Annotated in this window: 43 protein-coding genes and 4 tRNA genes (2 of these 47 cut by a window edge); 26 read left to right on the forward strand and 21 right to left on the reverse strand. The window is 66.4% G+C overall.

What is annotated here, in order from left to right; translation table 11 throughout:
* The 6 genes from mnmA to FBF35_RS04300 all read left to right on the forward strand — a co-directional run.
* Positions 1-589, forward strand: the 3' portion of a protein-coding gene (gene mnmA / locus FBF35_RS04275) for a tRNA 2-thiouridine(34) synthase MnmA (RefSeq protein WP_060566958.1). It extends 503 nt beyond the left edge of the window; only the last 589 of its 1,092 coding nucleotides appear in the window; its start codon lies beyond the left edge, outside the window; its stop codon occupies positions 587-589.
* A gap of 82 nt (positions 590-671) precedes the next feature.
* A tRNA-Leu gene (locus FBF35_RS04280) sits at positions 672-752 on the forward strand.
* Between the two features lie 53 nt (positions 753-805).
* Entirely contained in the window at positions 806-1,279 is a 474-nt protein-coding gene (locus FBF35_RS04285) for a peroxiredoxin (RefSeq protein WP_060566960.1), read from the forward strand.
* Between the two features lie 72 nt (positions 1,280-1,351).
* On the forward strand, positions 1,352-2,344 hold the full coding sequence (locus FBF35_RS04290; RefSeq protein ID WP_060566962.1) for a hypothetical protein: 993 nt from the start codon (positions 1,352-1,354) through the stop codon (positions 2,342-2,344).
* Between the two features lie 107 nt (positions 2,345-2,451).
* Positions 2,452-3,246: an ABC transporter ATP-binding protein gene (locus FBF35_RS04295; RefSeq protein ID WP_060566964.1), complete on the forward strand. Its 795-nt coding sequence runs from the start codon at positions 2,452-2,454 to the stop codon at positions 3,244-3,246.
* A complete protein-coding gene (locus FBF35_RS04300; RefSeq protein ID WP_060566966.1) occupies positions 3,231-4,925 on the forward strand; it encodes a hypothetical protein in 1,695 nt (564 codons plus the stop codon). Before FBF35_RS04295 ends, FBF35_RS04300 begins: the two co-directional genes overlap by 16 nt.
* Before the next feature lie 172 nt (positions 4,926-5,097).
* Here FBF35_RS04300 and FBF35_RS04305 read toward each other — a convergent pair whose 3' ends face one another.
* From FBF35_RS04305 to FBF35_RS04315, 3 genes are all read right to left on the reverse strand, one after another.
* Positions 5,098-6,795, reverse strand: coding sequence for a cell wall protein (locus tag FBF35_RS04305; protein ID WP_241772564.1), 1,698 nt, complete (start codon positions 6,793-6,795; stop codon positions 5,098-5,100).
* Positions 6,796-7,657: 862 nt separating this feature from the next.
* Positions 7,658-7,730: transfer RNA gene (locus FBF35_RS04310), tRNA-Lys, on the reverse strand.
* Between the two features lie 34 nt (positions 7,731-7,764).
* Positions 7,765-7,837: transfer RNA gene (locus FBF35_RS04315), tRNA-Lys, on the reverse strand.
* 145 nt (positions 7,838-7,982) lie between these two features.
* Between FBF35_RS04315 and FBF35_RS04320 the strand changes: the two genes are divergently transcribed.
* The gene (locus tag FBF35_RS04320) at positions 7,983-8,651 is read left to right on the forward strand and encodes a metal-dependent transcriptional regulator (protein WP_060566971.1); all 669 of its coding nucleotides are present in this window, start codon (positions 7,983-7,985) and stop codon (positions 8,649-8,651) included.
* 124 nt (positions 8,652-8,775) lie between these two features.
* Here the strand turns inward: FBF35_RS04320 and FBF35_RS04325 are convergent, their stop codons facing one another.
* Positions 8,776-9,222 carry an HIT family protein gene (locus FBF35_RS04325; RefSeq protein ID WP_060566973.1) on the reverse strand — a complete coding sequence of 149 codons (447 nt, stop codon included), beginning with the start codon at positions 9,220-9,222 and terminating at the stop codon, positions 8,776-8,778.
* A 124-nt stretch (positions 9,223-9,346) separates the two neighbouring features.
* On the opposite strand from FBF35_RS04325, the gene FBF35_RS04330 reads away from it, so the two are divergent.
* Both FBF35_RS04330 and FBF35_RS04335 read left to right on the forward strand, forming a co-directional pair.
* Positions 9,347-12,277, forward strand: a complete 2,931-nt coding sequence (locus FBF35_RS04330) for a leucine--tRNA ligase (RefSeq protein ID WP_060566975.1) — start codon at positions 9,347-9,349, stop codon at positions 12,275-12,277.
* 6 nt (positions 12,278-12,283) lie between these two features.
* On the forward strand, positions 12,284-13,321 hold the full coding sequence (locus FBF35_RS04335; protein WP_060566977.1) for an Fpg/Nei family DNA glycosylase: 1,038 nt from the start codon (positions 12,284-12,286) through the stop codon (positions 13,319-13,321).
* Positions 13,322-13,379: 58 nt separating this feature from the next.
* On the opposite strand, the gene FBF35_RS04340 is transcribed toward FBF35_RS04335, so the two are convergent.
* The 4 genes from FBF35_RS04340 to FBF35_RS04355 form a co-directional block, all read right to left on the reverse strand.
* Positions 13,380-13,871, reverse strand: a complete 492-nt coding sequence (locus FBF35_RS04340; RefSeq protein ID WP_060566979.1) for a GNAT family N-acetyltransferase — start codon at positions 13,869-13,871, stop codon at positions 13,380-13,382.
* Positions 13,872-13,956: 85 nt separating this feature from the next.
* Entirely contained in the window at positions 13,957-14,601 is a 645-nt protein-coding gene (epsC, locus tag FBF35_RS04345) for a serine O-acetyltransferase EpsC (RefSeq protein ID WP_060566982.1), read from the reverse strand.
* 92 nt (positions 14,602-14,693) lie between these two features.
* Positions 14,694-15,626 (reverse strand): cysteine synthase A, encoded by a 933-nt coding sequence (cysK, locus tag FBF35_RS04350; RefSeq protein WP_060566984.1) that lies wholly within the window; start codon positions 15,624-15,626, stop codon positions 14,694-14,696.
* A gap of 36 nt (positions 15,627-15,662) precedes the next feature.
* Positions 15,663-16,319 (reverse strand): YigZ family protein, encoded by a 657-nt coding sequence (locus FBF35_RS04355; RefSeq protein ID WP_060566986.1) that lies wholly within the window; start codon positions 16,317-16,319, stop codon positions 15,663-15,665.
* Positions 16,320-16,494: 175 nt separating this feature from the next.
* Here FBF35_RS04355 and rpmF point away from each other — a divergent pair, with 175 nt between their 5' ends.
* The 6 genes from rpmF (at position 16,495) to FBF35_RS04390 (ending at position 23,128) form a co-directional block, all read left to right on the forward strand.
* Positions 16,495-16,665 carry a 50S ribosomal protein L32 gene (gene rpmF / locus FBF35_RS04360; RefSeq protein WP_003792889.1) on the forward strand — a complete coding sequence of 57 codons (171 nt, stop codon included), beginning with the start codon at positions 16,495-16,497 and terminating at the stop codon, positions 16,663-16,665.
* 130 nt (positions 16,666-16,795) lie between these two features.
* The gene (locus FBF35_RS04365) at positions 16,796-18,067 is read left to right on the forward strand and encodes a cation:proton antiporter (protein WP_060566988.1); all 1,272 of its coding nucleotides are present in this window, start codon (positions 16,796-16,798) and stop codon (positions 18,065-18,067) included.
* A gap of 35 nt (positions 18,068-18,102) precedes the next feature.
* A tRNA-Arg gene (locus FBF35_RS04370) sits at positions 18,103-18,178 on the forward strand.
* Positions 18,179-18,813: 635 nt separating this feature from the next.
* Positions 18,814-19,797 carry a methylenetetrahydrofolate reductase gene (locus FBF35_RS04375; protein ID WP_060566991.1) on the forward strand — a complete coding sequence of 328 codons (984 nt, stop codon included), beginning with the start codon at positions 18,814-18,816 and terminating at the stop codon, positions 19,795-19,797.
* A gap of 79 nt (positions 19,798-19,876) precedes the next feature.
* Entirely contained in the window at positions 19,877-22,198 is a 2,322-nt protein-coding gene (metE, locus tag FBF35_RS04380) for a 5-methyltetrahydropteroyltriglutamate--homocysteine S-methyltransferase (protein WP_060566994.1), read from the forward strand.
* 498 nt (positions 22,199-22,696) lie between these two features.
* Entirely contained in the window at positions 22,697-23,128 is a 432-nt protein-coding gene (locus FBF35_RS04390; protein WP_060566998.1) for a winged helix-turn-helix domain-containing protein, read from the forward strand.
* Between the two features lie 175 nt (positions 23,129-23,303).
* Here FBF35_RS04390 and ilvA read toward each other — a convergent pair whose 3' ends face one another.
* Complete coding sequence (ilvA, locus tag FBF35_RS04395; RefSeq protein ID WP_034463622.1) at positions 23,304-24,590, reverse strand: threonine ammonia-lyase IlvA; 1,287 nt, start codon at positions 24,588-24,590, stop codon at positions 23,304-23,306.
* 85 nt (positions 24,591-24,675) lie between these two features.
* On the opposite strand from ilvA, the gene orn reads away from it, so the two are divergent.
* Together orn and FBF35_RS04405 are read left to right on the forward strand one after the other, a co-directional pair.
* Complete coding sequence (orn, locus tag FBF35_RS04400) at positions 24,676-25,323, forward strand: oligoribonuclease (protein ID WP_131726643.1); 648 nt, start codon at positions 24,676-24,678, stop codon at positions 25,321-25,323.
* Between the two features lie 245 nt (positions 25,324-25,568).
* Positions 25,569-26,357, forward strand: a complete 789-nt coding sequence (locus FBF35_RS04405) for a single-stranded DNA-binding protein (RefSeq protein WP_060567002.1) — start codon at positions 25,569-25,571, stop codon at positions 26,355-26,357.
* Here FBF35_RS04405 and FBF35_RS04410 read toward each other — a convergent pair.
* From FBF35_RS04410 to FBF35_RS04430, 5 genes are read right to left on the reverse strand one after another with little or no spacing between them, the layout of a single operon-like run.
* The gene (locus FBF35_RS04410; protein ID WP_060567004.1) at positions 26,354-26,818 is read right to left on the reverse strand and encodes a holo-ACP synthase; all 465 of its coding nucleotides are present in this window, start codon (positions 26,816-26,818) and stop codon (positions 26,354-26,356) included. The two genes, FBF35_RS04405 and FBF35_RS04410, sit on opposite strands and share 4 nt — an antisense overlap.
* 3 nt (positions 26,819-26,821) lie before the next feature.
* Complete coding sequence (locus tag FBF35_RS04415) at positions 26,822-36,049, reverse strand: type I polyketide synthase (protein WP_138134106.1); 9,228 nt, start codon at positions 36,047-36,049, stop codon at positions 26,822-26,824.
* 44 nt (positions 36,050-36,093) lie between these two features.
* Positions 36,094-37,650, reverse strand: coding sequence for an acyl-CoA carboxylase subunit beta (locus tag FBF35_RS04420; RefSeq protein WP_060567009.1), 1,557 nt, complete (start codon positions 37,648-37,650; stop codon positions 36,094-36,096).
* The gene (locus FBF35_RS04425; RefSeq protein ID WP_138134108.1) at positions 37,647-39,440 is read right to left on the reverse strand and encodes an acetyl/propionyl/methylcrotonyl-CoA carboxylase subunit alpha; all 1,794 of its coding nucleotides are present in this window, start codon (positions 39,438-39,440) and stop codon (positions 37,647-37,649) included. The genes FBF35_RS04420 and FBF35_RS04425 overlap by 4 nt, the downstream gene beginning before the upstream one ends.
* Positions 39,427-40,311, reverse strand: a complete 885-nt coding sequence (locus tag FBF35_RS04430) for a biotin--[acetyl-CoA-carboxylase] ligase (RefSeq protein WP_060567013.1) — start codon at positions 40,309-40,311, stop codon at positions 39,427-39,429. The genes FBF35_RS04425 and FBF35_RS04430 overlap by 14 nt, the downstream gene beginning before the upstream one ends.
* Positions 40,312-40,629: 318 nt before the next feature.
* Here FBF35_RS04430 and ettA point away from each other — a divergent pair, with 318 nt between their 5' ends.
* From ettA to malQ, 3 genes are all read left to right on the forward strand, one after another.
* Positions 40,630-42,312: an energy-dependent translational throttle protein EttA gene (gene ettA / locus FBF35_RS04435; RefSeq protein ID WP_060567015.1), complete on the forward strand. Its 1,683-nt coding sequence runs from the start codon at positions 40,630-40,632 to the stop codon at positions 42,310-42,312.
* Between the two features lie 269 nt (positions 42,313-42,581).
* Positions 42,582-42,866: a PTS transporter subunit EIIB gene (locus FBF35_RS04440; RefSeq protein WP_060567018.1), complete on the forward strand. Its 285-nt coding sequence runs from the start codon at positions 42,582-42,584 to the stop codon at positions 42,864-42,866.
* Positions 42,867-42,907: 41 nt separating this feature from the next.
* A complete protein-coding gene (malQ, locus tag FBF35_RS04445; RefSeq protein ID WP_060567020.1) occupies positions 42,908-45,058 on the forward strand; it encodes a 4-alpha-glucanotransferase in 2,151 nt (716 codons plus the stop codon).
* Between the two features lie 76 nt (positions 45,059-45,134).
* On the opposite strand, the gene FBF35_RS04450 is transcribed toward malQ, so the two are convergent.
* The 4 genes from FBF35_RS04450 to FBF35_RS04465 all read right to left on the reverse strand — a co-directional run bounded on the left by FBF35_RS04450 (position 45,135) and on the right by FBF35_RS04465 (position 48,103).
* Positions 45,135-45,608: a PTS glucose transporter subunit IIA gene (locus tag FBF35_RS04450; RefSeq protein WP_060567022.1), complete on the reverse strand. Its 474-nt coding sequence runs from the start codon at positions 45,606-45,608 to the stop codon at positions 45,135-45,137.
* A complete protein-coding gene (locus FBF35_RS04455) occupies positions 45,605-45,835 on the reverse strand; it encodes a PTS transporter subunit EIIB (protein WP_034467839.1) in 231 nt (76 codons plus the stop codon). The genes FBF35_RS04450 and FBF35_RS04455 overlap by 4 nt, the downstream gene beginning before the upstream one ends.
* A 106-nt stretch (positions 45,836-45,941) precedes the next feature.
* Complete coding sequence (locus tag FBF35_RS04460) at positions 45,942-47,207, reverse strand: MFS transporter (RefSeq protein ID WP_262337873.1); 1,266 nt, start codon at positions 47,205-47,207, stop codon at positions 45,942-45,944.
* Positions 47,204-48,103 carry an HAD hydrolase family protein gene (locus FBF35_RS04465; RefSeq protein ID WP_060567024.1) on the reverse strand — a complete coding sequence of 300 codons (900 nt, stop codon included), beginning with the start codon at positions 48,101-48,103 and terminating at the stop codon, positions 47,204-47,206. Before FBF35_RS04465 ends, FBF35_RS04460 begins: the two co-directional genes overlap by 4 nt.
* A 131-nt stretch (positions 48,104-48,234) precedes the next feature.
* On the opposite strand from FBF35_RS04465, the gene FBF35_RS04470 reads away from it, so the two are divergent.
* From FBF35_RS04470 to FBF35_RS04480, 3 genes are read left to right on the forward strand one after another with little or no spacing between them, the layout of a single operon-like run.
* Positions 48,235-50,694: a glycoside hydrolase family 3 C-terminal domain-containing protein gene (locus tag FBF35_RS04470; protein WP_060567027.1), complete on the forward strand. Its 2,460-nt coding sequence runs from the start codon at positions 48,235-48,237 to the stop codon at positions 50,692-50,694.
* 45 nt (positions 50,695-50,739) lie between these two features.
* Complete coding sequence (locus FBF35_RS04475; protein WP_060567029.1) at positions 50,740-51,351, forward strand: hypothetical protein; 612 nt, start codon at positions 50,740-50,742, stop codon at positions 51,349-51,351.
* 31 nt (positions 51,352-51,382) lie between these two features.
* Positions 51,383-52,393, forward strand: a complete 1,011-nt coding sequence (locus FBF35_RS04480) for a glycosyltransferase family 2 protein (protein ID WP_060567031.1) — start codon at positions 51,383-51,385, stop codon at positions 52,391-52,393.
* A 9-nt stretch (positions 52,394-52,402) separates the two neighbouring features.
* Here the strand turns inward: FBF35_RS04480 and FBF35_RS04485 are convergent, their stop codons facing one another.
* Genes FBF35_RS04485 through FBF35_RS04495 form a run of 3 tightly spaced genes read right to left on the reverse strand, consistent with a single transcriptional unit; the run spans position 52,403 to position 54,991 of the window.
* Positions 52,403-52,924: a GNAT family N-acetyltransferase gene (locus FBF35_RS04485; RefSeq protein ID WP_060567033.1), complete on the reverse strand. Its 522-nt coding sequence runs from the start codon at positions 52,922-52,924 to the stop codon at positions 52,403-52,405.
* The gene (locus FBF35_RS04490; RefSeq protein ID WP_060567035.1) at positions 52,921-54,279 is read right to left on the reverse strand and encodes an ATP-binding protein; all 1,359 of its coding nucleotides are present in this window, start codon (positions 54,277-54,279) and stop codon (positions 52,921-52,923) included. Before FBF35_RS04490 ends, FBF35_RS04485 begins: the two co-directional genes overlap by 4 nt.
* Before the next feature lies 1 nt (position 54,280).
* Positions 54,281-54,991: a LytR/AlgR family response regulator transcription factor gene (locus FBF35_RS04495; RefSeq protein WP_060567037.1), complete on the reverse strand. Its 711-nt coding sequence runs from the start codon at positions 54,989-54,991 to the stop codon at positions 54,281-54,283.
* A 161-nt stretch (positions 54,992-55,152) separates the two neighbouring features.
* On the opposite strand from FBF35_RS04495, the gene glf reads away from it, so the two are divergent.
* The 3 genes from glf to FBF35_RS04510 form a co-directional block, all read left to right on the forward strand.
* Positions 55,153-56,295, forward strand: coding sequence for a UDP-galactopyranose mutase (gene glf / locus FBF35_RS04500; protein ID WP_060567039.1), 1,143 nt, complete (start codon positions 55,153-55,155; stop codon positions 56,293-56,295).
* 16 nt (positions 56,296-56,311) lie between these two features.
* On the forward strand, positions 56,312-57,250 hold the full coding sequence (locus tag FBF35_RS04505; RefSeq protein WP_060567041.1) for an AEC family transporter: 939 nt from the start codon (positions 56,312-56,314) through the stop codon (positions 57,248-57,250).
* 184 nt (positions 57,251-57,434) lie between these two features.
* A protein-coding gene (locus FBF35_RS04510; RefSeq protein ID WP_060567043.1) for a sodium-dependent transporter crosses the window boundary here: on the forward strand, positions 57,435-57,671 show its beginning. It continues 1,350 nt past the right edge of the window; the window shows 237 of its 1,587 coding nt (coding positions 1-237); it begins with the start codon at positions 57,435-57,437; the stop codon falls past the right edge of the window.

Consider the following 57,671-nt stretch of genomic DNA (forward strand, 5'->3'; position numbering starts at 1 on the left):
GGGGGACGCTCCCAACAAGGCGTGGGTGCGCTCCGAGGCCGAGCGCCTCGGCCTGGGCGTGTCCAACAAGCCGGACTCCTACGACATCTGCTTCATTCCCGACGGCGACACGCAGGGCTTCCTGCGCGCTCACCTGGGTGCCTCGGAGGGTGAGATCGTCACCCCCGACGGCGAGGTGCTCGGCCGCCACGAGGGCTACTGGAACTACACGGTCGGCCAGCGCAAGGGCCTCGGCATCGGCGCGCCCGCACCCGACGGGCGCCCCCGCTACGTCCTCGAGACGAGGCCGGAGACCAACCAGGTCGTCGTGGGGGCCTCCGAGCTCCTGTCCATCTCCCGCATTACGGCCACGGATGCCGTCTGGCTCGCCTCCGACGACGACGGCTCCGACGCCACCGACCTCTTCGTGCAGCTGCGCGCGCACGGCACGCCTGTGCCCGTCGCGTCGCTGGCGCGCGACCTGGACGCTGGAACCATCAGCGTTGTCCTCGCGAGCAGTGCGCGCGGTGTCGCGCGCGGCCAGTCGATGGTCGTGTATCGCGGTACCCGTGTTCTCGGCGAGGGAACTATCGACGCAACCGGGCGCTGATTCTCTCGGGCCTGCGCGACACCTAGCGACGTGGGCGAGGGCATGCGGACGCTCCGGGGGACATCGGTTAGACTGGGGTGGCGCGCGAGTGGCGGAATTGGCAGACGCGCTGGATTTAGGTTCCAGTGTCTTTGACGTGTGGGTTCGAGTCCCATCTCGCGCACAGTTGCCCGTGCCCGGTCGCCCCGGGGAGGTGGCGGTCGATAGACTGAGGTCATGAGCGCTTTGGATATTGGCTGCAAGGCCCCCGACTTTACCGCTGAGACCACCCAGGGAACCCTGTCCCTGTCGGATCTGCTCGCCGCCTCGTCGCGCGGCGTCGTCGTCTACTTCTACCCGAAGGCCTCCACGCCCGGCTGCACGAAGGAGGCCTGCGACTTCCGCGATTCTCTGGCCTCGCTCCAGGGCGCCGGCTACTCGGTGATCGGCGTGTCCGCCGACTCGATGGCCGCCCTCGAGCGCTTTACGGAGAAGCAGTCGCTGACCTTCCCGCTGGCCTCCGACCCGGATCACGAGATTCTCGAGGCCTACGGTGCTTGGGGCGAAAAGAAGAACTACGGCCGCACCTACGTGGGCATCATTCGCTCGACCGTGGTCGTCAACCCTGACGGTACGGTCGCCCTGGCCCAGTACAACGTGAAGGCAACGGGTCACGTGGCGCGTCTGCGTAAGGCGCTCGGTATCGACTAATCCCGTTGCTTTTTGAGTAACTAGCACATATGATTGTCAAGAAACTGACAGCTAGTTACTAATGGAGGAGTTATGGGGGCCAGGACGCCTGACGCGTATCGAATCGGTGCGGGGCAGGTGACGCAGGAGTATCCGGCCGATGCTGTGCCCGCGCGTGCGCGCAAGCAGCCCAGCCTGCCCACGATGTCCCGTGCGCCCGAGTCGTCTCCCGCCGAACAGGCCGTCACCGCCGAGGTCGCGGTGGTTCGACGCAAGGCTTCCGGTGCGCCGCGCTCCTCGAATGATTCTCGTCCCTCGAAGAACGCTGCCGCGGTGACGCAGCGCCAGGTAACTGTGCGCGAGGCCGCCCCCGCGCAGGCCGCACCCGTTGTGGAATCTCCCGCGCGCGAGTACGCGCATTTGGACGAGGCCGGGGTGGCCTTTGAGGGCGATCAGCGTCCTGGCGTTCCCGTCCATCATGACTGGCACCGCACGACGATGCGCGTCGTGAACTCGGCAGGGGAGCAGGTAGCTCAGAAACGGGGCGTGTCCGCGCCGGCATTGCCTGTGCCAACACAGGTCGAAGAGGCCTCTGGAGTCGGCGGTGCGTCGCGTGCCCAGCGCGCGACACGACGCTCGGGTGTCGCTGCCTCGCGCATGGATCGCCGTGAGCGTCCTGCCCGCCGCGGGCAGCGCCTTCCTGGCCTTCTGATGTTCCTCCTCGGCTTCATCTCAGCGCTCCTGATTGTTGCGGCCGTTGTCGGTGGACTGTATGTTGCGCGCTCGACGGGTTCTTCCGGCTTTACGAACGCCGTCGACTCCTGTCACGCACGTGGTTTGCATGCTCGCTTGGCCAGTGATGAGACCTCGCTGACCCTCGAGGCCTTCTCCGATAGTGGGGATAGTCTGACGACACCGATCTTCCAGTGCGTGCTCGGCAAGCTCGGTACCCCAGCGGCGGTGCGCGAGCGCATGTACGCGACCCGCGCGATCGATGGCACTCAGTCGGAGCAGTGGGGCGCCTATAAGGCGACCTGGACGTACGAACCGGATCAGGGCTTGACCGTCATCGTCAGCTCCCGCTGACGGCGTGATCGGCCCGGGGGAGTGTCATCATCTGAGATTTGTCCTACCGCATTGCCTTGTATCGCTCGTAAAATGAGCGGGTATTTCAATGCGTGAAGGAGTATCTCGTGTCCGATTCGCAGCCCGCCGTGCCCGCCGCCCCCGTGGGGGAAGATATCGCACTGGCGATCCGAGGCCTCGTCAAGATTTATGGCAACCTCGTCGCCGTCGCCGACCTATCCCTCGATATCCCCACCGGATCCTTCTACGGGATTGTCGGTCCTAACGGTGCCGGTAAGACAACGACGCTGACCATGGCCACAGGCCTGCTCACCCCCGACCGTGGCACTGCGTACGTGCACGGCGTCGACGTGTGGGCGCGAACCCAGGAGGCGCGTGCCCTCCTCGGCGTCATGCCCGACGGTATGCGGCTGCTCGACCGCCTCTCCGGCCCCGACTTCCTCGTCCACGTGGGCATGCTTCACGGCCTCGACGCGTCCGTCGCCCGCGAGCGCGCCCACGAGCTCCTCGCGGCCCTCGACCTGGCCGAGGCCGGCAAGAAGCTGATCAGCGACTACTCGGCCGGCATGACGAAGAAGATCGCCCTGGCCGCCGCCCTCATTCACTCCCCGCGAGTCCTGGTCCTCGACGAGCCTTTCGAGGCCGTGGATCCCGTTTCCGCGACCAACATCCGCCAGATCCTCACCGACTACACGCGTCGCGGTGGCACCGTCATCCTGTCCTCGCACGTGATGGCCACCGTCCAGCAGCTGTGCACGCACGTGGCCATCATCGACAAGGGGCGCGTGCTCGTCGCAGGAACCACCGACGAGGTTGCCCAGGGCGGAGACCTGGGGGAGCGCTTCACCGCTCTGGTCGGCGGCGTCCACTCCGAGGAAGGTCTGTCGTGGTTGGGCAACTGATTCGCCTCAAGCTTCGCATCATCTGGAACACTGTCCGCAAGCAGACGGTCGTCCTCGTTCTGGCCGTCCTCGGTGTCCTCTACTTCGGCGCAATCTATGCTTCCGCGCTCGTGGGCACCGCCTTCCTTGCTCGCTCCGACGAGGCTTCGCTGGCCGCGCCCGTGATGCCGATTGTCGGGCCCTTCATCTTCTTGCTGTGGTTGGTCCTTCCGATCATCTTCGCTTCGATGGACAACTCTCTCGATCCAGTGCGCCTGTCGCCCTACGTGGGACCCAGCAAGCGCCTCGGAGCGGGGTTGGCTGCCTCGACTGCGGTCGGTCCCGGCGGGCTCCTGTCCGCGATGATCCTCTTCCTACCCGTCTGGTTCGCGCTGTGGCGCGCCCAGTGGCTTGAGGCGCTCGGCTGGTTCATCGCTGGTGTCGTGACGCTGCCTCTCGCGGTGCTCTGGGCGCGCGCGGTCGGGACCTGGTTCGCGGTACGCCTGGACAGCTCGGGCAAGAAGGATGCCGTCACGGCCCTGGGTGCCGTCGTCTTCATGATGGTGCTGACTCCCTTGGGTTACTGGATGTCTTTGCTGACCCGGAACTTTTCCGTTGAGGCCTTCAAGGCGGGTTTGAACGTCGCACTGTGGACTCCCTTCGGCGCTCCCTTCGGTGTGGTTGCTTCGCTGCTCGAGGGCGCGTGGGTGGCCGCGGCGATCCGTGCTCTCGTCACGGTCGTGACCGCCGTCGTCGGTTGGCGGGCCTGGCTCGCCGTCCTGCGCCCCGTCATGAGCGGCTACGCCGGTGAGATCAGCGCCGACGCGCAGCGCGCCATCGACGAGGGACGCCACCTCATCGACGAATCCCTCGAAGAAGAAGCGCGTAGTCGCCGCTCCGAGCAGTCGCGAGCCGCCGGCCTGCGCAGCGTCGACCTGTTCACGCGCCTCGGCCTCGGAGTGCGCAGCGCCTCCCTGGCCGCGCGCACGCTGCGCTACTGGATCGTCGATACGCGCCTGAACATGAACATGGCACTCGCGCTGCTGTTCCCGGTTGTCGCGATCTTCATGGGGCGGCTGGCTGCTGAGGGGCAGTCGTTCGCGTTCTCGGCGGGTATCTTCCTCTACCTGGTGCCCATCACAACGGGCCTGACGACCGGTGCGCTCATGCAATATGACTCGACGGGCGCCTGGATCGTGGTGTCGTCGGGGATGAGTGGTCGCGAGGAACGTCGCGGACGCCTCGTTGGTTCGCTCATTGTGTTAGTACCTCAGGTCATCGGTTATCTCATTCACGATGCCGCGACCGGCGCGAGCGCCTCCGATTTTGTGTTCCACCAGGTGATGGGCGTTGTTCTTTTCGCCGGTGCCGCTGCGACGACCCTCGTCGTGAATGCGCGGTGGGTGTACCCGGTGCAGCCCCCGGGCACGTCCCCGCTGGCGACGAAGGGAACCGGTTCCTTCCTGATGACGATGCTGCTGCAGCTCGTGGGCTTCGCGGGTACCGCCGTCCTGCAGATCCCGTCCTACGTGCTGCTCGTGCTGGCGTCCTTCGGCTTCGTTCCCAACTGGGTCGCCTACGTCGTGGCCCTCGCGTGGTCGGTTCTCGTCCTTGAGGCAGCCGTTCGGATTGGCGGGCGCGTGTGGGACCGCTACGCTGTCGCCGCACTGACGTCGATCCGCAGTTGGCCGGGACACTGATCTCTGCTTGTGTGGATGTACGAGGCCGGGGTTGCCCACTGGGTGCCCCGGCCTCGTTGTCGGATGCTGTGGCGCACTGTGCCGGAGGGGTAGTGGTGTTTTGTCCTTTCACCCAAATAAGGCGGGGTGCCGGCGATTCGCCGACACCCCGCCTATGACTATGACACACGGATTAAGAGCGCTTCCTCCGCATTGCCGCGGCGCCGATAGTGCCCGTCACGGCTGCGAGCGCAAGCACATTGCCGGTGAGAGCACCGGTCTTGGCGAGCTGCGTTGCAGGCGTAGGAGGAACCGAGGGCGTCACCGTCGTCGGTGTAGGCGTCGGACCAGGCTTGAAGGATAGTCGTGTCACGTAGGGATGCGACTCGCTGGTCGTGTACTTCAGAGGATGCACCATGAGCGGAGCTTCATTCCATCCGGCTGAAGGGCCGGTCATGGGCGCCCTCCATCCGGCAGAAAAAGGGATGCCTGTAGGGGGACATGCGGGCGATGGAGGATCAAATACTGTTCCAAGGACGGACCGAGGCTCGGCCGGTTCGACAGCGTCGTAGTCGCCCATAGTCGGAGGGCATGCGGGTGAAGGCGTCCCAGGCCTGACCGTGACGCCGAGTTGTTTTTCAACATCAACCGAGATAGTGCCCTGCGTGAGGTGATCGATCTGGTAATCCGTATCGGCAGTAGCGGATTCAGTGAAGGCAATCTTCGAAATGGTGATCACCGCTTCGCCGTGAAGCGCAGCCATCGCGTCCTTGAGGGCTTCGATAGTGGTGATCTGTTCGGGGGTATCGAAGTCAACGCTAACCGTTGCGGTCTGTCCATTAACTGCCACTGTTGTCGCCGAGAAGCCCTGGGGAAGCCCCGTCACCGAAATGGCCGAGGGATCAGAAAACTTCAGCTGCGCAGGAAGAGTGATCTGCGTTGTGAAGCCCAAGTGAGCATTCTTCAGTGCAATATCGTCGAAAGCGTTGGGCGTCTCGTCGTACTTCTGGAGGAGATCAGCAATGCGTCCACCTCGAAGGTCCTTCAAGTGAACGACGTTCTCGATGGTCAGAAGAGAATCTTTGCTCTCGGCGTAGATCTTTTCCGTCTGAGTTGGAGTGTTCCCATCCAGGCCGACCTTAAAATCGTTGTCGATTGTCGGGTCATCACCGTTGACCGGAAGGGTGCCGAAAACCTTCTTGTACTTGTAAATCCCGGTCAAGCGATCCGAAGACAACTCCCACGTGGAGAATTCGTAGTCGGGAATTCCAGCGGCTTGGAAGAAGTTGGGTCCGGTCTTCGGGGGCTGCAAGTCGTGGCCGTCTTCTTCATCAACCCAGCGCGTCGTCCGGGTTGGTGCGGACGCGAAGCAATCGGTAGGCGACTGTGCCAGTGCCAGGGTCTTCGTATCGAAGTGAAAGACCTGAGCGGGAGCGGTCGCTGATGCGAAGAAGTTGAACTTCCCTGTAACGGTAACCTGTTCGCTGGCCAGTCGTGTCGCTTCCGTGGGGTCGGTCGTGCCAACGGCGTAGGGGACCTGGACCTTGATCGTGTGCTGGCCGGGGTTGTCTTTCTCTGCATCGTAGATGTCGAGCAGCTGCTGCCAGTTCAGATCTTTGAGCTGGATGTTCGCAGTGACCTGTGTGCGGTCATCGCCCGGGGAGAACGAGGTGTAGGCGATCATTGACGAGGTAGATTTCGCGCGAGACGTCCCCAGCGTGACTGTCTGAGGGACACTCAGGGTCAGTGCGATATCGGAGTCGAAGTTGGCGCCGGAGTCATGAGGAGAGAGTCCCTGTGCAGCCGCAGCGCGGATTTCGGCCTCGTGGCCTGCCAGAAGCGTAGTGACCGGAATGTCCAGCACGACGGTACCGTGATAGGTCGTGATCACAGGGTTGGCATTGCACACAGTCGTGCTTGTTGATGAAACGTATTGTGAGAGTGGGAAGGGCTGAGCATCGGCTTGTGCGCTGCGAGGCGCAAACATTGTTAGCGTGCCTGTAGCGACGAGAGCCAAACCAGCACCCGTAGCTAGTACTCTCTGGCTTTTCCTCATGATGTTCCCCAGTCGTAGGTGAGCGAATTAAACGGAATGATTCATGATTTTTGAGTATACACATTGTTGTGGACAGTAGATCGCCTCTTGCGAGCTCAGCTTTGGTTTCACTGCTCTATCAGGCGTGGGCACATCGGGCGCAAGCCCTGAATGTGCGTGCGAACCCCTTGATACGCACGTAAACCCCTAGATGGGCACGTGGGCGGCGTTGCCCACACGCAGGTTATGAGGCCCGCGGGTAGATCATCGGGCTAACGTGCGTATCGTCGGGTCCACGTACGCTCCCAAAGGCCCGCACATAGGTATTGGGCTTTCGTGAGGAGCAGCGTGGCATGTCATGGCGCGAAAGAGTTCGCCCAGCAAGCAAGAAAATGCTCATTTTGGGAGTGTTTTCCCGGTGCTGGGCGAATTTTGTCGCGAGTGCGCGATGAGTGAGGAGATGACGGTATGGCATGTGTGCAGTCCCCGCCCGATTGGAGGCCACCGCGAGGCCTGCGGGGCCTGGCCGGGCTTCGAGACGACGCGCCGAGCGAAGCTCGTGGCACGGACGGCGAGCGGGCGGGCAGGCCTCGCGGTGGCCGGAGATCTGGCGGGGCGCTGCAGAGGCCGGAAATCTGGCGGGTTACGGCCAATACTGGAAAGCAAACGGGGGCACGGATGCGAAAAAACCGGCGACCCGAAGGCCGCCGGTTGTCTGTGCGTCATGGGGGACTTGAACCCTCAACCCGCTGATTAAGAGTCAGCTGCTCTGCCAATTGAGCTAATGACGCGGGGGACTTTCACCAGCCGGAGCCGGGAAAGCTGTGCGTCATGGGGGACTTGAACCCTCAACCCGCTGATTAAGAGTCAGCTGCTCTGCCAATTGAGCTAATGACGCGGGGGTTTTGCAACCGAGAGATAAATATACAGGCGCGTCCCGCCCGGCGCAAGTCAATGAGGGGCGTCGTGGCCTATGTCGCACGCTCGCCGGGCGTGAGCCACCCGGGCACCTACAATGGGGCCTCAGATGAAAGGGGAACGCCATGTCGGACGCGTCGAGCAACTACTCCTCGGTCGTGGAGGACATCCTCAAGCTCGTGTGGAGCGCCGAGGAAGCCGGCCGTGACGGCGTCAAGCCCAAGGACGTCTCCGAACACATGGGTGTCGTCCCTTCGACGGCAACGGAGAACATTCAGCGCCTGGCCCGCCAGGGCCTCGTCACGCACGAGCGCTACGGCCGCGTGCGACTGACCCCGCAGGGGCGCGCGATCGCCCTGGGAATGGTGCGCCGCCACCGTCTGCTCGAAACCTACCTGCACGAGGCCCTCGGTTTCTCATGGGATGAGGTGCACGAAGAGGCCGAGATTCTCGAACATGCGGTCTCTGATCGGCTTCTCGACCGCCTCGACCGAGTCCTCGGCTACCCGAGCCGTGACCCGCACGGTGATCCGATCCCACGAGCCGACGGCTCCAGCGATGACGTCTCCGGCTGTCCCGTCGACGCGCTCGACGTCACCGGCGGGGGAATCGTCGTCCGGCTGCCCGACCGCGACCCCGAAGCGTTGCGCGCGTGGGAGGAGGCCGGCCTCGTGCCCGGCGCTCATATCACCGTCGTCGCGTCCGACGCCGGGGGAGTGACCGTCCTGCTCGAGGATGGGCAGATGCTCCTCCTTGACCCCGCCCAGGCCTCGGGCATCGTCGTTCGGGACTGAGCCACACCGGCGCGACCCCACTTCCCATTGACGAGGCCCGGAAACGATCCAGCCCACCTGACCGAGTCGGCCGGGCGGGCTGGGAGCGCCCGTTGGTGGGCGCACAGGAGGGGGAGCGAAGTCCTCAGGCGAGGGAAGCGGATCCCATTGACGGGGGCACGTGGCGGCCGTGTCCGGCGGACAGGAGCGCCTCGCGCAGGGCGGTGATTGCGCTATCGAGTTCCTCGTCGCTGGCGGGGGCTGCCTTGGACAGGAGGATGTCGGTCTCGTCGCGCAGGGGGATGACGTGCAGGTGGGTGTGGGGCACCTCGAATCCCGCGATCGCCAGGCCGGCGCGCGGCACGCCGAACGCGGCCTTCTGCGCCAGTCCGATCGTGCGTGCCACAGTCATGAGGTGGGCGGCGACGTCCGAGGGGGCGTCCGTCCACGCCTCGTATGCGGTGCGCGGAACCACGAGGACGTGGCCCGGCGAGGTCGGCTCGATCGTTGCGAAGGCGACGCACAGGTCGTCGGCCCACACGAAGCGGCCGGGCCAGACACCCGTGATGATGTTGTCGAAGATAGTGCTCATGCGACTATTGTCACCTATTCGCGCTCACTTCGGTAGGTGGGCGCGTCCGGCGGGGCGGGCGGGCGTGAACTACCCTGGTGGGGAGTATTGTTACGCGACCCATCGTTAAGCGAGGAACGCACAGATGAGCGAAAATCCGCAGAGTGCCCCGGCCCAGCGCTACACCGCTGAGCTCGCAGGTCAGATCGAGACGAAGTGGCAGGACCGCTGGGAGGAGCTGGGCACGTTCTACGCGGACAACCCCACGGGCGACCTGGCTGGCCCGCTGGCCTCCCACAACCCCTTCTTCATCCTCGACATGTTCCCCTACCCCTCGGGTAAGGGCCTGCACGTGGGTCATCCGCTGGGCTACATCGCGACCGACACGCTGGCGCGCTACCGCCGCATGAAGGGCGACAACGTCCTGTACACGATGGGCTACGATGCCTTCGGTCTGCCCGCCGAGCAGTACGCCGTTCAGACCGGCCAGCACCCGGCCATCACCACGAACCAGAACATCGCGAACATGCGCCGCCAGCTGCGCCGCATGGGCCTGTCTCACGACTCGCGCCGTTCCTTCGCGACCACCGATATCGAGTACGTGCACTGGACGCAGTGGATCTTCCTGCAGGTCTTCAACTCCTGGTTCGATCCCGAGGCCACGGCTCCCGATGGCTCCCAGGGCGCGGCCCGTCCGATCACCGAGCTGATCGCAAAGCTCGAGTCCGGCGAGATTCGCCCCGAGGACGGCTCCGATTACAACTCCCTGGACCGCGTCGCCCAGGCGAAGGTCGTCGACTCCTACCGCCTCGCCTACGTCTCCGAGGCCCCCGTCAACTGGTGCCCTGGCCTGGGAACGGTCCTGGCCAACGAAGAGGTCACCGCCGACGGCCGCTCCGAGCGCGGCAACTACCCGGTCTTCAAGCGCAACCTGCGCCAGTGGATGATGCGTATCACCGCATACGGTAAGCGCCTGTCCGACGACCTCGACACAATCAACTGGCCCGAAAAGGTGCGCACCATGCAGCGCAACTGGATCGGCCGCTCCGAGGGCGCGACCGTCCGCTTCGACGTGCCCGGCGCGCGCGAGGCTGGCGCTTCCCTCGACTCCCTGGACGTCTACACGACGCGCCCCGACACGCTGTTCGGCGCGACCTTCATGGTCGTGGCTCCCGAGCACCCGATTCTCGGTGGAACCGTCGGTGGCGACGCCGGCGACGAGGCCGCCCTCACGCTGCCCGCCTCCTGGCCCGAGGGCACGAAGGACGCGTGGACGGGAGGCGCCGCCTCCCCGAAGGAGGCCGTGAGCGCCTACCGCGCCCAGGCCGCCGCGAAGTCCGAGGCCGAGCGCGCCGACGAGGAACGCAGCAAGACCGGCGTGTTCACCGGCCTGTTCGGCATCGATCCGGTCAACGGCCGCCCCGTTCCGATCTTCGTTGCCGACTACGTCCTGTGGGGCTACGGCACCGGCGCCATTATGGCCGTGCCTGCCCACGACGACCGCGACTGGGCGTTCGCCCGCGTCTACGACCTCGACATCGTGCGCACGATCGGCCCGGCCGACGACCCCTACGGCCCCGACCTCGAGGCCGGCGCGTACACGGGCGACGGCGTGGCCGTTGACTCCGCGAACGACGAGATCGACCTCAACGGCCTGGCCAAGGACGAGGCCAAGGCCGCCATGATCGAGTGGCTGGTCGCCAAGGGCCTGGGCCACGGCACCGTCACCTACCGCCTGCGCGACTGGCTGTTCAGCCGCCAGCGCTACTGGGGCGAGCCCTTCCCGATCGTGTGGGACGAGGACGGCGTCGCGCACGCCCTGCCCGAGGACATGCTCCCCGTCGAGCTGCCCGAGGTCAGCGACTACAGCCCGCGAACCTTCGACGCGGACGATGCCGAATCCTCGCCCGAGGCCCCGCTGGGCCGCGCCGAGGACTGGGTGAACGTCACCCTCGACCTGGGCGATGGCCCCAAGACCTACCGCCGTGAGACCAACACGATGCCCCAGTGGGCGGGTTCGTGCTGGTACGAGATGCGCTACACCGACCCGACGAACTCGAAGCGTTTCTCCGGAGAGGAGAACCTGGCCTACTGGATGGGTCCGCGCGAGGGCAAGGTTAGCGGCGGCACCGACATGTACGTCGGCGGCGTCGAGCACGCGGTCCTGCACCTGCTCTACGCCCGCTTCTGGCAGAAGGTCCTCTTCGACCTGGGGCACGTGCCGGGCTCCGAGCCCTTCCACACGCTTTTCAACCAGGGCTACGTCCAGGCCTATGCCTACACCGACGCACGCGGCCAGTACGTGCCCGCCGACGAGGTCGAGGGCGACGAGACGACCGGCTTCACCTACAAGGGCGAGCCCGTTAACCGCGAGTACGGCAAGATGGGCAAGTCCCTGAAGAACATCGTCACGCCCGACGAGATGTACGACGCCTACGGCGCCGACGTCTTCCGCGTGTACGAGATGAGCATGGGCCCCCTCGACCTGTCGCGCCCGTGGGAGACCCGCGCCGTCGTCGGCTCCCAGCGCTTCCTGCAGCGCCTGTGGCGTAACGCGGTCGACGAGGAGACCGGCGAGCTCACGGTCACCGACGAGCCCGCGGACGACAAGACGCGTCGCCTCGTGGCCCGCACGATCGCCGAGGTCACCGAAGAGTACGAGAACCTGCGCATCAACACCGCGATCTCCAAGCTCATTGTCCTCAACAACCACCTGACCAGCCTGGACGCCGTCCCGCGCGACGCCATCGAACCGCTGATCCTCATGCTCGCTCCGGTCGCCCCGCACCTGTGTGAGGAGCTGTGGAGCCGCCTGGGCCACGAGGCCTCCCTGGCCCGCGAGCCCTTCCCGGTCGTCGAGGATTCCTCGCTGCTGGAGGAAGACACGGTCACGGCCGTTGTCCAGGTCAACGGCAAGGTCAAGGCCCGCATCGAGGTCGCTCCCTCCATCTCTGAGGAAGACCTTGTCGCGGCTGCCCTGGCCGAGGCACCGATCGTCAAGGCCCTCGGCGGGGCAGATCCCCTCAAGGTGATCGCCCGTGCGCCGAAGCTGGTCAACGTCGTCGTCAAGAAGTGAGGTCGCATGCCTGAAGGCGATGCAGTCCGTCGCCTAGCCGGTACCCTCGACGAGCTTTTCGTCGGGGGTATCGTCTCGGCGTCGTCCCCGCAGGGGCGCTTCGCGTCCTCCGCAGCCCTCCTGGACGGGTGGGTCATGCAGCGGGTGCGCGTGCACGGCAAACACATGTTCATTGGCTTTGTCCCGCCCATCGAAGGTGAGACGTACGAGGCCGGGGTGGCCCTCCTGGAGGGTGCCGCGGCCGGCAGTGGGGAGCCGATCCTGCCCGAGGATGCTCCCTGGCCGGACCGGTGGGTGCATATCCACCTGGGTCTGTACGGCTGGTGGCGCTTCAACGGCGACGAGACCGTCGTCGACGAGGGGCACGGCGTCGCTCACCGCATCCCCAACGTCCCGAAGGGAGAGTGGAACGGCCACTCCGAGACCCGCTGGGGCGAGGGCTTTGGCGAGGCCAAGGCGGGGGAGTGGGAGCCGCCGGAGCCGGTCGGTGCCGTGCGCCTGCGTCTGTTCAACGACCATGCCGTCGCCGACCTTGTGGGCCCCAACCGCTGTGACCTCATCACGGACGAGGAGCGCATCAAGGCCGAGTCGAAGCTGGGGCCGGATCCCCTAGACGCGGGGGCCCGCTCCGATGTCGAGGCCATGGAGCGTTTTGCCCAGGTCGCCCACTCTAAGAAGCGCGCGATTGGCGAGATCGTCATGGATCAGTCGATTATCGCGGGCGTGGGCAACATCTACCGTGCCGACGCCCTGTTCCTCGCGGGCATCTCGCCCCACCGTAAGGGCGCCAATATCTCCATCAAGCGCCTGCGCGAGCTGTGGGTCCTGATCTGCGACCTCATGAACCGCGGCCTGGCCGCAGGTCGCCTGGACACGATGGATCCGGAGGAGGCCCCCAATCCGCCGATTGAGGGTGACGAGGAGGCCTCGCGCTGGTACGTGTACCACCGCACGGACCGCCCGTGCCTGCGCTGTGGGACGCCGATCCGCGAGGCGCTCATGCAGAACCGACGCCTGTTCTGGTGTCCGTCCTGCCAGCGCTGAGCGCGCGAAGAACCGTCAGGGGAGTGCGGGCCGCAAGGCTCGCACTCCTCGCCCGTTGTCAGGCGATCTCTTCGAATCCGAGAACCGAGTAGAGTTCGCGGGCCCCGCCGTGGCGCGTATCCAGGCGCAGGGCGAGGGTGTCGAATCCCCACTGCGAGCAGCGCGTCGCGACCTCGGAGACGAGGGCGGTCGCGATGCCGCGCCTGCGGTAGTCGGGGGCGACGATCAGGTCCACCACGAAGGGGCCGTCCGGCGCATCATCCCAGGGGGATTCGCGGACGACGAGGATCGCTCCGACGAGCGTTCCCCCGTCCCAGGCGCCGATGAACGAGTCTTCCGTGGTCGCCCCGAAAGCGCCCTCAAACGTCAGGCGTAGTTCTTCGGAGGTTTCCAAGAGCGCCTCGGGCGTGACGTCGTCGTCGTACGCCTCGAGGGTGAGCACCGCGAGCGCGGGGATGTCGAATGTTGTGAGCGTGGCGATCTCAATACCCTGAGGCCGATTCGCCGCTGACAACGCGTCCAGGGGGGCATGTAGAGTTCGAGCTTCCATAAACCAACTATAGGTGAGGATGCTCACTTTGTCATGGGTCTTGAACGGATTCTCACAGACCGCATCTGACGAGGGCGAATGCCCCTCAGATGTAGAGGGCCGGCTCCTCGAAGAAGTAGTTGGGATCGACGATGAGATCGCGGTCGCGCGTATCCTTTTCCGGCTTGGGCAGCAGACGCGCGGGCACGCCGATTGCGACGTTGCCACAGGGCACGTCCTTGACGACGACGGCGTTCGCGCCGATCTTGACACCCGTGCCCACGGTGATGGGTCCCAGTACCTTTGCGCCCGCCCCGATCATGACGTGGTCACCGACGGTGGGGTGGCGCTTGCCCGGCGTCATGGCGACGCCGCCGAGGGTGACGCCGTGGAAGATGACGACATCGTTGCCGACCTCGGCGGTCTGGCCGATGACGACGCCCGTCGCATGATCGATGAAGACGCGGCGCCCGATGGTGGCCTCGGGATGAATGTCCACGCCGGTGACGGCTCGGGCCATGGAGGACAGGACGCGCGCGGGGGTGCGGGCACCGTGAGCCCACAGAGCGTGGGAGACGCGGTGAGTCCACAGGGCGTGCACGCCCGGGTAGGTCAGTGCGATCTCCAGGGCGGAGGTGGCCGCGGGGTCGCGGCGCTGCGCCGTCACGAGGTCCTCTCGGAAGAGCCCGAGCGCCCGGGTGGGCAGGGCGCGCGAGAGGGTCTTCGACAGGGCGCGTACTGTGAGCTTCACGAGTTCCTCCTGGATGGTCGACTGAGACGGAAACGGACAGGTGGCCCCGGACATTCCATCCGGGGCCACCTTAGCGCGTCAAGCTGGAAAGATCAGTCCTCGAGGCCCGCGAACAGGGCAGTCGAGAGGTAACGCTCACCCGTGTCGGGCAGGAGCGTGACGATCTTCTTGCCGGCCAGCTCGGGACGAGCGGCGACGGCGGCTGTGCCCGCCAGGGCAGCGCCCGAGGAGATGCCCACGAGCAGACCCTCTTCGGCGGCAGCGCGGCGAGCGAACTCGAGGGCCTGTGCGGTCTCGACAGAGATGACCTCGTCCACGATGTCCGCGTCGAAGGTGTCGGGCACGAAGTTGGGCATGAGGCCCTGGATGCCGTGCGGGCCGGGGGTACCGCCGGTCAGCAGGGGAGACTCGGCGGGCTGAACGGCGATGATGCGCACGTTCGGGTTCTTCTCCTTGAGGACCTTCGCGACGCCCGAGATGGTGCCACCCGTGCCAACGCCGGCGACGAAGACGTCAACCTGGCCGTCGGTGTCGGCCCAGATCTCCTCGCCGGTGTGCGCCACGTGGGCGGCCGGGTTGGCGGGGTTGGTGAACTGGGAGGCGATGATGGCGCCGGGACGCTCGGAAGCGATGCGCTCGGCCTCGGCAACGGCCGCGGAGACGCCGCCCTTCGGGTCGGTGAGGACCAGCTCGGCGCCGAATGCGCGCACGATCGCTCGGCGCTCGACGGACATCGAGGCGGGCATGACGATGACGACCTTGTAGCCGCGTGCCGCGCCCACCATCGACAGGGCGATACCCGTGTTACCGGAGGTGGCCTCGACGATCGTGCCGCCGGGGGCCAGGGCGCCCGAGGCCTCGGCCGCGTCGATGATCGAACGGGCGATGCGATCCTTCACGGAGGAGGCGGGGTTGAAGGCCTCGACCTTCGCGACCACGTCGACGCCGTCACCGGCAACGTGGTTAATTCGGACGAGGGGGGTGCCGCCGATCAGATCGGCGACGGTGGAGGCGATACGAGCCATGAGGAGTCCTTCCTAAGCAGGTGTACCCCTGAATTGTCATCCCGCGCTCGGAGCCTCGTCTAGTTCAATCCGCCGTGTTTCCACGTAGCGAAACTTTGCAACACCGGATGAGGCCTGGGCCAGGCACGCGTCAATCGCGTCTCGGTCGCTCGGATCAATGGCGATACGCAGCGTGACGTCCGCGCCCCAGATCGTGTCGATGATCGCGGCTCCTCGCGCGCGAAGCTCGGCTTCAATGCGACCCGCGTCCCCGGGGCTCAGCTGGGTTTCGAGGACGTCACGCCCGACGAGGTAGGCGATGGGGGCGCGGGCGACGGCCTCGGAGACTGAGGTGGAGTAGGCCCGCACGAGGCCACCCCCGCCCAGGAGGATTCCGCCGAAGTATCGGGTGACGACCGCCGTCGCGTTCCACGTGTCGGAGGCACGGAGGGCCTCCAGCATCGGGGTCCCGGCCGTGCCCGAGGGCTCGCCATCGTCCGATGAATGCTGCAAAGGTGCGGCATCCGGCGGGTCGATCAGGTATGCGGAGCAGTTATGGCGGGCCTGCGGATGCTCGGCTTTGACCGCGTCGATGAGCTCGCGAGCCTCCTCGGGGGTGTCCGTCCTAGCGAGCGTCGTAATGAATCGGGAACGCTTGATTTCAATCTCGTGGGTGAGGAGCGTGCCGGAGGCGAGCGTGCGAAGAACGGACATGAGCCCAGTCTAAGGGAGAGAACATGCCCTCAGTCTGTAACCAGGATCGCAGGCCCGTAGGCTCTCGCGATGTGCTTCAGAGGCTGGTCCGTGGTAGTCTTGTCGGGTTGTCGCCGTGCGCCCGCGTGGCGCACCGATCAGAATAGTCGTCGAGAAAGAAGAGGAGCGGTAAGACATGGCAGTTCCCAAGCGCAAGATGTCCCGTGCGAACACCCGCACCCGCCGGTCTACCTGGAAGGCTGATCTTACCGAGCTGAACACCGTCAAGGTTGCCGGCCGTGAGATCCGCGTGCCCCGCCGCCTGGCCAAGGCCTACAAGAACGGCCTCCTGGACGTCGAGGGCTGACCTCGCATCCACGCACGGGCCCGGGACTTATCGTCCCGGGCCTTTGTCATGCCCGCAATTCCTGCGCGTTCGACGAAAACCCTTCCGGTCGTCGGCGCGCGCTTAATCCCAGTACCGAAAAGGAACGCACATGAGCCTGCCATTGTCTCTGCCCGCCGCGAGCGGGGGAGTGGGCCACGGCCTCGTCGCCGCGTCGAGCACGAGTGGCACCGAGGGAGCCATCGTCTCCCTCTTCCTGATTGCCGCCGCTGCGGCCATCGCGCCCCTGCTGTCCTCGCTCACGCGCAAGCGCGTGCCCGACGTCGTCTGGCTGCTCATCCTCGGCGTCATCATCGGGCCGAACGTTCTCGGGCTCGCATCCCTCACCGAGCCGATCTCCGTGTTCCGCGAGGTCGGCATGGGCATGCTCTTCCTCATCGCGGGCACCGAAATCGACGTCGAAGAGGTGCATGGGCGGGCGGGGAGACGCTCGCTGCTCACGTGGCTGGCGTGCTTCGGTATCGGCCTGGCCGTCTCCTGGGTGGCGGTCGCCGCGTCGGGGACGACGGGTGTCGCCGCCGCCACCTACATCGCGCTCGCGATCGCGCTGACCTCGACCGCGCTCGGCACCCTGCTGCCCATCCTCATGGAGGCCGGCGTCATGGGGACGACGATCGGCAAGGCTGTCCTCGTCCACGGCGCCGTCGGCGAACTCGCACCCATCATCGCCATGTCGCTGCTGCTCTCCGCCCGTAGCCCCTGGGCGTCAGCGATTATTCTTCTCGTGTTCGCTCTCGCGTCGGTCGTTGCCGTCGCCCTTCCGACGCGTTTCATCCTCAAGCACCCCGCGTTCGGGCGGACCATCCTGCACGGGGCGCAGACCTCGCAAAAGACGCTCATGCGCGTCGTCATGGTTGTCCTCACCGGCCTCATGGCGCTGTCCGCGGTCATGGAACTGGACATGGTGCTCGGCGCGTTCGCGGCCGGCATCATCGTGCGCGCGCTGGCGCCCGGCAACTTCACGATGGTCGAGGGGGAGCTGCGCACCCTCGGATTCTCCTTCCTGATCCCGCTGTTCTTCGTCACCTCGGGCATGAACATCTCGCTGCGCGCCGTCGCGGGCTACCCGTTCCTGCTCATCGCCTTCGTCGGAGCGATTCTCGTGGTGCGCGGCGTGCCCATCGTCCTTCTCGAACGTTTCCACGGATCGATCGAGCGAGTCGGCTGGACGGACGCGACGCGCATCGGCCTGTACGGTGCTACCGGCCTGCCCATCATCGTCGCCGTCACCGAGCTGGGGGTCACGACGGGTGTTCTGCCCTCGTGGCTTGCCTCCCTGCTGGTTGTTGCTGGCGCGATGTCCGTGCTGCTCTTCCCGTTGGTCGCCTTCCTGCTGGGCCGCGCTGGTGGAAAGGCGCGCTAACCTCCGCTAGTCTTACAGGCGGCGCACCGCGCCACGCCTCCGTAGCTCAATGGATAGAGCAAGGGCCTTCTAATCCCGAGGTTGCAGGTTCGAGTCCTGTCGGAGGCGCCAGCTTGTGATGCGGGTGCTCCCACGAAGCATCGTTGTCGGTCGTTATGTGGCTGCCCGAACCGGGGTAGCGTGGCATAATGGGGGGGAGCCGAACAGTTGCCGCTGTTCGACTCCCCGGTTTCCGGGATGGTCTTAGCTCCCCATCAGGGCGCTAAGCAGGAATGCAATCGCCCAGATCAGCTGCGGCAGTGTCGTGATCACTGCTACAGCGATCTGGGCTTTCTGCTTCCCGTCACAACCTCGCCGCCGTTGGGGCTGGCGGTGGTCTTTGGCCATTGCCCAGTCACCTCCTCTCAACGGAACCGCTCCCCGGCAGGAATACAGGTGTCCCGGGGCGGTGCCGTGGAGGCAGCACTATCGTCGCACTGTGTACAGTTATCTCTGGCACGGATGTGAGACAGCGCTGTCACAAACTCCCGTTACGTGGACCCCTCCTGCGCCACCTGCACGAAGGCGGACATACTGGGGTCATGAACGCACGAACGAACACCACCCGTCGCATGTGCGGGTCTATTCGTGCCCGAATGTGCAGCTGACGCCGACGTCCGCCATTTCCTAGGCTCGCGCTCCACCACCACACCTTCCGCGCCAACGCGCACCCACGTGGAAGCCAGCCGCCACCCGAGAGTTACACCGTGCCCTTCTCAGACGACGCCTACGCCTGTCCCTGCACCCACGACCACGAGCCCACGCTCCTGTCCTTCGAGGTCATGCCCCCGCGCAAGCCCTCACTGGAAGAACCCTTCTGGAACACTGTCGATCAGCTGCTGCGCGTGCGTCCCGACTTCATGTCCGTCACCTACGGCGCGGGCGGTAAGGATCGCTCCAACGCCCGCGCGACGGTCCGCCGCCTCGTGCGTGACACCCCGATCCAGCCGATCGCGCACCTGACCTGCGTGGGTAACTCGACCGAAGAGGTCGTCTCCACCGTCTACGACTACCTCGACTCTGGCGTGCGCACCTTCCTGGCCCTGCGCGGAGACCCGCCGGTGGGACAGGAAGGTTGGGAGCCCGGCCCGGGCGGCGTCGGCAGCGCCACTGAGCTCATCCACCTGATCCGTACCGTCGAAAAGCGCCGCTGCGACGCCCATCCTGGCGAGGCGCTGCGCTCCGCCTTCAAGCCCCTGACGATCGCCGTCGCTGCGTTCCCCGCGGGCAACCCGGCAGCCGGAACCACGCCCGCTCAGGAAGTCGAGCGCCTCCTCGTCAAGCAGGCCGCAGGCGCCTCCTTCGCAATTACGCAGCTCTTCTGGGACGCCGAGGTCTACGCCTCCTTCGTCGAACGCGCCCGCCGCGCCGGCGTCACCATCCCGATCGTGCCCGGCCTGCTGCCGGCCACCGACCCGGCCCGTCTGCGCCGCGTCCAAGACCTCACCGGTATTGAGGTCCCCGAATACCTGCTGACGACGCTCGCCGACTACCCCCACCAGGAGGCGCGCGACGAGTTCGGTGCCGTCTTCGGCTCGCGTCTCTTCCACTCTGTCCTGGAGGCGGGCGCGCCAGGCGTCCACCTCTACACCTTCAACCGCTCCAAGCCCGTCTTGGACATCCTCACCCTCTTGGGAGTCAAGCCTGACCCACTGCGGTCCCAGGCCTCGGCCCCCGACACCCGCGCCTGAGCGCACCACCATCCACCCTGCGGCAGGGTGCGGGGTTTCCCGCGCACGCCGAACGAGTAGCACACCCAAGGAGAAAACCATGTCCGCTGCGACCACGCAGTTCCCCACCGCCACGATCCTGGCCTATCCGCGTATCGGCCGTGGCCGTGAGCTCAAGCGCGCCCTCGAGGCCCGCTGGGCCGGCCGCATCACCGAGGCCGAGCTGATCCAGGCCGCCAACGATCTGCGCAAGGAGAACCTGGCGCGCCTCGTCGAGCTTGGCCTGAACGCCTCCGACGCGTCCCTGGCCGACGCGCCCTCCCTGTATGACCACGTCCTGGACGCCACGATCCTCTTGGGTGCCATCCCGCCGCGCTTCGCCGGCCGCGAGGGCCTCGACCTCTACTTCGCGCTCGCCCGCGGTGACGACAAGGTCGGCCCCGAAGAGATGACGAAGTGGTTCGACACGAACTACCACTACCTCGTCCCCGAGATCGGCCCCGACACGCCCCTGCGCTTCGCCGACGACACGATTACCCGCCGCTTCACTGACGCCCGCGAGTGGGGCTACGTGACCCGCCCGGTCCTGGTTGGCCCTGTCACCTACCTGGCCCTGGCCAAGGCAGACCCGGCCACCCCGGACTTTGATCCGCTCACCCGCATCGACGAGGCCGTGGCCGCGTACGAGGAGGCACTGGCCTCCCTGCACGCCGCCGGCGCCCCGTGGGTCCAGCTCGACGAGCCGGCCCTGACCTCGGACAACCTGTCGCGTACCCGCGTCGAGCTGGGCGAGCTGGCCGCCCGCGTCTACGAGCGTCTGGCCGCCTCTCAGAACCGTCCCCAGATCCTGCTCACCACCCCCTACGGCGACGCCTCCCACGCGGTGGCTGCTCTTGCCAAGACGGGCGTCGAGGCCCTCCACGTCGACACGCTGCGCGGCTCGCTGCCCACGGGCGCCGACCTGTCCGGCGTCACCCTCGTCGTCGGCGCGGTCGACGGTCGCTACATTTGGCGCGCCGACCTGGCCCAGCTGCGCGAGACCCTGAAGGCCGCCCAGGCCCTGGGTGCCGCCCGCGTCACCGTCGCCACCTCCAACTCCCTCCAGCACGTGCCCCACGACACCGCGCTGGAGACCTGGGACGACGCGACCCTTAACGAGAACCTGCACGCCTGGCTCGCCTTCGCCGACCAGAAGGTTCTCGAGGTCGTCACCCTCGCCCGCGGCGTGGATGAGGGCTGGGAAGCCATCGACGCCGAGGTCGCCGAGGCCACCCGCGTCCTCGAGCAGCGCGCCGCCGCCCCCGGCGTCGTGCGCCCCGAGGTCCGCAGCCGCACCGCCGCCCTCACCGACGCCGACCGCGCCCGCGAGCCCTACCTGGAGCGCGAGGCCGCTCAGACCGAGCGCCTGCACCTGCCCCCGCTGCCCACCACGACCATCGGCTCGTTCCCGCAGACCACCGAGATCCGCAAGGCCCGCGCTGCTAACGCGCGCGGCGAACTGTCCGACGCGGACTACGAGGCCCGCATGCGCGAGGAGATCGCCTCGGTCATCACGCTCCAGGAGGAGCTGGGACTCGACATGCTCGTCCACGGCGAGGCCGAGCGTAACGACATGGTCCAGTACTTCGCTGAGCTGCTCGACGGCTTCGCGGCCACACGCAACGGCTGGGTGCAGTCCTACGGCTCGCGCTGCACGCGCCCGTCGATCCTGTGGGGCGACGTCTCTCGCCCCGCGCCCATGACCGTGGGCTGGACCAGCTACGCCCAGTCGCTCACCGACAAGCCCGTCAAGGGCATGCTCACCGGCCCCGTCACGATCATCGCGTGGTCCTTCCCGCGTAACGACCTGCCGCTTGGTGAAATCGCCGACCAGATCGGCCTGGCCCTGCGCGACGAGGTGTCCGATCTTGAGGCCGCCGGCATCGCCGCGATCCAGGTCGACGAGCCCGCCCTGCGTGAACTCCTGCCCCTGGATGCCGACCGCCACGCCGACTACCTGAATTGGTCCGTGGGATCCTTCCGCCTGGCCACCTCCTCGGTGCGTCCCGACACCCAGATCCACACGCACCTGTGCTACTCCGAGTTCGGCCAGATCATCGACGCCATCAAGGGCCTGGATGCCGACGTGACGTCCATCGAGGCGGCGCGCTCCAAGATGGAGGTCGTCCCCGAGCTCGCCGAGGCCGGCTTCGACCACGGCATCGGCCCCGGCGTGTGGGACATCCACGCGCCCCGCGTTCCCGGCACCGAAGAGCTCGCCGAGCTCATCGGCCTGGCCGCTGACGCCGTGCCGGTCTCGCGCCTGTGGGTCAACCCCGACTGTGGCCTCAAGACCCGTGGCTACGAGGAAACGAAGGCGTCGCTGGACAACCTTGTCTCTGCTACTCGGCAAGTGCGTGCCCAGCGCGGCCTGGAGAGCTGAGCGTTCTCCTAGGCGATAGGTGAGGGGCGGGCCCTATGGGTCCCGCCCCTCACCGTTTGCGTCTATGCGGGCGCGCGGACGCGTGCGGTGGTGATCCGGGGGGAGAGAGTGGGCATCTGTGCCCGCGAATGTAACAGCGCCAGAATGTGATGGTGCATCGAGGAGATGGGATGCGCTGTCCGGGCTGTTGCCTTATCAGCGTTATTGCAACGATTAATGGCTGCAGTCAGGGTGGTCGTCTGCGAATATAGGCTGTCCGACCCATGATCACACGCTGTTACGCAGTCTCATTGTGTGGACGCCGTGTTGCTCGGACGGAATCCGTCCGACAGACTTAATGCCATGACGACCTTCGCGAACCCCATGTGCTGCCCCTGCGGTGGCATGATGTCGCGAATGTGTATGTGATTGACGCCCCAGATACCCCTGTCAATCACCGCCGCAGTGATATACCCACGCCGATAGTGGGAGTGCGGCCCCGAAGAATCGGATACACCCATGACCCTCGTCAACACCCCTGCCGCCTCCGTCCGCGCCGCCAACGACACCCCCACCTCCTACGAGGAATTCCTTGACGTTCTCGCCGGCCTGCGACTGAGCTCCTCCCGCATCGACATTGACATCGACCGCGGTCAGGTCACCCTCGACGGACGCGACGCCGGCCTGTCTGCCAAGGAACACGACCTCCTGGCCCACCTCGCCGCCAACGCCGACCGCTCCGTCACCCGTGACGAGCTCTTCGCCTCCGTGTGGGCCGACTCCGAGCTCGGCTCCGACTCCCGCACCGTGGACGCCCACATCCGCCGCCTGCGCAAGAAGCTCTCCATCCTGCCCGACCTCATCTCCACGGTCCGCGGCGAAGGCTACCGCTTCAACTCCACCCCCTCCGTGCGCGTTCGCGTCACCCGCCCCGTCGCCCTCGCCGCCTGAGCGCCTTCGCGGCGGACCCCGCCGCCACACCCAGCCGCGCCACCGCGCGCATCGGCCCAGCGGCCACCCCGGGCGGCTCCCAGCCCAGGCACCCGCACGGGGCGGATAAAAGGGGAGAGGGGCCACGGCCTCGTCCCCGAAACCGCGCCCCTCTCAGGCGTTTGTATCGACTCCTTTAGATCACGAGTCGCGTGATCTCCGAATCCAACGGCAGCTCCTCCACATGCAGGGGGGAGGCTTCCATGCGGTGTCGAAGCCCGTCGATGTCATCCGGGTTAGACAGATCGATTCCCACCAGCGCGGGGCCGAGCTCGCGGTTGTTCTTCTTCGTGTACTCGAAATGCACGATATCGTCCGCGGGACCCAGCACATCCGACAGGAAGACGCGCAGCATGCCCGGCTGCTGCGGGAAGGTCACGAGGAAGTAATGACGCAGGCCCTCGTGGCGCAGCGAACGCTCCATGACCTCGGCGTAGCGCGTCAGGTCGTTGTTACCACCCGACACCACGCACACGATCGCGCCGTCGGAGCGGCCCAGCAGCGCCTTGCGATCCGCCGGATCGGTCAGGTACACGTGCGCGGCCGTGGACGCGAGAGCGCCGGCAGGCTCGGCGATGACACCGTCGGACTGGTAGAGCTCCAGCATCTCCGTGCACACCGCGCCCTCGGGGACAACCAGCACGGAATCAACGAACTGCGACGCGATGTGGAAGGGGAGCGAACCTGCGCGGCCCACGGCCGTGCCGTCCACGAAAGGATCGACCTTCGCCAGGGACATCGGCTGCCCCGCCTCGAGGGCCGCGTGCATCGACGCCGCGCCCGCGGGCTCCACGCCGATGATCTTCACCTCTGGACGATTCGCACGCAGCCACGTCGCAATGCCGGCGATGAGACCGCCGCCGCCCACGGGGACCAGGATGGCCGCCGTGTCCTCGGGCATCTGCTCCTCGAGCTCGACGCCGATCGTGCCCTGGCCGGCGATCGTGAACGGATCGTCGTAGGGATGAACGTAGGTGCGGCCCGTGGCGCGCGCGGCCTCCTGGGCCAGCGCGTTCGCGCGGTCGAACGTGCCATCCACAATGACCTGCTCGACCCACTGCCCACCAATCGTCGCGATACGGCGACGCTTCTGACGAGGCGTGTTCGAGGGAAGGTAGATCGTGCCCCGCACGCCCAGGTGGGCACAGGCGTAGGCCAGGCCCTGCGCGTGGTTGCCAGCCGACGCGCACACGACGCCGCGTTCGCGCTCTGCGGGGGACAGGAGCGACATGCGCGCGTAGGCGCCGCGCACCTTGAAGGAACGGCACTTCTGCTGGTCCTCACGCTTGAGCAGAATGTCGACGCCGGCCTCGGTGGACAGACGCTCGGAACGATCCAGATTCGTGCGAACGGCGACCCCCTCCAGGGCGGTGGCGGCCTGACGGATATCCTTCGGCGTGGTCACGTGAGAACTAGCGGTCATGGGAACTCCTTCCAATACCCTTCTAGTGTAGTAGTGGCCACCGCCCCCAAGTCCCACCCAACCGTATGACCCAGAGCGCACTAACATAGAAGGCGTGAAAACTTTGAAAGACCCCCTGGTCTGGATTGACTGCGAAATGACCGGCCTGGACGTCTCAAGCGACGCCCTCATCGAGGTGGCGGTGGTCGTGACCGACGGCGACCTCACGATTGTCGACCCGGGCATGGACGTGCTGATCACGCCGCCTGCCGAAGCCCTCGACAACATGAACGACTTCGTGCGCAACATGCACACCTCCTCCGGGCTGCTCGATGACCTGCAGACGTCAGCTGTGTCCATGGAAGAGGCAACCGAGCAGGTCCTGTCCTACATCAAGCGCTTCGTGCCCCAGCAGGGCAAGGCGCTCCTGGCGGGCAACTCGGTAGGCACCGACAAGATGTTCCTCGAGGCGAACATGCCCTCCGTCATCGACCACCTGCACTACCGCCTGGTGGACGTCTCTTCCATCAAGGAACTGGCCAAGCGCTGGTACCGCGCCGCCTTCGCCGAGTCGCCCGACAAGCACGGCGGCCACCGTGCGCTGGCGGACATCCTGGAGTCCATCCAGGAGCTCGAGTACTACCGCCGTGTGCTCTTCCCGTCCGAGCCGGTGACCACTGAGCGCGCGCGCGAGGTTGCTCGCGAGGTCGTCGCCCTGGGCATCCCCGCTATGGGCGAGGCCGCCGAGGCCTGATTGTCACTCGTGACGCCAAGCGGCGGCATCCCCGAGGGGTGTCGCCGCTTCGCTGCGTCGGGAGTGCTGGCTGTGCGCAGCGTGGCGTCCACAGGGGCGTGTACGCAACGCTCGTTATCCACAGGGGTCCGAGGTGAACGCGCGTCATCCACAGGGCGCGCTGTGGCGCTTGAAGTGGTGTGGCATGTGGGGCTTTCCTGGATGCATCCGGCCAACGCCGGCCAGAACGGACAAAGGATGCAACGATGCAGGACATATCGACGACCCTGAGGGGCCGTATCGGATCAGAACCGATGATGAAGCACGTCAAGGGTGACGTCTGCGTGACGACCTTCCGGCTCGCAATTACGAAGTGGCGCTTCACGAGCGACGCGCGCACGGGCAACGCCTCCTACGTGGAGGACGGCGCCTACTGGTACACGGTGGAAACCTGGGACACGCTGGCCTCCAACGTGTTCCGTAGCTGCCGCAAGGGCGATCCCGTCGTCGTAGTCGCCCGACCCGTTCCAAACGGTTGGATCGACGGTAATGGGCAGATTCGGTCATCGATCGTCTACCGGGCCTCCTCGGTCGGCCACGATTTGGCACGGGGAACTTCCCAGTTCACGAAGAATGGCACGCACGCGACCGATGAGCCGGCGGGTGGGACGCAGGGGGATCCCTATTCGACGAGGCAGGGGCTGGGATCGGCGGTCATCGCTCAGGCTGGGGAACACCAGGGCGACCTGAGCACCGACGTACACGCTCACGTAGCTGCGCCGGATGAGGGTACGGACAACCTGCCCGATGAGGTGGCCCACTCTCTGAGTGAGCCGACGTCCCACGCTCCGACTGACACAGGGGGAGGAGAACTCTCTGTGCTTCCCGCGCTCGGAGAACACGAAGGGTCCGAGGAACAATCCTCGGACCCGGGTAGGAACTCGTCGTCATGCTTCGACTATTCGACGCTGGAAGGCGGACACGCCGATGCGACGAAAAACGATGCGTTCGAGCCTCTTGACGGCGACGCGGACGAGCCGCCCGATGCCGCCTAGTCGGACGCGTCCACGATCGCGACCTGCGCGATGGCGCACTCCCCGTCGTGGCTGATGGACACGAGCGCTCTCCACGTGGAAGGCGCTCCGAGTGACGCCTCGCAGGCAGCTGCGACTCGGCCGTGCAACGTGAGAGCGGGACGGTTCCACTCGTCGTGGATGACCTCGATCTCGTGCCAGTCGACGTCATCGGTACCGATGAGAGGAGGGGACCCGAAAAGGGCGCACGACCAGGCCTTGATAAAGGCCTCCTTCGCGGCCCACAGGCCGCCCGCGTGACGGGCCACGGCCTCGTCATAGCGGGCGGAACCGGGCTGCGCGCCAGAGGTAGCGACGGCGCGGGCGCGGACCCGGCGGGCCTCCCTGGGCGTCAGGACGCCATTCAGGAAGGCCGAACCCGGCTCCCTCACCTGAGCGGCAAACTCAGGGAGGGAGACCAGGTCAACGCCGAGTCCGCGCATCGCTCACTTGCCTTCCGGCAGGTGGTAGAAGCCGTCCTCGCCGAGGCGGGCGTTCGGATCCAGCAGGATCGCGGCCTCGACCTCGTGCGCGTCACCGGCAACGCCCGCAGCCGGGTCGTCGGGCAGGCGACGACCCTCCACCGAGGTGAACAGCGGGGCGTGGCCCAGCATGCCCATCTCGATGTGACGCTGGCCGTTGCGCAGGCGACGATCCGACGCGGCACGCCACGCCTCGAGGCGCTCGCGTCCGGCCTCGCGCTCCACGATGGCCTCGAAGGCGGCCGGGTTGACCAGCGCCAGGAAGCCGGAGACGTGGCCGAAGCCGAGCGAGGTCGCGAACGCCGCGCGCACCGGTCCACGAGAGGACAGGTTGAGCGGGGAACGCAGCCACACGAGCGGGCTGTACTTCTCCATCGCGTCGTCGACGCAGTCCAGCGCGACGTTCGCGGGGATCAGACCCGTGCGGAACACGTCGATGATGCCGCCCACCTGGAACACGCAGGCGCCACCCTTCGCGTGACCCGTGAGGGTCTTCTGCGAGATCACCAGCAGCGGGTTACCGGGGGTGCGGCCCAGCGCCATGCCGACGCGAGTGTGCAGATCCGACTCGTTCGGGTCGTTGGCGTTCGTGGACGTGTCGTGCTTGGACACGAAGGCCACGTCGTCGATGCCCACGCCGAGTTCGGCGAGGTTGCGGGCGATGACCGAGTTACGTCCGCCGCGCGCCACCGCGAGTGCACCCAGGCCGGGGGCCGGAATCGAGGTGTGCGCGCCGTCGCTGAAGGTCTGCGCGTGTGCCACGACAGCCAGGACCGGCAGGTTCATGTCGAGCGCCACCGACGCGCGGGTCAGCAGCACGGTGCCGCCACCCTGCGCCTCGACGAAGCCGCCGCGGCGGCGGTCGTTAGCGCGCGAGACGAAGCGCGAGGAGATACCGCGAGCAAGCAGCTCGTTCGAGTTCGCCGTCGCGTTCATCGCGCCGAAGCCCACGATCGACTCGACCTGGATGTCGTCGATCGCGCCGGCCACGACGAAGTCAGCCTTGCCGGCCTTGATCTTGTCGAGGCCCTCCTCGATGGACACCGCGGCGGTCGCGCAGGCGCCGACCGGGTTGATCATCGAGCCGTAGCCGCCCACGTAGGACTGCATGGTGTGTGCAGCCACGACGTTCGGCAGGGTCTCCTGCAGGATGTCCTGCGGGTAATCCTCGCCCAGGAAGCGGTCGACGAAGAGCTTGTGCATCGAGCGCATGCCACCGAAGCCGGTGCCCTGCGTGGAGGCCACGGTCGCCGGGTGGACGACGCGCAGCAGCTCGGCGGGGCTGAAGCCGGCAGACACGAACGCGTCCACGGCGGAGACCAGGTTCCACACGGCGATCGGGTCGATCGAATCCAGCATTGAGGCCGGGATGCCCCAGCGAGCCGGATCGAAGTCCGTCGGGAACAGGCCGCCGATGCGGCGGTTCAGCGTCGCGCGACGCGGCACGCGCACCTGGGCACCGGCCTTGCGGGTCACCTGCCACTCACCGAACGCGGTCTGCTCGATGACGGTGAACTGTGGGTCAGCCTCGGCGTAGGAGCGAGCCTCGGCCTCGTCCTCGACCGTGAAGGTGATGTCGCGGTCCAGGAAGACCATCGCGGACTCGGGCGTGTAGCCGTCGTGCAGCGGGCCATCGTCGTGGAAGAAGCGCACGCCGGAGCGGGCCACGACCTCGTCACGGTAGCGATCGAAGATCTCCGACTCGGGCACCAGCTGGTCGTCCTTGTCGTACCAGCCGCCCACCGGGGTGTCCGACCAGGTCAGCAGGCCGGTCATCCACGCCAGCTCGAGCACGCCCGCGGGGGTGAGCTCGACGGAGCCGTCGGTGTGGATACCGAGCTCGGCCTGGACGCGGGTACGGGCACTGCCCCACGGGCCGACCTCGCCGTGACCGACGATGACGACCGTGTCGGCCAGCGACGCGGTGGTGTCACCCCACTGCGAGGGGTCGACGTGCGGCACGGTGACCTGCGAGGGCGAGGGCAGCGCAGAGACGGTCGCGACCGGCTGCTCAGCAGGGGGAGCGGGGATGGCGGCCTCGGCCTGAGCGCGCAGGGCGCGCAGGTCGATGGAGGAGTCCAGGCCGCCGGTCAGGTCGGCGTCCACCGGGGAGGTGGCAGCCTGCGCACGCACCTCGGCGCTCGACAGGTTGAGCAGCTGCTCCGCCATTTCCTCGGTCGACCAGGTGCGAACACCCGCGGACTCGACGGCGGCGACCATCGGGTCGTTACCTCCCATGAGGCCGGTGCCACGCACCCAACCGATACGGGGGTGAGCAATCGAAACGCGCGAGCCCCAGATCGGTTCGGCCGCCCAGCGGGTTGCGATGGCGTCGAAGGAGGCCTTCGCCTCGGCGTACGCGCCGTCGCCACCGAAGATGCCGCGGTTCGGGGAACCGGGCAGCACGACGTGCAGGCGGTGGTCGGCGTGCGTGTCGGAACCGATCGCGCACAGGCCGGCGATGGAACGCTCGATGCTCCACAGCAGCAGGCGCATCTGGTTCTCAGAGGCTGGGCCCGCGTCAGCCAGCGTGCCGGAAACGCGCGGAGCAGCGAACGGGTAGAACAGCGTCGGGACCAGGGCTTCCTTGGTCACCTTCACGTCGGCGCCCACGGACTTCGTCTGCTCGGTGCCGATCCACTCCACGAGCGCATCCACGTCGCGGTAGGAGGCCAGGTTCGCGGGAACCAGCCACAGCTTCGCGCCGCCCGCGGCGTGCGTGCGGTACAGCTCCTTGGCGAAAGCCAGGCGCGAGGCGGAGATCGACGAGGAGGTTGCGATGACCGTCGCGCCACCGGCGAGCAGGCCACCCACGACCGCGCCACCGATGGAGGCGGGGGTCATGCCGGTGACCACGGCGACGTCGTTCGCGTAGGGCAGGTCCTCGGTGGAAGACAGCGCGTCGGCTGCGATCTGCTCGAGGCGAGCCGCGCGTTCGTGATCGCCCTCAGCGCGCAGGCGGTTCGCCCAGTACGAGGCCTGCTCGGCCACCGCGCGGCCGGTGCCCACGAAGGACGCGCCCTCGGCGAGCGTACCTTCGGCGACGTAGCGGGCAACGTCCTCACGGGCGGATGCCCAGCGGTCGTCCAGCAGGACGGCGCGTGCGGCGTCGAAGCGAGGCTCGACCAGGTCGACCCAGCCCGAACCCAGCTCGGCGGCGACGGCGTCGATGACGCGCGCGTCGTCGGAGGAGTCCTCGCCGGTGGGGGCGGGGGCGTTGAGACCCAGCTCGGACAGGATCGTACGAGCGGTCTTGGCCAGGACGCCGTCCTCACCCGTCACGGACGCGGCGTAGGCGTCCAGTGCGGCGGAGTCAACGACGCCGCCACCGGACGCGCCACCGGCGCTCGGCAGGGACACGGCAATACCTTCGCGGGCCGCGACGGCTGCCACGGCAGCATCGATGAGGGAATCGACGCCAGCGGCGTTCGTCGGGGCATCCAGCGGCAGGGTCGCCAGGTCGCCGTCACGGGTCGAGGCGCCCTCACGGGTGCCCAGGACGATCTCGGCGGTGACGTGGTGGGCCCAGCCGGGTCCCAGCTGCCACGTGCCGGTCACGCGGTCGGCGATGTGGCCGGCCTTGACGCCGGCGGCGCCGAACAGCTTGCGCGTGCGCTCCTTGACGGCCTCAGCGAGGACCGGGCCGAAGGGCTTGTAGCCCTTGGCAGCCTTGTCGACCGTTGCCGACAGCGTGGCCACGTCGGCCTCGCCGGCGCCGTCGATCGAGTTCAGGCCCAGCTCGGAGGACATGTCCATGAGCAGCTGGTTACGGCGCGAGGACACGCCGTTGGTCAGCGACTCGGTCGTGTCGGTGGCGCCGACCTCGTCGATGCGGATCTTCGCGGACAGCGCCAGCAGGGCGACGATGGCGGAGGACGCCGTGAAGGGCAGGTCCGCGACGTCGGCACCCGAGGGGCCGCCGGTCGGGGCAGCGGGGGCGGGGGCCGGAGCGGCCTCGGCGGCGGGGGCAGCCGGGGCGGGCTCGGGAGCAGCCTCGGCAGCGGGAGCGGCCGGGGTGATCTCCTCGTCCTCTTCGTCCTCGATCACGGCGACATCGGTCGCGTAGACGCGGGGTTCGTCGCGCTGGACGTTGAACACGTCGACGCGAGAGAGCGCGAACTCGGGGGCGAGCAGGGTGCGGGAGGCCAGGTTGGCCAGGGTCGGGGCGGCGCCGAGGCCGACTTCGATGACCTGATCGACGCCCAGGCCGGCAACGCCGGGGTCAGCCTCTTCGGTCGACAGCAGTACGCGCTGCGTCTCGATCCAGCGCACCGGGGAGGCGAACTGCCAGCACAGCAGCTCGATGAGCAGCGTGCGGGTCAGGACACCCGGGTTGGCCAGGGCGGCGTCCCACGCGCCTTCCGCCTCGAGCAGCTCGCGCACCGTCTCGGAGGGAACCACGTCGAGGATGGACTGAGCGAACTCGCGGGTGAGCTCGAAGGGACGCGCCACCAGGTTGGGGATGTAGCGGCCCACGAGCTTCGCGGGATCGATCTGCGCGGGGATACGCTCGTCGAGCTTCGTACGGAAGTCCGCCACGCCGCTGCGCAGGACAGTGGAGTGGAAGGGCACGTCGATGCCGGGAACGTACATGAAGGGACGCTTGCCACCGTGCTCGGCGGCGCGCTTGGTGGAGTCCTCCTCGAGGGCCTTCAGGCCCGCGACCGTACCGGCGACTGCGTACTGCTGGCCGGCCAGGTTGAAGTTGACGATCTGGAGGAACTCACCCGATGCCTGAGCGATCGATTCGACGTACTCCACGACGTGAGCGTCGTCGATGCCGAACTGGTTCGGGCGCAGGGCACCCATGCGGTAGTTCGAACGGCCGTTCTCGTCGCGGGGCACGAGCGAGTGCATCGTGGAACCGCGCTGGAAGACCAGGTCGAGGACGGTCTCGAGCGGGAAGACCTCGGCGTATGCGGCCAGAGCGTCGTACTCGCCCAGCGAGTGACCGGCGAAGGCAGCACCCGGAACCAGCACGCCCTCTTCACGCATGCGGGCCGTCTGGCCGATCGCCAGCGTCGCGAGCGCAACCTGCGTGAACTGGGTGAGGTTCAGGACGCCCTCGGGGTGACGGTAGGTCACGCCGCGCGCCACGATCTCGGTCGGGTTGTCGCGCACGATCGCCAGGATGGAGAAGCCCATCGCCGAGCGGGTGTGTGCATCGGCGCGGCGCCAGACCTCGTCCACGGCCTTGGACTTGGTGCGCTCGTCCAGACCCATGCCCGCGCTCTGGATGCCCTGGCCGGGGTAGACGTAGGCGACCTTCGGGGCGAAGGTGTAGGCAGACGCGCGCGAGACGACCTGCTTGTTGATGCGGCAGGTGACCTCGAGGGACAGACCGCCACCGACGACGCGACCCACGCGCTCGACGGTGATCTCAACCTCGTCGTTCAGGTCGACGGTGCCGTACATGTAGTAAGTCCAGCCGGCGATCTGAGCGCCGCCCTGACCGGCGACAACGGCCTCAGCCGCGTGCTGAGCGGTGGCCGACAGCCACATGCCGTGCACGAGAGGCGCGTCCATGCCAGCGACCTTGGCGGCCGCGTAGGAGGTGTGGATCGGGTTGTAGTCGCCCGACACGATCGCAAAGGGCGTCATGTCGTCGGGAGCCTTGACGGTCACGCGGCGCAGGACCGAGCGGGGCGTGTCCACGACCTCGATCTTCGCGCCGCCGAAGGGCGCGGCCTCGGAGGGGGCGCGGTTGCCGGTGGCTCGGCCGCGGATCGCGAAGCGCTCCTGCGTGGAGCCTACGTACTCGCCGTTCGAGGTCAGTTCGAGGGCGACCGTGACGATACGGCCGGAGGAGGACTCGTCGACGGCGGCCACGTGGCTCGTCACATCGATCGTCGTGATGCCGCGCTCGAGCATCTGCTCGGGCGTGTACTCCAGCGTGATCGAGTGATCGAGGTGAACCGCGTTGAGCAGACCCTCGATGACCGGGTAGTCGTTGTGGATGGCCGAACCCAGCGCCGCGTAGATCGCCGGCCAGGCGGGACCGAGCAGCGCGTCGGGTGCCCAGGCAGCCAGCTCGTAGTCGGCGGGCAGGGCAGCGCCCGTAGCCTCGGCGTGGTCGAAGCCCAGGGTGGGGGCCAGCGTGAAGGAGTAGTGTGCCTCGCCGAAGACGGACTTGGTGGAGGGAACCATGACGGGCAGGGCGTCCACGGTGTCACCGGCGACGGACACGGAGGTCACGCCGGCGGTCGCCGCGAGCATCGCGTACATGTGCTGGGGCAGCTTGGCCTCGTCGATGACCGGGACCGCGCCGTCTTCGCCGGACAGGACCAGCGGGAAGACCAGCTCGCGCACCGCGTGCTTCTCAGCGCCGCGCGGGTCGTTGTCCCACGCAGTGTCGAGGTGGATGACCATGTCCACGCCGGTGTCGGTCGGGTTCAGGGACACGCGATCCTCGTCGAGGATGGAGGCGGGGTTGGTCATGAGGTGGCCGGTCCACGAGATGAAGGGGACCTTGCGCAGCCATTCCTCGCGGGTAGCGGCGGGCTTGCCGTTACCCAGGCGCGAGGCGACGGGCGTCGCGACGGCACCGGAGGCAGCAAGGCGATCGGCTGCTGCGGCCTCGAAGCGGCCCAGGAGGGAAGCGACGGGCTCGTCGACGCGGTCGATGCCGGCCACGGAGACGGGGCCGGGGATGATGCGGACCTGGTCGGCGGTGTAGCGCTCGTCCTGTGCCTGCCACAGGCAGTCCTGGCCCCACCAGCGGATGAGGTCGTCGTCCAGGATCGGGACGAAGGGCATCGGCTTGGGGTAGGAGCGGCACAGGGCCGGGAACCAGGCAGCATCGATGGGGGTGACGTGCGTCGTCGCGGCGTTCGGGTAGGCGGCCATCAGGCGGTCGGCGGCGGCGTGCGCGTCGGCCACGTCCTCGACGGTCGGGAACAGGGTTTCGACCTCACCGTGATCCACGGGCGCCAGACGCGCCTCGACGCGCTGGAGGAGGTCGTGGTAGCGGATCTGCCACGTGGGATCGACCCACGGGTAGGACAGGTCGGCGAAGCGGCGCACCCAGGCCTCGTAGGTCATCTCTTCGAGGTCACCGAAGTAGGGCTTGGCCGTGTGGGAGAGGATCTCGACGATCTCGTCCTTGCGGGCGCGCACCTGGGCGCCGTCGGAGCCGATCTCGGCGATGATGCGAGCGGCTGCAGCCGCAGCGTTGGAGACCTCGTGCATGTCGGCGCGCAGGTGCGACAGACCGGAGGTCATGCCGCCGCGGGTCACGCCCTCGCCGACCCAGCCGCCCAGCTCGTCGTTGTCGGGCACACCGGGCGTGGCGACGAGGAGTTCCTTGACCGCCTTGGTGGTGTGCGCTTCCTTCGTGGTCATCGCGGCGGTGCCCACGAGGACGCCGTCGACGGGCATCGGCGGGCGGCCGTAGCGAGCGGACCAGTCGCCGGTGAGGAAGTCAGCGGCGCGCTCCGGCGTGCCGATGCCGCCGCCCACGGTGAGGACGATGTTGGACTGGGCGCGCAGCTGGGCGTAGGTGGCCAGCAGCAGGTCGGACAGGTCCTCCCAGGAGTGGTGGCCGCCGGAGTGGCCGTCCTCGACCTGGACGATGACCTTGATCGGGTCGGCCTCGCGAGCGATAGCGATGACCTTACGGATCTGGTCAACCGTGCCGGGCTTGAAGGCCACGTAGGGGAAGCCGTCGGCGCGCAGCTGCTCGATGAGCGCCAGGGCCTCGTCCTGTTCGGGGATACCCGCGGAGATGACGACGCCGTCGATGGGGGCGCCGGACGCGCGCGAACGCGACACGATGCGAGCCTGGCCGAACTGGAGGTTCCACAGGTAGCGGTCCAGGAACATGGAGTTGAACTCGGCGGTGTGGCCGGGGCGCAGCTGGGCGCGCAGGCCCGCAAGGTTCTCGTTGTACACCTCTTCGGTGACCTGGCCACCGCCGGCCATTTCGGCCCAGAAGCCGGCGTTTGCGGCAGCAGCGACGATCTCGGGATCGACGGTCGTCGGCGTCATGCCGGCCAGGAGGACGGGGGAGCGGCCGGTCAGGCGCGAGAAGGCGGTGTCAACGACGGTCTTGCCGTCGGGCAGGGTCACGAGGCTGGGGCGCAGGTGCGACCAGTCGGTGCCGGGCTCGGGGGTCCAGCCGGGGGTCGCGGCCTTGTCGCGGTCGTAGGCGGTGCCTGCGGCGACGACGCCAACGCCGGTGCCCTCGACGAGGGCACGGGTCATGCGAACCGTCGTGGCACCCGGGCCCATGTCGATGATCCAGGTTGCGCCGGACTCGGTGGCCGCGCGGATCTGGGAGGGCCAGTCCACGGGGGTGGTGAGCACGGCGGCGCCCAGGGAGTGGGCCAGCTCGGCGTCGATACCGCACTGGGCGGCCCACTCGTCAACGAGGGCGAGGGCGTCGGCGAGCATGGGGGAGTGGAACGGCACGTACACCGGCAGGTATTCGCACACGGGGGTCAGCGGGCGGCCGCCGCGCTCGTGGGCGTCGTGCGCGGCCTTGTCCTTGGCGGCGGCGCGCTCAATGGCCGCAACGAGGGACGCCAGGTCGTTCGGGGCGCCCGACACAACGTGCGTGTCAGTGTCGTTGCGCAGAGCGATCGAGAGGGGATGCGAGGTCGACGGCAGGGAGTCGATGATGTGTCCGAGGAGAGCGTCGGACACGCCGCGCACGGACACCATGTAGGTCGCGTCGCCGGCGTGCGGGGCGCGAGCGCGGCGCGTGATGCGAGCGGCAGCCGCGCCGATCAGACGAGCGAGCGCGAACACGGAGGCAGCCCGGGCCTCGTCCCCGGCGATCCACGCGCGGGCGATCTCCACGCCGAGCACGCCCTGGGAGTGACCCTCAAACGCGGTGGGCTGGTTGGCGACGATGTTCAGGCCGGCGCGCGTCAGATCGATGAGCGCACCGAGCTGGGCGGCGACGATACCGGGAACCGACAGGGCGGCCTCGTCCGGGCCAGCGACGTCGCGGGTCACGGCCGCAGACTCGGGAGCGGCGGGCAGCTCGAAGGGCAGGGAAGCAACCGACTGGGTGGCCAGCGAGCGGCGCACGGGGGAGAGCACCTGGTCCGAGGCCTTGATAACGCCGGCGACGATCTCGGCAATCTCGGGATCGCGAGCAATCTCGTCAAGGGCGGCGCGCCACGGGGTGGCCTGACCGGCAAAGGTCAGCGCGTAGGGGGTCTCATTCAGAGAGGACACAAACGACATGTTCTTACTTTCCTTCGGGGACAATTCTTCTCAAACGACGCCGGTCACAGAGGGCCGTTATCGTGACGCTTGACGTGGGGTGCACGCTGGTCCTTCGTGGCCAGCAGGTGCAGGGAATCGATGATGGTCTGGCGGGTATCGGCGGGAGCGATGATGCCGTCGAGCTGGCCCGAGGACACGGAGACCTCGGGGTTGACGGTCTCCTCCTCGTAGCGGGCCACAAGCTCGGCCTTCGTCTCCTCGAAGGTCCCGTTCTCGCGGGCGGCAGCAAGCTCGCGGCGGTACATGATCGACGCCGCGCCCTCAGCGCCCATGACGGCGATCTGAGCGTCGGGCCACGCGAACGCCAGGTCCGCGCCGATCGACTTCGAACCCATCACGATGTAGGCGCCGCCGTAGGCCTTACGCAGGATGACGGTCACCATCGGCACGGTCGCGTTCGCGTAGGCGACGATCACCTTCGCGCCGCGGCGGATGATGCCCGCCTGCTCCTGCTCGGTGCCCGGACGGTAGCCGGGAACGTCCACGAAGGTGACGATCGGCAGGCCGAAGGCGTCGCAGAAACGCACGAAGCGGGCCGCCTTCTCCGAGGCATCCACGTCGAGCGTGCCAGCATCGTTCATTGGCTGGTTTGCCACGATGCCCACCGACTGGCCATCGACGCACGCGAAACCGATCGTCACGTTGGGGGCGAACAGGTCCTGAATCTCCACGTACTCGCCGTGGTCGACGAGCGAACGCACCACGTCACGCACGTCGTAGGGCTGACGCACCGACGTCGGCACCAGGTCGGCAACCGCGCGGGCCGCGGCCTCGTCCTCGGGATTGGGAATGTATTCGTACTTGGGGGGAGCGACCTCGCACGAGGAGGGCAGGTAGTCCAGCAGGGACCGCACGTAGTCGATCGCCTCTTCCTCCGTGTCGGCCATGTGGTGGGCGACGCCGGACTGGAAGTTGTGAATCGCTGCGCCACCGAGCTCGTCGAGCGTGACCTTCTCACCGGTCGTCGCCGCGACGACGTCCGGGCCCGTCACGAACATGTGCGAGTTCTCGCGCGTCATGACGATGAAGTCGGTGAGGGCCGGCTGGTACACGGCGCCACCGGCGCAGGGCCCCAGGATGATTGAAATCTGGGGAACCAGGCCCGAGGCCTCGCACGTCTTCTTGAAGATGCGGCCATACTGGGCGAGTGCGACGACGCCCTCCTGGATGCGGGCGCCGCCCGAATCCTGGATACCGACGATCGGAATACGCATGCGGATGCCGCGGTCAATCAGGTCGACGATCTTGTCGCCCTCGACCTTGCCCAGGGTGCCACCGAGCACCGAGAAGTCCTGCGCGTAGGCGGCGACCATCCGGCCCTGCACGCGACCGAAGCCGGCGGCCACAGCAGAACCGATACGACCTTCGCGCACAGAACCACCGATGAACTGACCGACCTCGTGCCACACGCCGTCGTCAAAGAAGAGAGACAGACGCTCGCGCGCCGTCAGCTTCTTTTTCGCGTGCTGGCGCTGGGCGGCCTTCTCCTCGGCGGCCTGAGCGATCGCGTCCTGGGCCTGAATGAACCCGTCACGCGTGAGCGGGCTGGGGGTGCTCATTGTGCCTCCTCTTCAGTGGCGATGTGGGCGATGCGAGTCCCGGCGGTCACGGTGTCGCCCTGCTTGATCGACAGGGACGTGACGGTGCCCGCGCGCGGGGCCAGCAGCGGCTTTTCCATCTTCATGGCCTCAAGGACGGCCACGAGCTGGCCTTCCTCGACCTGGTCGCCCTCGGACACTGCCAGGGCAACGACGATGGCCTGCATGGGAGCGACGATGTCGCCGGGAGCGCCCTGGTGAGGGCCAGCCTGAACGGCGGAGGAACCCGCGCGACGCGGAGCCGAGCGCAGCGGCTGGGGCGGACGAGGTGCCGCGGCGGCCGGAGCGTTGAACATGCCGGCCGGCAGGGTCAGAGATACGCGGCGGCCATCCAGCTCGATGATGTACGTCTGACGCGGCAGGTCGGCCGTCGACGAGGCCTCGGCGGGCACAGCCAGGTCCGAGTAGTCGTGCTGGGGCATGAACGTCGTCTCAAACCAGCGCGTGGAGACGTTGAAGCCGCCGACACCGCAGAAATCGGGATCGTTGATGATGTCCTGGTAGACGGGAACCGGAGTGGCCACGCCCTGCACCGAGAACTCGGCCAGCGCGCGGCGCGAACGCGCCAGCGCCTGCTCGCGATCCGCGCCGGTGACGATGATCTTGGCGATCATGGAATCGAAGGCGGTCTGCACGGAGTCGCCCTGATCGATGCCCAGCTCTAGACGGATGCCGGGACCCAGGGGCCAGTGCACCTCATCGAGGCGGCCTGCCGTGGGGGTCAGGTCCTTCGACGGGTCCTCGGAGGTCACGCGGAACTCGAAGGAGTGGCCGCGAGGCTCCGGGGGAGTGGTGAGCGGCAGGCCCTGCGCGATACGAATCTGCTCGCGCACCAGGTCGATGCCCGTGACTTCTTCGGACACGGGGTGCTCGACCTGCAGACGCGGGTTGACCTCGAGGAACCAGATGTTGCCGTCGGGCTCGAGCAGGAACTCCACCGTGCCCACGCCCACGTAGTCGACGTGCTCGAACAGCGCGCGTGACGCGTTCACGAGCGTCTCGTGCGCGCCCTCGGGCAGGAACGGGGCGGGAGCCTCCTCGACCAGCTTCTGGTTGCGACGCTGCACCGAGCAGTCGCGGGTCGAGATGACGTGGAAGTTGCCGTGCGAGTCGCGGGCCGACTGCGTCTCGACGTGACGGGCGACCTCGACAAAACGCTCGACGAAGTGAGCGCCCAGGTCGGCGGCGTCCGTGTGACGCGCGAAGAACAGGTCGAGGTCGGCCTGAGAACGGATGATGCTGATGCCTCGGCCGCCGCCGCCATCGGCGCGCTTGAGCACCACGGGGTAACCAGCGGAGGCGATGAAGGCCTCGACCTCTTCGCGCGAGGTCACGGGCTCGGATACACCGGGGACGGGAGCTACGCCGCATGCCTCGGCGACGCGACGGGCCTTGATCTTGTCGCCCAGCGCGTCGATGACGGAAGACGCGGGGCCGAGCCACGCGATACCGGCATCCTCGACAGCGCGTGCGAACTCGGAGTTCTCCGAGAGGAATCCGTAGCCGGGATGGATCGCATCCGCACCCGTCTCCAGAGCGATTGCCAGGATCTTCTCACCGTTCAGATACGTCGATGCCGCATCGTCGCCACCGAGGGACAGGGCCTCGTCGGCCTCGCGCGTATGAGGTGCCGCCATGTCCTGATCGGCGTAAACCGCGATCGTCGCAATGCCCATGTCGGTGGCCGTGCGGCACACGCGCAGAGCGATTTCGCCACGGTTGGCGACGAGGATTCGATTAATTGTTCGCACGCTTCTCCTTGGTGTCGTGAACGGTTGTCAGAGGTATTCCGGTTGCCAAGACATCTCCGGCGTTAATGTCGTGAGTGCGGCCATCGTCGGTGGCCACGAGGAGGGAGCCGGTTGGGCTCAGCCCCAGAGCAACGCCTTCCATCGCCGGGTGACCATTCGGATCCGTCGGCTTCGCCAGCGCGATGCGCGTCCCCAGAAGCGGCAGGGCGTTCGCGGCCTCGTCAGCCAGCCCGCAATCGTGCGCGTTTCCATGGGCGACGAGGCCTCGGATGCGAGAGTCGAGTCCGGCGAGGATCTGGGCAAGCAGGGTGTGGGAGACGGAGGTGGGATCGGCTCCGGCCTCGGCGTCGCCCTCGGTGTACAGGGAGGTGGCCTGCGGGGTAGCGAGGTGATCGGAGTCCTGCCCGATGTTGATGCCGTAGCCGAGAATTGCGCTCGTCGTAAAAGGGGACGAGGCCGGGGCGAGTTGGGCGAGGATGCCGCAGATTTTGCGCGCTCCGTCGACGAGTACGTCGTTGGGCCACTTGAGAGAGACTGTGTGTCCGATGGACGTCAGGCGGGGGGACAGAGCGTCGCGAACGGAGAGTGCGCACGCGTGTACGAGCCAGCCGAGCATCTCCGTGGGGAATGAGGTGGGGAGGGAGACGATGGTGGAGGCGAGGAGGGCCTGACCATCCGGGGCTGTCCACGTGCGCCCGAGGCGGCCACGGCCTGCGCTTTGACGATCGGCGATGATCGTTGTCAGGTGGGGAGTGGCGGTCGTCGTGTCGGTGAGGAGGGACGCTGCGAGATCGAGGGTGGAGGACGTGTCGCTCACGTGATAAACGGGGGAGTGAACGCCCTCAATGACGATGCGTGTTGCGCGCTCCATGCCACCTCCTGTCCGGCCTTTCGCGTGTTTGACAGGGGAGATAGTGCTCCCCAGGTACTTCAAAGTTTGTCTCAAAACTCAAACCTACGCATGCGTTTCTTAAAAAATTGGAACAGTTTCTGGCAAATCACTACGGATCCGTAACCAACGCGGAACCCTTGTGAGGAGCGGGAGCCGAGAAATCCCGACACTAGGCGCTGAGATGAGGATCACCGAGCCTTGCGTCCCGCTGGGTGGCTCACTGGCCCGTGCGGGGTCGGTACCATAGGAAGGAACACGCGCGCGAGGGCGCGCCCCAAACCACCCGAACGGAGTAACGTGGCGGAGTTTATTTATCAGATGATCAAGGCCCGCAAGGCCATCGGTGACAAGGTCATCCTCGACGATGTCACCATGAGCTTCTTCCCGGGCGCCAAGATCGGTATGGTCGGCCCGAACGGTGCCGGTAAGTCCTCGATCCTGAAGATCATGGCTGGCCTGGATGAGCCCAGCAACGGCGAGGCTCGCCTGACCCCCGGCTACACGGTTGGCATCCTCATGCAGGAACCCGTTCTTGATGAGACGAAGACCGTCATTGAGAACGTCCGTCTCGGTGCCGCTGATATCTTCGGCAAGCTCGCTCGCTTCAATGAGATCTCCGAAGAGATGGCGAATCCTGACGCCGACTTCGATGCCCTGATGGAGGAGATGGGTAAGCTCCAGACCGAGATCGACGCCGCCAACGCGTGGGACATCGACTCTCAGCTCGATCAGGCGATGGACGCGCTGCGCTGCCCGCCGCCGGACCAGCCGGTGTCTGTCCTCTCTGGCGGTGAGCGCCGCCGCGTGGCGCTGTGCAAGCTCCTCATCGAGGCCCCCGACCTGCTGCTGCTCGACGAGCCCACGAACCACCTCGACGCCGAGAGCGTGCTCTGGCTCGAGAAGCACCTTGCGTCCTACCCGGGCGCGGTCATTGCCGTCACCCACGACCGTTACTTCCTCGACCATGTCGCCGGCTGGATCGCCGAAGTTGATCGTGGCCACCTCTACCCCTACGAGGGCAACTACTCCACCTACCTGGAGACGAAGGAGAAGCGCCTCGAGGTTCAGGGGCAGAAGGATGCCAAGCTGGCCAAGCGTTTGAAGGAAGAACTCGAGTGGGTTCGCTCTAACGCGAAGGGCCGCCAGGCCAAGTCGAAGGCCCGTCTGGCCCGCTACGAGGAGATGGCTGCCGAGGCCGAGCGCACGCGCAAGCTCGACTTCGAGGAAATCCAGATTCCGCCGGGCCCGCGCCTGGGTAGCGTCGTCATCGAGGCGAAGGACCTGCAAAAGGGCTTTGGTGATCGCTCGCTCATCAACGGTCTGTCCTTCTCGCTGCCGCGAAACGGCATCGTCGGCGTCATCGGCCCGAACGGCGTTGGTAAGACCACGCTGTTCAAGACGATCGTCGGCCTCGAGCCTCTCGACGGCGGCGAGCTGACGATCGGCGAGACCGTCAAGATCAGCTACGTCGACCAGTCGCGCGCCGGTATTGACCCGGACAAGACCCTGTGGGAGGTCGTCTCGGACGGCCTGGACTTCATTCAGGTCGGCAACGTGGAAATGCCTTCGCGCGCCTACGTCTCCGCGTTTGGCTTCAAGGGGCCGGATCAGCAGAAGCCGGCTGGCGTCCTGTCCGGTGGCGAGCGCAACCGTCTGAACCTGGCTCTCACCCTCAAGCAGGGCGGCAACCTCCTCCTGCTGGATGAGCCGACCAACGACCTCGATGTCGAGACCCTTGGTTCACTGGAAAACGCCCTCCTGGCGTTCCCCGGCTGCGCCGTCGTCGTCACCCACGACCGTTGGTTCCTCGACCGCGTTGCCACCCATATCCTCGCATGGGAGGGTACTGAGGAAGCGCCTGACAACTGGTACTGGTTCGAGGGCAACTTCGAGGCGTACGAGAAGAACAAGGTGGCCCGCCTGGGCGAGGCTGCCGCGAACCCGCACCGTGTGACGCACCGCAAGCTCACGCGCGACTGATTCGCAGCGTATGAGGGGGAGGGCCTGGCGGTCCTCCCCCTCATCGTGTCTATTGGTGGATTCGGTGTGCGGTACCGCGTCGTGTGTGCCGGTCTGAGTCAATAGTTTGACAGAGCGTTGGATTGTAGCCCTGCTTCGTGGGATGCACTCCTGTCAGCGGTGGTTTGTCCGCGAATTGCTCGTGTTATGGATCCCACTTGCCTTTTGCGCAGGTCACATCTACTATGTGATACGAATCGCAAACTTCCGACGGCGCGAAAGGGGCTCCGATGGCGATTGAACAAGCGCTCATCGACGCGCTGGGTGGACACCTCAATATCGTCGAGGTAGAACCCTGCACGATGCGAATCCGTATTCAGGTGAAATCTCAGCGAGACGTCGATGAGGCGGCGCTGCGCGTGGATGGCGTATTAGCCGTCGTGCGCTCCGGCGACGTTGTTCAGATCGTGTGCGGTGCTCAGTCCGACGATGTGGCAGCTGCGATGATCTCAATCCTTGAACGCGTGGCCCATGACACGCCTGCGGAGTCTTTGTCGCAGCGCGTCCACGCCTAGTATTAAAGGTGTCATCAGCCCGCAACGTAGAAGGCTTTTTTGTGGATATTCACGCACCCGCATCTGACAACATCGATGAGCTGCGCCGTATCGCCGATGCTAATGGCGTAGCCACCGGATTCTGGGATTGGTACGGGAATTGGGTGGGCGTGAGTGCGTCTACCCTCCTGAAGGTCCTGGGCGCTCTTGGACTTCCCCTCGACGAATCGTCCACGGTGGGGGATGTGCACGAGGCTCTGCGCCTGACCGAAGAGCGCGAATGGCGCCGTACCCTGCCTCCGACGATCGTCGCCCGCCAGGGTGGCGGCTACATGTTCCCGGTGCACGTGCCGGACGGCTCGTGGGTGAACGTCCAGTGGGTGCTGGAGGACGGTCGTAAGGGCTCGTGCGATCAGGTGGATCGCTACGTTCCTCCGCGCATGATCGACGGCGAGCTCGTCGGCCGCGCCACCTTCGACGTGCCGCACTGGCTGCCGCTCGGATGGCACCGCCTCGTGGCGACTGTCGAGGGCGGACACGTGGAGTCCGCGACCCTCATCATCGTGCCGAACACGCTGTCCCTGCCGCTCCTGGAGTCCTCGCGCCGCGTGTGGGGTGTCAACGCTCAGCTGTACTCGACGCGCTCGGCCTCCTCGTGGGGCATCGGTGACGCCACCGATCTGGCTGACCTGGCTGCCGTGTGTGCGGACAAGGGTGCAGATTTCCTGCTTATCAACCCTGTCCACGCATCACAGCCGGTGTCTCCGCTGGAGAACTCTCCCTACCTGCCGGTGTCGCGCCGTTGGCTCAACCCGATCTACATTCGTCCCGAGAGTATCGAGGAGTACGCCTCCCTGCCCCAGGCTTCGCGCGCGGCCATCGAGCAGCTGCGCGACTCGACCCGCCAGTTCGCCATCCGCGAGGACCTGATCGACCGCGATCGCTCGTGGGAGGCCAAGCGCAAGGCACTCGAGGTCATCTTCGCCGCTCCGCGTTCCTACCATCGCCAGAGCCAGCTGGATCGCTTCATCGAGCGCGGCGGTTCGGAGCTGTCCAACTACGCGCTGTGGTGCGCTCTCGTTGAGCGCGAGGGCACGATCGAGCTGCCCGAGGACCTTGCCCGTTCGTCTGCGCCTCGCGTCGAGATGGAACGTCTCGAACTGGCCGATCGTGTTGACTTCTACCAGTGGTGCCAGTGGGTTGCCGCCGAACAGCTCGCGCATGCCCATCACGTGGCGCGTGAGGTCGGCATGGAGATCGGCATCATGGCTGATCTGGCAGTCGGCGTGCACGGCTACGGTTCCGAAAAGTGGAGCCGACCGGAGCTCTTCGCCTCCGGCATGAGCGTCGGCGCCCCGCCGGACGTCTACTCCCAGCAGGGCCAGAACTGGTCGCAGCCGCCGTGGTCGCCGCGTAGCCTCGCGGAGTCGGGTTACCTGCCGCTGCGCGACATGGTCCGCGCTGCGCTGGCGAACGCCGGTGCGGTGCGCATCGACCACATCCTGGGTATGTTCCGCCTCTGGTGGATCCCGGAAGGTTGCGCTGCCACCGAAGGTACCTACGTGTACTACGATCACGAGGCCATGATGGGCGTCATCCTGCTGGAGGCCCAGCGTGCGGGTGCCGTCGTCATCGGCGAGGATCTCGGAGTCGTGGAGCCGTGGGTGCGCGATTACCTGCGCGAGCGTGGCGTCCTCGGCACCTCCGTTGTGTGGTTCGAAAAGGAGGGGGGCGGCTGGCCGCTGCGTCCCGAGCACTACCGTGATCGCGCTCTGGCCGCAGTCAACATCCATGACTTGCCGCCGACGCTCGGCTACATCCGTGGCATCCAGACGACGCTGCGTTCTGAGCTTGGTCTGCTGACGGACGACATCGAGACAGTGCGCGCGGGCGATCGCCTTGAACTCGAACAGGTGGGCGCGCGACTGCATGAGTACGGCTGCATCGACGGCGCAGAGCCCAGCGAGCGCGAGACCGTTGAGGGCCTGTACCGCTACGTTGCGAAGACCCCGTCGAAGCTGGTCGTCGCCTCCCTCGTGGATGCGGTCGGGGATGTGCGCCCGCAGAATATGCCGGGCACGGGTGCTGACCAGTACCCGAACTGGTGCGTGCCGCTGTGCGATTCCGATGGGGAAGAAGTTGCGATCGAGGACCTGCCCACGGACGAGCGCCTAACCTCTCTGTTCGCGCTGTTGCGCGGGACCGTCCGCTGACGGGACTCCAATACGCTGAACAAGTGAACCCCGCGACCCGAAAAAGGGCCGCGGGGTTCATGCATACGGTCGGGGCTCAGTCACCATCGGAAAGAGAAAACAGCGGATCGAGAACCCCCACCGTGGGCAGTGCTTCATCGAACTCGGGAGAGACCGGCTCTCCGGGAGGGCTGACGACGATGACTGGCACGCAGGGGGACAGCCCCGCCCCGCGGACGGGGCCGAGATCCCAGTGAATGAGGGGAGTACCCTCGTCGACGATGTCGCCCTCCTCGACGAGGGGAGCAAAGCCTCGGCCGCGCAAGCCGACGGTATCGATGCCCAGATGAATGAGGATCGAGGGCCCGCGCGTCGAGGTGATAATCGCGGCATGCGATTTGAGCTTGGTGATCACTCCGTTAATGGGGGAGTGAACGGTCACGCACGTGACGTCATTGTCCGGCAGGAGCGCGCGACCATCCCCGACGACGCCACTGGCGAAGACGGGATCCGGTACCTCGGACAGGGGTAGCACGTGCGCAGCGAAGGGTGCGCGGACGAGAAAGCTCACCGGCTCGCGTTCATCTGCTCGACGAGGTCCTCGGAGTCGGGGCCCATGACGACCTGCACGGCGTCGCCAACGATGACGACGTCGAAGGCTCCGGCTTCGCGCAGCTTGGCCTCGTCGATGAGGTCCGTGTTGGCTGCGTCCAGGCGGATGCGCGTAATGCACGCCTCGAGATTGGAGATGTTGTCCCAGCCGCCCAGGGCCTCGACGAGGGTCGTTGCGGTGTCCATGGTGTCCTCCTTGGCTCAGTCACCGAAACCGTTGCGGTTTGCCTCACACTTATGGTATCGCGACCGCGCACGAATGGGCACACTTGCAGCGACCGAGCACGTCACATTATGAGATCGTCGGGGAAGCGCTGGAACCTCGAATGTGGGCAGCCGGAGTGAACGCCATCGCGATGCCCGCGGCGACGGCGAGTGCCGTGAACAGATACATCGCAGTCTCGATCCCGGTGTGGGCGGCAACAATGCCGGCAACGAATGAACCGAGGGGCATGACGCCCCAGACCGCGAAGCGAAAGATCGCGTTCATACGACCGAGCATGTCGGGCGGACAGATTTCCTGGCGCAGGCTCATCTGGGTGACGTTGTAGATCGTCAAGAAGTAGGAGGAGATGACGCCGGCGGCAGCAATGATCCACGCGGCTGCAGAGGGAACGTGCACGGAGGCTGGCTGGACCGCGAGAATGACGACGCCGGCGATATTGGTCGAAACGATGCAGCGCCCGATGCCCAGGCGTGAGATCCACAGAGGTCGCGTGAGCGCACCGAGGATCCCACCAATCGCGCCCGAGCTGAGGAGGAGGCCGAGCTGTGTCGCGCTCATGCCGAGGGTGCGTAACACGAGGATGGGCAGGAGGACCTGAACGCCCGCTCCGGCGAATGCGGCGCACGCGATGCAGGAGAAGAGCGGGAAGAGGAGGCGCTGCCCGCGTACGAAAGAGAGCCCCTCGACGATCTGAGAGCGAAGGGGCGCGTCGGAGTGGGCTGGACGAGGCTCGGGGGTGCGTATGCGCCAGATGGCCCATGTGGAGCAGACGTAGGTGGACGCTGTCAGCAGGTAAGCCAGGGGAGGGGCGATCACTCCGAGGAGCCATCCGCCAAGTCCCGGGCCACCCGCGCGTCCCACCTGATAGGACGCCTCGAGTCTCCCGTTGGCTGCCCCGATGTAGCGCTTCGAGGCGATCATGGGAACGTAGGACTGATAGGCGACGTCGAAGAAGACGGTGGATAGACCCAGGAGCGCCGCGACGACCATGAGGTGGGTGAGCGCCAGTGAGGAGAATACGTAGGCGATCGGGATGGACACGAGGGCCGCGATGCGCGCGAGATTCGCAGTGATCATGACGCGGCGCTTGCGCCATCCGTCGACCCACGCGCCCGCCGGTAGACCGACGAGGAGGAAAGCAAGGGTTTGCAGTCCCGAGAGGAGACCGATCTGCGTCTCGGTCGCGTGCAGCACGGTGATCGCGATGGCCGAGGTGGCCAGCGTACCGACCTGGAAGCCCACCTGTGCGGCGGTTTGCCCCGCCCACAGGTGCATGAAGGCGGAGTTACGGGTGAGGGGATGGTGCAGCCAGCGCTGCAGTGACCCGTTCACCGTGCATCGCGGAGGCCTTGGCCCCCCGTGCGCTCGACTGCCGTCAGGCCGGCGGTGCGCAGAGCCCATGCCAGGCCGTCTTCGGAGACGGAGGGGGCGACGATGTCCGCAACCTCGACGAGGGCCTGGCATCCGTTCCCGATGCTGATGCCGACCGCTGCCGTTGCCACGGCCTCGACGTCGTTGTTGGAGTCGCCGAGCGCGACCGTATGAGAGAGCGGAATGCCGACGTGTTCGCAGATGGCGCGGATGCCGACTGCTTTCGACAGATGGGCCGGAACGACCTCGAAGGGAACGTAGCCTGCAGCGCCCACGGAGCCGATGATCGCGCGATAGCCGTCCGGTAGGGCTGCTGTCACGCGTTCCATCGAGGCTTTTTCGGGCGGGACGTATGCTGTGACCTTGGTGAATGCGCCGCTGTTGATGTCCACGATAAAGGGAGTGATCGACTGGGCGTATTCGATCCAGTCCTCAGGGTGTTTGCCGGCCCGGGGAACGAAGAAGTCGAGGTATCCCTCGCTGGGTCCCATCTGGTCGGGACCCTGCCAGATGTAGAAGGCGTCGAGTTCCTCCCATAGGGCGGTCAACACATCGACGTGTTCGCGAGGCATGCGCTCGTCCACGAGAACCGCTTTTCCGACGGATGCGTACCCTCCAGCGCCACCGACGAGACCCTCGAAGCCGACGTCCCAAAAGCGCGGGTAGACCTCGGGTGCAGAGCGGCCCGTGCACGCGAAGAGCCGGTGTCCGCCCTCCCTGACCTGCGCCAGGGCCTCAAGCGCGGATTCTGGGATTCGCTGGCGAGAATCGCACAGCGTCCCGTCGATGTCGACAAAGACAGCGTGGGGAGATGGGGACTCGTTCTCGACGCGAGCGGGGACCTCAGTGTCAGTCATAGGATCCATCTTATCCCAGGGCGAAACCGGCCTTGCGCGTGCAGAATACGCCCCGCAAACAACAAATCATGCGTGCGGTCGATTGGAAGGGGATCCTGTGGTACACACTGGAACCATCGACGATACCCGCGATGGAGCACGAAAGGCAGTTCACGACGATGGAACACGCAGCACTGACGGACGCCAACGATCTCACCCTCCTGCAAGCCGCGGCGCTTCTCTCGGGATCGAGTGCCTGGGACTCTCGCCCGATCCCCGCGGCGGGCGTTCCCTCCTTCGTGATGAGCGACGGTCCCCACGGCGTTCGCCGCCAGCTCGGGGATGCTGATCACCTGGGCATCGCGGAGTCTGAGAAAGCGACCTGCTTCCCGACGGCCTCAGCCGTCGCGGCTACGTGGAACCCGGAGCTGGCGCGCGACATGGGTGAGGCGCTGGGGCTGGAAGCACGAGGCCTCGGCGTCGACGTCCTGCTCGGTCCCGGCCTCAACATCAAGCGTTCGCCCCTGTGTGGGCGTAACTTCGAGTACTTTTCCGAGGACCCGATTCTTGCCGGACGCATGGCCGCTGGCCTCGTCGACGGAATCCAATCCACGGGTACGGCAGCCTGCCCCAAGCACTTCGCCGTCAACTCTCAGGAACTCCGCCGCATGGCCTCGGATTCCATCGTGGACGAGCGCACGATGCGTGAGATCTACCTAACCGGCTTTGAGATCGTCTGCCGAGTGGCCAAGCCGCGGGCGATCATGAGCTCCTACAACCTTGTCAACGGCACCTACGCGCACGAAAACAAGCACCTGCTGACCGACATCCTGCGCACCGAGTGGGGTTTCGATGGCATGGTCATTTCGGACTGGGGCGGTTCGAACAGCGCTGTTGAGGCCGTGCGCGCTGGTGGCAGCCTCGAGATGCCCGCCCCCGGCCTGGCGGGTGCCCGCCAGATCGTCGCGGCCGTCGAGGCCGGACAGTTGGATGCGGCCGACGTCTACGCGCGTGCCCAGGAAGTCCTCAACGTCGCGAGCGCGAGTGCCGGCTTGCCTGCGCCCAGGCCCTATGACATCGGCCAGCACCACGAGCTGGCTACGCGCATCGCCGCCGAGGCGATCACGCTCCTGCGTAACGAGGAGGATCTCCTGCCCCTGAGCGTCGGCACGAACGTCGCCCTCATCGGCGACCTCGCCGACACGCCGCGCTTCCAGGGGTCGGGTTCCTCCCAGGTCAATCCCACTCGCGTGGAGGCTCCGCGTGAACTGCTTGAAGCCGGGGGAGAGGGCGCACGAGGCCTCGTTCTCGAGGGATATGCGAGCGGGTATGAGCGCCACGGCGGTACGAGTGATGCTCTCATCGCCGAGGCTGTGGCCCTCGCCGAGCGCGCCGACGTGGCGCTTGTGTACGTCGGTCTCGACGAGCTGGCCGAATCCGAAGGCCTGGACCGGCCCCACATGCGCCTGCCCGAGGGCCAGGATCGCCTCATCGAGGCTGTCGTGGCAGCCAATCCGCGCACCGTCGTCGTCCTGACCGGCGGGGCCAGCGTTGAGATGCCGTGGGCCTCGTCCGTGCCCGCGCTCGTCAACGGTTACCTAACCGGGCAGGGAGGCGCCTCCGCGATGCTCGACGTCCTGACCGGCGCCGTCAATCCGTCGGGACGCCTGGCCGAAACGTACGCGCTCTCCTACGAGGACCACCCGACCGCCGCATGGTACCCGGCGACAGGACCGCTCTCGTGCTACCGCGAAGGCCCGTTCGTCGGCTACCGCTACTTCACGACCGCGGGCATCGACGTTGCTTTCCCCTTCGGCTATGGCCTGTCCTACTCGAGCTTCGAATACTCCGACCTTGCTGTGAACGAGGAGGGGGTGACCCTCACGGTCACCAACACCTCTGCGCGCGACGGTGCCGAGGTCGTCCAGCTCTACGTGAGTGCACCCGGTGGTGTGTTCGGTCCCGCGCGCGAGCTCAAGGGTTTCTCAAAGGTCGAGGTTGGTGCCGGAGCATCGGTGAGCGTCACGATTCCCTTCGACCGCTACACGTTCCGGCACTGGGAGACGTCGCGCGCAGCGTGGGAAACCGAGGCAGGAACCTGGACGATCCACGTGGGACGCAACGTCTCCGACACGCGGCTCAGCGCCACCGTCGAGGTCGAAGGAACCAGGCCCTCGCCGATCGACCCGGCCCTCGGCCACTACCTGAACGCCGACGTTGCCGGCATCACCAACGGCGAGTTCGCGGTCCTCCTGGGACGGACGATCCCGACGGCTCACCCCGCGGATGACCTCGTCGCCTCCGACCCACTGTCCGAGATGACGCGCGCCAAGACCTGGCTCGCCCGCGTCGCCGGACGCAAGCTCCACGGCCTCAAAGCGAAGGCTGACGCGAAAGGAACCCCGGACCTCAACATCCTCTTCGTCCTCAACATGCCTTTCCGAGCCATCGCGAAGATGAGTAACGGCGCGGCAAGCCCCGACATGGTGGACGCGATCCTTCTGGCCGTCAACGGACACCCCCTGCGAGGACTCACTCGCGCCGCCCTCGGCTTCATCGCCAACGCGCGCGCCAACAAGGCCACCCAGCGCGAACTCGACCAGACCCGATGACGCGGCCCCAGCCTCGCCACTCTCAACTGACGTAAAGGAACACTCATGCAGGCTCTTACCCGGTGGTGGAAGAACTTCGAATCCAAGCACCCGACGGTCGCGCAGTTCATCATCTTCTTCATCCTCTCCAACGGCATTACGGTGCTGCAGCTGGTTCTCATGCCGGCGTTCAAGGCGGCTTTCGCGCACACGAGCCTCGTCGATACGGCCTTCCAGTTCCTGCCGGTCGGCATCTCGCACGGGCACACGGTCTTCCTCTTCGACTACCCGGCCGGTTCGATGTCGGTGGGTGGGGGCGGCGGCCTCGCGTACTTCCTCGCCGTCGAGATCACCCTGCTGATCGCCCAGGTCATCAACTTCTTCGCTCAGCGCAACGTCACCTTCAAGTCCAACTCGTCGGTGGGCAAGGCGGCCTTCTGGTACGCGGTCGCCTACGTCGTCATCACGATCGCGGCGGCCGCCCTCCAGGTCCTCTACAAGGACCCGATCTACGCGTGGGCGATTTCAACGATGGGCGCGGGTGGCGAAACCTTCGCAGACGTCATCACGATGATTATCAACGCCGCCATCTCCTTCTGGGTGTTCTTCCCCATCTTTAAAGTGATCTTCAAGCAGGAACCCACGCAGGAGGACGCGCAGGTCAGCGCAGCACAGTAGACTACTGGCAGACTTCACGAGAGGAGACTCCATGAGCGTGCCGCTGCTGACGGTGATCGTGCCCGCCTACAACTCCGAGGATTACCTCGACCGGGCGCTGACCACGCTCGTCGGATACGGCGACGAACTCGAGGCGATTGTCGTCAACGACGGATCGAAGGACCGCACTGCGGAGATCGCCGACGAGTGGGCTGCTCGCTACCCCTCCGTGAAGGTCATCCACCAGGAGAACAAGGGCCACGGTGGTGCCGTCAACGCCGGCCTCGCCGCCGCCACCGGCACGCACGTGCGCGTCGTCGACTCCGATGACTGGCTGGACCGACGCGCCACAAACGCCGTTCTCGACGTCCTGCGCGAGGAACGCGAGGCCGGGCGTGACCTGGATCTGCTCGTCACCAACTACGTCTACGACAAGCAGGGAAAGTCGGTCAAGGCGGTCATCCGCTACCGCAACGTTCTGCCTCGCGGACGCACCTTCGGCTGGGCGGACCTGCGCCGATGCCGCTACGACCAGTACCTCATGATGCACGCCCTCACGATGCGCACCGAGGTCGTGCGGGCCTCCGGGCTGGTCATGCCCGAGCACACGTTCTACGTGGACTACCTGTACTCGTTCGTGCCGCTGCCCTACATTTCGACGATCCGCTACCTGGACGTGGACCTGTACCACTACTTCATCGGCCGTGACGACCAGTCCGTCAACGAGAAGGTCATGATCACGCGCCTGGATCAGCTCGCGCGGGTGAACGAGGCGATGACCCGTGCGCTGCCTCCGCGCGCCGAGGTCGAGGACAAGCTCTGGCGCTACATGGTCCACTACCTGCGTATCAACGCCGTCGTTTGCTCCGTCATGGCTCAGCTCTCGGGCACGCCCGAGCACCTGGCGCTCAAGGAGCAGATCTGGGAGAACATGGACCAGATCAATCCCGAGGCCACGGATCGACTGCGCCAGGATCTGCTCGCCGGCCTCGTGCGCCACGCGTCGCCCAAGGTCGTTCGCGGCGGCTACAAGGTCGCGGCGGCGATCCTCGGCTTCAACTAAGAGACGCCGTCAGCGCCCGGCGAGCGTCAGCTCCGTCCGGTGGACGGTGAGGCGCTTGCCGATGAGCGGGTATTCGACATCGTCTTCGCGGCCCTTCCACACGAAGCCGAGCTTTTCTGAGACCCGCCGCGAGGCGTTGTTTCCGTCGAAGTATTTCAAGATGATCGTTTCCACGCCTAGCTCACGCGCGCGGTCGATAATGGCGTTCCCAGCCTCCGTCGCGTATCCGTTGCCCCAGTAGGGGGCGCCAATCCAGTAGCCGATGTCGGCGATTGTCGTCTCGGCGCTGGCGTTGTCGACGCGCAGCGCAATTGAGCCAACCAGCTCACCGGTCGACGTGAGCGTCACCGCGTAGCTATCGCGCACCGCGAGAAAGGTCGACAGTGCCTCGTGGGCATCGTCGATGTGCTCGTAGGGCTTCCAGCCGCACAACATTCCGATGCGGGGATCACGGGCGAGTTCAAAGAGAGCGGGTGCGTCCGCATCGCTCCAGGGACGCAAGCGCAGGCGCGGGGTGTCGATGATCGTCATTTGTCCTCCTGGGTGTTTGTGGACGGGAGAAGCACCGTCAGCGTGAACCAGTGGTCTGCCACGTCCGTGACCGCCTGGCCGCCGTACTTGCGGGCCGTCCACTGGATGGATTTAACCCCCCAGCCGTGTCGAACGGTGTCGGGCTTGATCGTTGTGAGGCGCCCACCGGCGTCCGTGTTGAGGCGGCCGTCGAACCAGTTGTCGACTCGGATGACCACCATCTGCCCCTGGCGGAACAGTGCCAGTTTGATGAGGCGCTTGGCGGGGTCGTCGACGCGCCGTGAGGCCTCGATCGCGTTATCGAGGGCGTTACCGAAGAGGGTAGCGATGTCCATTGACGACATGGAACCCAGTAGGGCACCGTCAGCGACCGCCGTGAAGTTGATGCCGGCTGCCGCGCACGCACGGCCTTTCGTCGTGAGGATGACGTCGAGGACCGGATTGCCGCTGTGGTACTGCTGTCCGATCTGCTCGATCGAAGATTCGAGCTCGGCGAACGATGCGGCGGCGCGTCCGGGGTCCAGCTCCGCGCGGATCGCCTCCACCTGGTGCTTGAGATCGTGATGAGCGCGCGCCACCTGCTCCATGTCCTGCTTGGCGGCCAAGTACTGGTGGTGCTGTGCATCCAGCGATGCCTGGATGGATGCGAGTTCGCGCTCGGTCGCGCTCTGCTGGATGCGCTCGAATTGCGCGAAGAGGATCGCGTAGCCGGCCAGGTCCACGAGGGTGCGGATGTAGAAGACCTCCCAGCCGGACCTCCCAGAGAACGGGGTGGCCGTCGAGATAAAACTCAGGTTGGACAGAGCAAAGATTGACATGCCGATAAATACGCCGGAGGCAAGGTCTGCGTAACGGAGAACGGGCAGCGCCCCCTGTCGGTAGACGCGTCGTTCGAAGAAGTAGACGACGGCCAAGCACGTCGCCGCAATCGCGGCAAAACCGCCGAACGACAGGGGATGCCAGTAGGGTTTGTCGGCGTGGGAGTAGACCACGACCTGCCAGGCGAGGGATGCTGCGAGCTCAGCCACGATGAAGGCGCGTGCGCTCATATGCGTCACCCATCGCCAGTCCAGCGCGGTTCCCACGCGGATGACACACCACACGAGCGCGTACGCCGTCATCATGCCGGGCACCCACAGGGACAGGGGAGCGCGGCCGAGCAGTTCCTGGGCGCCGACGAGCACCACGAGGCCGCCGACGGCCGCAGCGGCGAGCCGCCAGCGGGGGACAGCAGCGTTCGGGTTCAGGGCATTGGACGACGCCGAGCGCGCGACGACAAAGACGTACACGAGAGCGGCGCCCCACTCCGCGAGGGCGGTGAACAGGCGCGGGATGTCCGGCAGGGACTCGAACACGTCAGTGGATCCCGCCCGCGAAGCTCGCCAGAGCCGTCATGAACGCCTTCTTACGAGGCCGGGAAATGCGTAAGCTGTCCCCTCCCGTCATGAGGCACTCCTGGTCGGCGACACCGCGCACGTGGGCGAGATTAACGAGGTAGCACGAATTTGAACGGAAAAAGTCGTGACCGGCGAGCTGTTCCTCCATGGCCTTCAGTGAGGAAGTGATCGAGTAGGTGTCGGAAACCGTGTGCACATCCAGGCGGTGCTTAATCGACTCCACGTAGACGATGTCCGCGACGTCGATGCGGTGGGTCGACGTGCCCGACTGCAGGAGGACCGAGGCGCCGCGCCGCTTGGCGACGGCCTCGAGGCACCGCGACAGTTCCTGCGAGAACGCGAACCAGGGCAGCGGCTTCATCAAGTAGGAGAGTGCCCCCACCTGATAGCCGTGGATCGCGAACTGCGCGGCTGACGTGATGAACACGAGGACGACCTCCTGATCGACCTCGCGGATCGCGCGCGCCGCGGTCATGCCGTCCACGTGGGTCATCTGGATGTCCATGAGGATGATGTCGTACACCGGCTTGTAGTCACCGATGATGGCTCCGCCGTCCTCGAAATAGGTGACGTCGAAGGAGACATCGTTTTCCTCGCTGTAGCGCGCGAGGTAGTCGGCGAGGAGCTGGCGTGAGACGGCCTCGTCCTCGACGACGGCGATGCGCACCATGATCCGGCCCTCCCTGACCTACCGACAGATGCCAACAAGGATATGCGAGCGCAGCCCCGCCCTCCGCGCAAGTCCACACCCCGGCCTCGTCGATCACATGTCAGCGCACCTGCAGGTGGGGGCCGCTACCATTGTCCTGACTACCGTGAAAGGGGAGTGGCGTGGATCTGCTCGTTGTTGGGTCGGGCTTTTTTGGCTTGACGTTTGCCCGCGAGGCCGCGGAGCGATTCGGTATGAACGTGACCGTCATCGAGCGTCGCGACCACATTGGAGGCAACGCCTACTCGTCGATCGACGAGGCTACCGGCGTCGAAGTGCACCGCTACGGCACCCATCTCTTCCACACATCAAACGAGCGCGTGTGGTCCTACGTCAACCGATTCACGGCCTTCAACGACTACCGCCACCGGGTCTACGCCAACTACCGGGGCATCGTCTACCCGCTGCCCATCAACCTGGGCACCATCAACCAGTTCTTCGGAGCCGCCTACTCGCCGGCCGAGGCCCGTGCGCTGATCGAGCAGCAGGCCGCCGAGATCACGGGCGAACCCGGCAACCTCGAGGAGAAGGCGATTAGCCTGATCGGCCGCCCCCTCTACGACGCCTTCATCGCGGGGTACACGGCCAAGCAATGGCAGACGGATCCGCGCGAGCTTGCCGCCTCCATCATCACGCGACTGCCCGTGCGTTTCACCTACGAGAACCGCTACTTCCAGGACCGCTACGAGGGCCTTCCCCTGAACGGCTACGGCGCGTGGATCGCGAACATGGTTGATCACCCGCGTATCACCGTGCACACGGGCGTGGACTTCTTCGATGCCTCCTCGCCGTTCTCGAAGGCCGCGACCGTCGGCCAGGTCCCCGTCGTCTACACGGGCGCCATCGACCGCTACTTCGACTACGAGGCCGGCGAGCTCGGCTGGCGCACCCTCGACTTCGAGACCGAGGTCGTGGATGTGCCCGACTACCAGGGCTGCTCCGTCATGAACTACTCGGACCGCGACGTGCCTTTCACGCGCATCCACGAGTTCGCGCACCTGCACCCCGAACGTGATCGCGCCGGCGCGACCAACACGATCATCCAGCGCGAATACTCGCGCTTCGCTCGCCCCGGCGACGAGCCCTACTACCCGATCGCTTCGCCGTCGGACCGATCGACACTCGCTGCCTACCGCGACATGGCGGCGGGGGAGAAGAACGTGCTCTTCGGCGGTCGACTGGGCTCATACCAGTACCTGGACATGCACATGGCAATCGCATCGGCCCTCACCAAGGTCGACGAGGCCGTGGCCTCCTGGCGCTGACGGGTTTCCTCTTCACATGGCGTCGATTCTTTGGTCGGTCCTCTCGATCGCCCTCATCATCGGCGTCGGTTGGGTTGCTCGTCGCGCGGGTGCGCTCGGTCCCGAGGCGGCGGGTTCCCTTGCGTCGGTGACGTACTGGGTGGCGTCCCCGGCAATGCTCTTCCATGCGATCGTCTCAACGGGGACGTCTGGCGTATTCGGGGCTCCGCTCGCCGTGGCCGCAGCATCGGGCGTGGGAACCGCACTCATTTTCGCCCTGGTTGCACGCTTTTTCCTGCGCTTGACACGCGGGGAGATCGCCTTGGGGGCCATGGCCTCGTCCCTCAATAATGGCGCGTATATCGGCATCCCGATCGCCGTCTACGTGCTGGGGGATGCTTCTGCGGTCGTGCCCATCCTGGTGTTTCAGCTCGGTTTTTTCACGCCGATGTTCTTCGTGTTGGCGGATCTGGCCGGCTCCGGCCAGCGCCCGTCTGTGAGCGGCATCGCGACGGTCATCGCGCGCAACCCCATGGTCATTGCGGCTGGGTGTGGATTTCTGTTTTCCGCTGTGGGGTGGCCGATGCCGACACTCCTCGACGTGTCGACGTCCATGCTGGGAGCTGCCGCGCCCCCGATGATTCTTCTGTCCTTCGGTGCCTCGCTCGTGGACCGCCGGTCGGCGTCTGGGAATTCGGGTATTGCGGCGACCGTCTTCGCCGTCGTTGGCAAGCTCGCCCTTCAGCCCGCAATCGCGTGCGGCGTCGGGATGCTCCTCGGGTTGAGCGGTCCAGCTCTCATGTCGGTGACCATCATGGCGGCGCTGCCCTCGGCGCAAAACGCGTACATCGCGGCCACGCGTGCCAAGGCGGGGGAGCGCATCGCACAGGGAACGGTCCTCGTGACGACCTTCGCATCGCTGCCCGTCGTCGTTGGAATTGCGGCGATTTTTCATGCGTGTGGGGTCGTTTCCTAACTGGGGTTTGTCGGCATAGGCCCTGTTTTTCGAGTGCCCGAGCGAAGCCCGTCCGGCAAAAGTTTCGTCAAAAAGAGGCCAAAAACACGTTCTGTATCGTGGACTCTGGGAGACTTCCCGGTGTATCGGCCCTAGTCTGGCTGGGAATTATCCCGTATAGACACGATTGCAAGGAACTCACTTCATGTCATCCTCCGCATCCAAATCCGCGCCCCGCGCGCGTGACTCGTGGAGCGGCCAGACAGGCTTCCTCCTGGCAGCCATCGGCTCGGCCATCGGCCTGGGCAACATCTGGCGTTTCCCCGGCGTCTCCTACTCCAACGGCGGCGGCGCCTTCCTGGTCCCGTACCTGGTTGCCCTGATCTTCGTCGGCATCCCCATGCTGTGGCTCGACTATGCGGTCGGCCACAAGTTCCGCGGT

Source organism: Schaalia odontolytica (genome assembly GCF_005696695.1).
Lineage (GTDB): Bacteria > Actinomycetota > Actinomycetes > Actinomycetales > Actinomycetaceae > Pauljensenia > Pauljensenia odontolytica_C.

Excerpts from the sequence above, each read along its gene's own strand:
- rpmF (WP_003792889.1), top strand. The coding sequence starts at position 16,495 with ATGGCAGTTCCCAAGCGCAAGATGTCCCGTGCGAACACCCGCACCCGC.
- FBF35_RS04290 (WP_060566962.1), top strand. The coding sequence starts at position 1,352 with ATGGGGGCCAGGACGCCTGACGCGTATCGAATCGGTGCGGGGCAGGTG.
- FBF35_RS04340 (WP_060566979.1), bottom strand. The coding sequence starts at position 13,871 with ATGGAAGCTCGAACTCTACATGCCCCCCTGGACGCGTTGTCAGCGGCG.
- cysK (WP_060566984.1), bottom strand. The coding sequence starts at position 15,626 with ATGGCTCGTATCGCCTCCACCGTCGCCGATCTGATCGGCGGCACCCCC.
- FBF35_RS04335 (WP_060566977.1), top strand. The coding sequence starts at position 12,284 with ATGCCTGAAGGCGATGCAGTCCGTCGCCTAGCCGGTACCCTCGACGAG.
- ilvA (WP_034463622.1), bottom strand. The coding sequence starts at position 24,590 with ATGACCGCTAGTTCTCACGTGACCACGCCGAAGGATATCCGTCAGGCC.
- FBF35_RS04320 (WP_060566971.1), top strand. The coding sequence starts at position 7,983 with ATGTCGGACGCGTCGAGCAACTACTCCTCGGTCGTGGAGGACATCCTC.
- FBF35_RS04355 (WP_060566986.1), bottom strand. The coding sequence starts at position 16,319 with ATGTCCGTTCTTCGCACGCTCGCCTCCGGCACGCTCCTCACCCACGAG.
- FBF35_RS04415 (WP_138134106.1), bottom strand. The coding sequence starts at position 36,049 with ATGTCGTTTGTGTCCTCTCTGAATGAGACCCCCTACGCGCTGACCTTT.
- metE (WP_060566994.1), top strand. The coding sequence starts at position 19,877 with ATGTCCGCTGCGACCACGCAGTTCCCCACCGCCACGATCCTGGCCTAT.
- FBF35_RS04285 (WP_060566960.1), top strand. The coding sequence starts at position 806 with ATGAGCGCTTTGGATATTGGCTGCAAGGCCCCCGACTTTACCGCTGAG.
- FBF35_RS04410 (WP_060567004.1), bottom strand. The coding sequence starts at position 26,818 with ATGCGCGGACTCGGCGTTGACCTGGTCTCCCTCCCTGAGTTTGCCGCT.
- FBF35_RS04485 (WP_060567033.1), bottom strand. The coding sequence starts at position 52,924 with ATGACGATCATCGACACCCCGCGCCTGCGCTTGCGTCCCTGGAGCGAT.
- FBF35_RS04470 (WP_060567027.1), top strand. The coding sequence starts at position 48,235 with ATGGAGCACGAAAGGCAGTTCACGACGATGGAACACGCAGCACTGACG.
- FBF35_RS04440 (WP_060567018.1), top strand. The coding sequence starts at position 42,582 with ATGGCGATTGAACAAGCGCTCATCGACGCGCTGGGTGGACACCTCAAT.
- FBF35_RS04465 (WP_060567024.1), bottom strand. The coding sequence starts at position 48,103 with ATGACTGACACTGAGGTCCCCGCTCGCGTCGAGAACGAGTCCCCATCT.
- FBF35_RS04420 (WP_060567009.1), bottom strand. The coding sequence starts at position 37,650 with ATGAGCACCCCCAGCCCGCTCACGCGTGACGGGTTCATTCAGGCCCAG.
- FBF35_RS04475 (WP_060567029.1), top strand. The coding sequence starts at position 50,740 with ATGCAGGCTCTTACCCGGTGGTGGAAGAACTTCGAATCCAAGCACCCG.
- FBF35_RS04455 (WP_034467839.1), bottom strand. The coding sequence starts at position 45,835 with ATGGACACCGCAACGACCCTCGTCGAGGCCCTGGGCGGCTGGGACAAC.
- FBF35_RS04325 (WP_060566973.1), bottom strand. The coding sequence starts at position 9,222 with ATGAGCACTATCTTCGACAACATCATCACGGGTGTCTGGCCCGGCCGC.
- FBF35_RS04505 (WP_060567041.1), top strand. The coding sequence starts at position 56,312 with ATGGCGTCGATTCTTTGGTCGGTCCTCTCGATCGCCCTCATCATCGGC.
- FBF35_RS04390 (WP_060566998.1), top strand. The coding sequence starts at position 22,697 with ATGACCCTCGTCAACACCCCTGCCGCCTCCGTCCGCGCCGCCAACGAC.
- FBF35_RS04480 (WP_060567031.1), top strand. The coding sequence starts at position 51,383 with ATGAGCGTGCCGCTGCTGACGGTGATCGTGCCCGCCTACAACTCCGAG.
- FBF35_RS04365 (WP_060566988.1), top strand. The coding sequence starts at position 16,796 with ATGAGCCTGCCATTGTCTCTGCCCGCCGCGAGCGGGGGAGTGGGCCAC.
- FBF35_RS04330 (WP_060566975.1), top strand. The coding sequence starts at position 9,347 with ATGAGCGAAAATCCGCAGAGTGCCCCGGCCCAGCGCTACACCGCTGAG.
- FBF35_RS04430 (WP_060567013.1), bottom strand. The coding sequence starts at position 40,311 with ATGGAGCGCGCAACACGCATCGTCATTGAGGGCGTTCACTCCCCCGTT.
- FBF35_RS04405 (WP_060567002.1), top strand. The coding sequence starts at position 25,569 with ATGCAGGACATATCGACGACCCTGAGGGGCCGTATCGGATCAGAACCG.
- FBF35_RS04495 (WP_060567037.1), bottom strand. The coding sequence starts at position 54,991 with ATGGTGCGCATCGCCGTCGTCGAGGACGAGGCCGTCTCACGCCAGCTC.